The organism is Streptomyces sp. NPDC057950 (genome assembly GCF_042887295.1).
Lineage (GTDB): Bacteria > Actinomycetota > Actinomycetes > Streptomycetales > Streptomycetaceae > Streptomyces > Streptomyces kaempferi.
On the sequence record NZ_JBHVPP010000027.1, the window covers coordinates 51098 to 106045 of the forward strand.

38 protein-coding genes and 1 pseudogene are annotated in these 54948 nt (G+C 71.5%); 20 read left to right on the forward strand and 19 right to left on the reverse strand.

What is annotated here, in order from left to right; translation table 11 throughout:
* Positions 1–224: 224 nt before the first annotated feature.
* Entirely contained in the window at positions 225–1514 is a 1290-nt protein-coding gene (locus ACFVTC_RS35815; protein ID WP_390132860.1) for a winged helix DNA-binding domain-containing protein, read from the reverse strand.
* 157 nt (positions 1515–1671) lie between these two features.
* Between ACFVTC_RS35815 and ACFVTC_RS35820 the strand changes: the two genes are divergently transcribed.
* The 9 genes from ACFVTC_RS35820 (at position 1672) to ACFVTC_RS35860 (ending at position 9638) form a co-directional block, all read left to right on the forward strand.
* Positions 1672–2832 carry a magnesium and cobalt transport protein CorA gene (locus ACFVTC_RS35820; protein ID WP_390132862.1) on the forward strand — a complete coding sequence of 387 codons (1161 nt, stop codon included), beginning with the start codon at positions 1672–1674 and terminating at the stop codon, positions 2830–2832.
* A gap of 217 nt (positions 2833–3049) precedes the next feature.
* Positions 3050–3223: a hypothetical protein gene (locus ACFVTC_RS35825; RefSeq protein WP_390132864.1), complete on the forward strand. Its 174-nt coding sequence runs from the start codon at positions 3050–3052 to the stop codon at positions 3221–3223.
* An 85-nt stretch (positions 3224–3308) separates the two neighbouring features.
* The gene (locus ACFVTC_RS35830; RefSeq protein WP_390132985.1) at positions 3309–3446 is read left to right on the forward strand and encodes a nitroreductase/quinone reductase family protein; all 138 of its coding nucleotides are present in this window, start codon (positions 3309–3311) and stop codon (positions 3444–3446) included.
* A gap of 310 nt (positions 3447–3756) precedes the next feature.
* Entirely contained in the window at positions 3757–4365 is a 609-nt protein-coding gene (locus ACFVTC_RS35835) for a flavodoxin family protein (protein WP_390132867.1), read from the forward strand.
* Between the two features lie 80 nt (positions 4366–4445).
* Positions 4446–4892, forward strand: coding sequence for a nitroreductase family deazaflavin-dependent oxidoreductase (locus ACFVTC_RS35840; protein WP_390132869.1), 447 nt, complete (start codon positions 4446–4448; stop codon positions 4890–4892).
* Between the two features lie 133 nt (positions 4893–5025).
* Complete coding sequence (locus tag ACFVTC_RS35845) at positions 5026–7668, forward strand: bifunctional FO biosynthesis protein CofGH (protein WP_390132871.1); 2643 nt, start codon at positions 5026–5028, stop codon at positions 7666–7668.
* A gap of 5 nt (positions 7669–7673) precedes the next feature.
* Entirely contained in the window at positions 7674–8375 is a 702-nt protein-coding gene (gene cofC / locus ACFVTC_RS35850) for a 2-phospho-L-lactate guanylyltransferase (RefSeq protein ID WP_390132873.1), read from the forward strand.
* Positions 8362–9075: an NADPH-dependent F420 reductase gene (gene npdG, locus ACFVTC_RS35855; RefSeq protein ID WP_390132875.1), complete on the forward strand. Its 714-nt coding sequence runs from the start codon at positions 8362–8364 to the stop codon at positions 9073–9075. The genes cofC and npdG overlap by 14 nt, the downstream gene beginning before the upstream one ends.
* A 149-nt stretch (positions 9076–9224) precedes the next feature.
* A complete protein-coding gene (locus ACFVTC_RS35860) occupies positions 9225–9638 on the forward strand; it encodes an SRPBCC family protein (RefSeq protein ID WP_390132877.1) in 414 nt (137 codons plus the stop codon).
* A gap of 45 nt (positions 9639–9683) precedes the next feature.
* Here ACFVTC_RS35860 and ACFVTC_RS35865 read toward each other — a convergent pair whose 3' ends face one another.
* Positions 9684–10115 carry a winged helix-turn-helix transcriptional regulator gene (locus ACFVTC_RS35865; protein ID WP_390132879.1) on the reverse strand — a complete coding sequence of 144 codons (432 nt, stop codon included), beginning with the start codon at positions 10113–10115 and terminating at the stop codon, positions 9684–9686.
* Between the two features lie 390 nt (positions 10116–10505).
* Between ACFVTC_RS35865 and ACFVTC_RS35870 the strand changes: the two genes are divergently transcribed.
* Entirely contained in the window at positions 10506–11804 is a 1299-nt protein-coding gene (locus ACFVTC_RS35870) for a coenzyme F420-0:L-glutamate ligase (RefSeq protein WP_390132987.1), read from the forward strand.
* Positions 11805–11858: 54 nt separating this feature from the next.
* Positions 11859–12764 carry an LLM class F420-dependent oxidoreductase gene (locus tag ACFVTC_RS35875; RefSeq protein WP_390132881.1) on the forward strand — a complete coding sequence of 302 codons (906 nt, stop codon included), beginning with the start codon at positions 11859–11861 and terminating at the stop codon, positions 12762–12764.
* 310 nt (positions 12765–13074) lie between these two features.
* On the opposite strand, the gene ACFVTC_RS35880 is transcribed toward ACFVTC_RS35875, so the two are convergent.
* Entirely contained in the window at positions 13075–13479 is a 405-nt protein-coding gene (locus tag ACFVTC_RS35880; protein WP_390132883.1) for a nuclear transport factor 2 family protein, read from the reverse strand.
* Positions 13480–13722: 243 nt separating this feature from the next.
* Here ACFVTC_RS35880 and ACFVTC_RS35885 point away from each other — a divergent pair, with 243 nt between their 5' ends.
* Entirely contained in the window at positions 13723–14346 is a 624-nt protein-coding gene (locus ACFVTC_RS35885) for a TetR/AcrR family transcriptional regulator (RefSeq protein WP_390132885.1), read from the forward strand.
* 154 nt (positions 14347–14500) lie between these two features.
* Here ACFVTC_RS35885 and ACFVTC_RS35890 read toward each other — a convergent pair whose 3' ends face one another.
* The 6 genes from ACFVTC_RS35890 to ACFVTC_RS35915 all read right to left on the reverse strand — a co-directional run bounded on the left by ACFVTC_RS35890 (position 14501) and on the right by ACFVTC_RS35915 (position 27067).
* Positions 14501–16471, reverse strand: a complete 1971-nt coding sequence (locus ACFVTC_RS35890) for a discoidin domain-containing protein (RefSeq protein WP_390132887.1) — start codon at positions 16469–16471, stop codon at positions 14501–14503.
* A gap of 153 nt (positions 16472–16624) precedes the next feature.
* Positions 16625–20185: a choice-of-anchor D domain-containing protein gene (locus ACFVTC_RS35895; RefSeq protein ID WP_390132889.1), complete on the reverse strand. Its 3561-nt coding sequence runs from the start codon at positions 20183–20185 to the stop codon at positions 16625–16627.
* Positions 20186–20702: 517 nt separating this feature from the next.
* Positions 20703–21134 (reverse strand): discoidin domain-containing protein, encoded by a 432-nt coding sequence (locus ACFVTC_RS35900; RefSeq protein WP_390132891.1) that lies wholly within the window; start codon positions 21132–21134, stop codon positions 20703–20705.
* 142 nt (positions 21135–21276) lie between these two features.
* Positions 21277–23862 (reverse strand): carbohydrate-binding protein, encoded by a 2586-nt coding sequence (locus ACFVTC_RS35905; RefSeq protein WP_390132893.1) that lies wholly within the window; start codon positions 23860–23862, stop codon positions 21277–21279.
* A 351-nt stretch (positions 23863–24213) separates the two neighbouring features.
* On the reverse strand, positions 24214–25725 hold the full coding sequence (locus ACFVTC_RS35910) for a glycoside hydrolase family 71 protein (RefSeq protein ID WP_390132895.1): 1512 nt from the start codon (positions 25723–25725) through the stop codon (positions 24214–24216).
* Positions 25726–25837: 112 nt separating this feature from the next.
* Positions 25838–27067 (reverse strand): LCP family protein, encoded by a 1230-nt coding sequence (locus ACFVTC_RS35915; RefSeq protein WP_390132897.1) that lies wholly within the window; start codon positions 27065–27067, stop codon positions 25838–25840.
* A gap of 294 nt (positions 27068–27361) precedes the next feature.
* Between ACFVTC_RS35915 and ACFVTC_RS35920 the strand changes: the two genes are divergently transcribed.
* Positions 27362–28765: an exopolysaccharide biosynthesis polyprenyl glycosylphosphotransferase gene (locus ACFVTC_RS35920; RefSeq protein ID WP_390132900.1), complete on the forward strand. Its 1404-nt coding sequence runs from the start codon at positions 27362–27364 to the stop codon at positions 28763–28765.
* Between the two features lie 71 nt (positions 28766–28836).
* Here ACFVTC_RS35920 and ACFVTC_RS35925 read toward each other — a convergent pair whose 3' ends face one another.
* Positions 28837–29781, reverse strand: a complete 945-nt coding sequence (locus ACFVTC_RS35925; RefSeq protein WP_390132902.1) for a GDP-L-fucose synthase family protein — start codon at positions 29779–29781, stop codon at positions 28837–28839.
* 152 nt (positions 29782–29933) lie between these two features.
* Here ACFVTC_RS35925 and gmd point away from each other — a divergent pair, with 152 nt between their 5' ends.
* The 3 genes from gmd to ACFVTC_RS35940 all read left to right on the forward strand — a co-directional run bounded on the left by gmd (position 29934) and on the right by ACFVTC_RS35940 (position 34719).
* The gene (gene gmd / locus ACFVTC_RS35930) at positions 29934–30947 is read left to right on the forward strand and encodes a GDP-mannose 4,6-dehydratase (RefSeq protein ID WP_168530781.1); all 1014 of its coding nucleotides are present in this window, start codon (positions 29934–29936) and stop codon (positions 30945–30947) included.
* Positions 30948–31182: 235 nt separating this feature from the next.
* Positions 31183–33906, forward strand: a complete 2724-nt coding sequence (locus ACFVTC_RS35935) for a LamG-like jellyroll fold domain-containing protein (RefSeq protein ID WP_390132905.1) — start codon at positions 31183–31185, stop codon at positions 33904–33906.
* Between the two features lie 123 nt (positions 33907–34029).
* The gene (locus ACFVTC_RS35940) at positions 34030–34719 is read left to right on the forward strand and encodes a hypothetical protein (RefSeq protein ID WP_390132907.1); all 690 of its coding nucleotides are present in this window, start codon (positions 34030–34032) and stop codon (positions 34717–34719) included.
* On the opposite strand, the gene ACFVTC_RS35945 is transcribed toward ACFVTC_RS35940, so the two are convergent.
* Entirely contained in the window at positions 34698–35825 is a 1128-nt protein-coding gene (locus tag ACFVTC_RS35945) for a glycosyltransferase (protein ID WP_390132909.1), read from the reverse strand. The two genes, ACFVTC_RS35940 and ACFVTC_RS35945, sit on opposite strands and share 22 nt — an antisense overlap.
* Complete coding sequence (locus ACFVTC_RS35950) at positions 35822–36361, reverse strand: WcaF family extracellular polysaccharide biosynthesis acetyltransferase (protein ID WP_390132911.1); 540 nt, start codon at positions 36359–36361, stop codon at positions 35822–35824. The genes ACFVTC_RS35945 and ACFVTC_RS35950 overlap by 4 nt, the downstream gene beginning before the upstream one ends.
* A 123-nt stretch (positions 36362–36484) precedes the next feature.
* On the opposite strand from ACFVTC_RS35950, the gene ACFVTC_RS35955 reads away from it, so the two are divergent.
* Entirely contained in the window at positions 36485–37993 is a 1509-nt protein-coding gene (locus tag ACFVTC_RS35955; protein WP_390132913.1) for a hypothetical protein, read from the forward strand.
* Positions 37994–38018: 25 nt separating this feature from the next.
* Here ACFVTC_RS35955 and ACFVTC_RS35960 read toward each other — a convergent pair whose 3' ends face one another.
* From ACFVTC_RS35960 to ACFVTC_RS35970, 3 genes are all read right to left on the reverse strand, one after another.
* Positions 38019–39245, reverse strand: a complete 1227-nt coding sequence (locus tag ACFVTC_RS35960; protein WP_390132915.1) for a hypothetical protein — start codon at positions 39243–39245, stop codon at positions 38019–38021.
* 74 nt (positions 39246–39319) lie between these two features.
* Positions 39320–41014, reverse strand: a complete 1695-nt coding sequence (locus ACFVTC_RS35965) for a lipopolysaccharide biosynthesis protein (protein WP_390132917.1) — start codon at positions 41012–41014, stop codon at positions 39320–39322.
* Complete coding sequence (locus tag ACFVTC_RS35970; RefSeq protein WP_390132989.1) at positions 41011–42216, reverse strand: glycosyltransferase family 4 protein; 1206 nt, start codon at positions 42214–42216, stop codon at positions 41011–41013. The genes ACFVTC_RS35965 and ACFVTC_RS35970 overlap by 4 nt, the downstream gene beginning before the upstream one ends.
* 368 nt (positions 42217–42584) lie before the next feature.
* Here ACFVTC_RS35970 and ACFVTC_RS35975 point away from each other — a divergent pair, with 368 nt between their 5' ends.
* On the forward strand, positions 42585–43064 hold the full coding sequence (locus ACFVTC_RS35975) for an adenylyltransferase/cytidyltransferase family protein (RefSeq protein WP_329291251.1): 480 nt from the start codon (positions 42585–42587) through the stop codon (positions 43062–43064).
* On the opposite strand, the gene ACFVTC_RS35980 is transcribed toward ACFVTC_RS35975, so the two are convergent.
* The 3 genes from ACFVTC_RS35980 to ACFVTC_RS35990 all read right to left on the reverse strand — a co-directional run bounded on the left by ACFVTC_RS35980 (position 43024) and on the right by ACFVTC_RS35990 (position 45187).
* Positions 43024–43743, reverse strand: a complete 720-nt coding sequence (locus tag ACFVTC_RS35980; protein WP_390132919.1) for a CDP-alcohol phosphatidyltransferase family protein — start codon at positions 43741–43743, stop codon at positions 43024–43026. The genes ACFVTC_RS35975 and ACFVTC_RS35980 overlap by 41 nt on opposite strands.
* Before the next feature lie 175 nt (positions 43744–43918).
* A complete protein-coding gene (locus ACFVTC_RS35985; protein WP_390132923.1) occupies positions 43919–44782 on the reverse strand; it encodes an alpha/beta fold hydrolase in 864 nt (287 codons plus the stop codon).
* Positions 44783–44827: 45 nt separating this feature from the next.
* Positions 44828–45187, reverse strand: coding sequence for an ArsR/SmtB family transcription factor (locus ACFVTC_RS35990; RefSeq protein ID WP_390132925.1), 360 nt, complete (start codon positions 45185–45187; stop codon positions 44828–44830).
* A gap of 92 nt (positions 45188–45279) precedes the next feature.
* On the opposite strand from ACFVTC_RS35990, the pseudogene ACFVTC_RS35995 reads away from it, so the two are divergent.
* Positions 45280–46482 (forward strand): annotated as a pseudogene (locus ACFVTC_RS35995) (cation diffusion facilitator family transporter); the annotation flags it as partial.
* A gap of 282 nt (positions 46483–46764) precedes the next feature.
* Here the strand turns inward: ACFVTC_RS35995 and ACFVTC_RS36000 are convergent.
* Positions 46765–47805: a cation diffusion facilitator family transporter gene (locus ACFVTC_RS36000; protein WP_390132926.1), complete on the reverse strand. Its 1041-nt coding sequence runs from the start codon at positions 47803–47805 to the stop codon at positions 46765–46767.
* Between the two features lie 1428 nt (positions 47806–49233).
* On the opposite strand from ACFVTC_RS36000, the gene ACFVTC_RS36005 reads away from it, so the two are divergent.
* Positions 49234–54948: beta-ketoacyl synthase N-terminal-like domain-containing protein (locus ACFVTC_RS36005; RefSeq protein ID WP_390132928.1), on the forward strand; the 5715-nt coding region annotated here is incomplete at its 3' end.

Below are 54948 nucleotides of genomic sequence, written 5' to 3' on the forward strand. Positions count from 1 at the left end.
TTTAAGCCGTGTCTTCCTGCGACCCCCCCCAACCCCCGGCCTCCCCCCCTGCCCCAGGCGCTGGGGGGGTGCGCGCCACCCCCGTCGCCCCCCCCAACGCCCCCTGTTCCAACAACCCCGTCACGACACGCGGGTACGACAGACGAGTACGACAGACGTGTACGACGCGCGCGTCCGGCAGGCGCGTCCGGCAGGCACGTCTGGCAGGCGCGTCCGAGGCGGCCCTACCCGGTGACGGTCCCGAAGCGGATGTCGTACGACCCGTCACCGGACATCACCCGGAGCATCCGCTCCGCCTCCCCCACCACCTCGTCCCGCTGCCCCTTCCTGAGTCTGCCGAAGGGTTCGATGGTGAGGACGGCGCCGTCCTGCCGCCACACCCCCGCCAGGAATCCGTCCACGAGGAGGGTGCGGTGGGCCTGGTTCCCCGCCCAGGTACGCCCCTTGAGGGCGGCGGGCACCACGCGGGACCGGTCGGCGTGCGCGAGGAGCAGGTTGTCGAACTCGGGCAGGAGGCGCGGCGGGGCCGGCGTGTCCGCGTCCGGGCGGGGCGCGTCCGGAAGATCGAAGAGTTCGACCCCCTTCTCGTCGCGGAACGTCACCAGCCGCGGCCGCAGCCGCTCGAACGCCTCCCGGAGCCGGGTCAGCCCGGCCCAGGTCTGCATGTCCTTGACGGAGGCGGGCCCGAAGGCGGCCAGGTAGCGCAGCACGGTCGCGTCGGGAGCGGGCGTGGGCCCGGCCGAGCGGCCGAGCCAGTGCTCGGCCGTGGTCAGCGCGACCTGGCCGCTGCGGCCCCACAGTCCACGCGGGGTGACCTGGACGAGCGGCAGCCCGCAGCGCGCGGCGACCGAGAGCGCGAACGGGTCGGCGTCCGGCCACTCGGCGAGCAGTTCCTCCCGCAGTTGCTTCATGGTGCGCGGTTCGGCCTCCACCAGCTCACGGCTGATCACGGCGAGCCGCTCCAGGTCGACGCCCACGAGCCCCTTGCGGAAGGCGTGGAGTTCCCGGTCCCGGGCGGCCTGCACGAGCGGACGCAGAGCGAGCGCGTCGTCGGCCGTGTGCGTGTGGATCGTGGAGCGCAGGGTGACGATACGGACGACGGCACGGTCCGCCATGGCCGTCGACAGATCCCCGGGACAGAACCCTTCGAGGCGCGCGGCGAGGGCGTAGTACGGCGGCTTCACGTTCTGCGCCTGGAGACCGACGAGGTGCCCGACGGCCTCGGTGGCGGTGAGAGCGGCGGACCTGCGCAACAGGTGCTGGCGCTCCAGGGTCGCGCGGTTGAGGGCACGGGGGCCGAGCACGGGCACGGCGGGGGAAGTCCTGCCCGCGCGCGCCGTCGCCCGAGCCCGGACATGGGGCTGCGCATGTGGCTGCGCACGTGTCTTCGCTCGTGCCTTCGTGGGCGCGCCCGTCTGCGCCATCGCCCGCGCGTCCGTGTGCGTGCTTGCGCCGCACGCCTCGTCGCCGCGCGCCTCCGGGGAGCCCGTGGTCGTGCCGTTCGTCCTCGTCATGTCCCGCACGCTAACGAGGCTTGCGGTCACCTTCTGTCCTCGATTCCCGGCACACCTGGGCCAGGTCGGCACGCCCGCCCCCTACCCGTGACATTTGACCCGTATATCCTGCTCGGTGATCACCCACACGTACGGACCGACATGGGACGGAGCCGCAATGTCCGAGCGACGCCCCCGCCCGGCCGCCGGCAACGGCAAGAAGTCCGTCTGGCGGCGCGCCCTCAACGCGCCGGCCGCACCCCCCGCCACACCCCCGGCGCCCCGCCCCGACCCGCCGGCGACGGAACCCTCCGACACCGGCAGCGTCGTACAGGCGGCCCTGTACCGCGACGGCGTACGCGTCTCGACGCCCGCGTCCCTCGCCGACACCTTCCGTGAACTGCGCGACCAGCCGGACGGCATGGCGTGGATCGGCCTGGCTCGTCCCACGGAGGCCGAACTCCTGTCTTTGGCCGCCGAGTTCGACCTGCATCCGCTCGCCGTCGAGGACGCGATGGAGGCACACCAGCGTCCGAAGCTGGAGCGCTACGGCGAGACCCTCTTCGTCGTACTGCGCGCCGCGCGCTATCTGGACGCGCTGGAGGAGGTCGACTTCGGCGAGCTGCACGTGTTCGTGGGCCCCGACTTCCTGATCACGGTCCGGCACGGCGCGGCGCCGGACCTCTCCGCGGTGCGACGCCGGATGGAGGACACCACCGAGCTGCTGAAGCTCGGCCCGGAGGCCGTCCTCTACGCGATCCTCGACTCCGTCGTCGACGGGTACGTGCCCGTCGTCTCGGGCGTCCAGAACGACATCGACGAGATCGAGACCGAGGTCTTCCGCGGCGACCCCGCGGTCTCCCGCCGCATCTACGAACTCTCCCGCGAGATGGTCGAGTTCCAGCGGGCCACCCGTCCACTGGTCGGCATGCTGCACGCCCTGATGGCCGGCTTCGCGAAGTACGGCACCGACGAGGAGCTGCAGCGCTACCTCCGCGACGTCGCCGACCACGTCACCCACACCAGCGAACGCGTCGACGGCTTCCGCCAGGCCCTGGCCGACATCCTCACCGTCAACGCGACCCTGGTCACCCAGCAGCAGAACGCCGAGATGCGCGCCCTGGCCGAGGCGGGCTTCGAACAGAACGAGGAGATCAAGAAGATCTCTTCGTGGGCGGCGATCCTGTTCGCCCCGACGCTGGTCGGGACGATCTACGGCATGAACTTCCGAGAGATGCCGGAGTTGCACTGGGCGCTCGGATATCCCTTCGCGATCGTCCTGATGGCGATCGTCTGCACCAGTCTGTATGTCATCTTCAAGCGGAAGGACTGGCTCTGAGTGATCACGGTGAGGGCCACCGCCCCCGCGGACACACCGCGCTGAAAGGCCAACCTCCCGCCGCCGGCGTCCCCGACCGGACACGGGACGCGACCCGGGCCGCACGCTACGGGAACTCGTCATCGCGGCACAGGACACCGGGCACCGGGCCGCCGCCGGGACACCCGAGCAGTTCGCCGACGCCATCGCGGAAAGGTTCCGGGCGGGTGTTCTGGACGTGATCTCGCCGAGTGGTCTCGCGGACCCGCGGCAGCACGACTTCGTCGTCAACGGCCTGCTGCACGAGCTGCGCAGACGGAAGACCGTCACTGACGGCTACAACGGCACCACCCTGCGCGAGAGTCCCGGACTCGAGCCGCCCGCCCCTGACGTCGCGCCCGCCCAGGGCTGACCCGAGCCGGCGACGCCGGGCACGGATGTCCAGGGCCGCCCCGTGATCGCTCTGACGACCGTCGGCGCCAGGTAGGTCTGACAACCTGCGCGAGAACCCCCTCATGAGCATCGAGCGCGACGGCGTGTACGCGGTCGCCGCTCCCAACGGCGCCGGTCCCGTGCCCACTTGGTACGGAAGCGTGGTGACCCACCCGCACGTCGAACTGCGGGACGAGGGATGAGGCGGGACGTGATCGCCCGCGAGGTCCCCGGCGACGAGAAGGCCGGCCGTGGGAGCGCGCCGACGCCACCTGCCCCGACTTCGCCGCGTTCCGGGCCGCCGCCGGCCAGGAGATCCCCCTCTTGCCTCTCGGACCCGGGCGGAGCCGACCGACCGGAACGGCGTGCCGGTCCGCGTACCCCGCCGTGCCCGCTCCGGCCCGCCCCACACTCCTTTGACACACCCCAATGAGAACTAGACCTCTTTTTCACGCATGGACACTCAAAAAGATGTGGGCTACTTTAGTAACCACACCTACTAAGGAGTCTTGAATGTCCCAGGCTGCATCCCCGGAAACGCGCGTCGTCGTCGCCTACCACTCCGGTTACGGGCACACCGCCGTTCTCGCCGAAGCGGTGGGCCGCGGAGCCGGGAAGGCCGCCGCACAGGTGGACCTCGTCGCGGTGGACACCATCACCGACGAGCAGTGGAGCCTGCTCGACACCGCGGACGCCGTGATCTTCGGGACCCCCACCTACATGGGCGGCGCGTCCGCGGGCTTCCACGCCTTCGCGGAGGCCAGCAGCGGCCGGTACCTCCGCGGAACATGGGCGGACAAGATCGCGGCCGGTTTCACCAACTCCGCCTCCAAGAGCGGGGACAAGCTCAACACGCTGAACTTCCTCGCCGCGTTCGCCGCGCAGCACCACATGATCTGGGTGGGCCTCGGACTGGCCCCGGGCTGGAACGCCCTCCAGGCCAGTGAGAGCGACCTCAACCGACTCGGATTCTGGGTCGGCGCGGGGGCTCAGACCCCCCAGGACGGCGGCGTGGAGACGGTCCACGAAGCCGACATCGCCACCGCCGAGCACCTCGGATCACGCGTCGCCGCACAGGCCGCGGCGCTCGTGGCGGGCCGCACCGCACTGGCCGCCGCCTGACCCGTACCGGGAATTCCCCCGTCCCCCGGGCCGCGAATCCTCACGGCCCGTGCACTGAAGAACGACTAGGAGCACGATCAATGCCTCTGAACGGTGAGTACGAGCCGAGCGCCACGGAGTGGGTGCGCGAGCAGGTCGCGCAGTACGAAGCGACCGACGGCGTGGAGGGCGGGACCTTCCTGGACCTGCCCGTCATCATCCTGACCACCAAGGGCGTGAAGTCCGGCAAGATCCGCAAGATGCCCCTCATGCGGGTGGAGCACGACGGCTCGTACGCGGTGGCCGCCTCCAACGGAGGCGCCGACACCCATCCGTCCTGGTACCGCAACGTCGTCTCGCACCCTCTCGTGGAGGTGCAGGACCACGCGGTCAAGCGCGACATGATCGCCCGAGAGCTCCAGGGCGAGGAGAAGGCCGCGTGGTGGCAGCGCGCGGACGCCGCCTACCCGCCGTTCGTCGAATACCGGGCCGGGACCGAGCGTGACATCCCGCTCTTCGTCCTGGAGCCCGTCGCGGACGAGGGCTGACCCCGGCTACCGCGAACGGCGACGTCCCCGCGTCCACATGTACCCGACCGGCCCGTTCGGGCCGGCCGTGTGCCCTCCTCCAGCGAGTCCGCTCGCAGGTGACATCTGACCCCACAGGAAGTCCCCGAGTACCATGACCAGTTCCCACGAAACAGCGGCATCCGGCAGGCCGACCGCGAACAGCACGCGACGCGCCCTGAAGCGGGCCGCGAGCGGCGTCTCCCTCGATGTCGGCGAAGCCGCGGTGCTGTTGCAGGCCCGCGGCGACGACCTCGCCGACCTGGTCTCCACCGCGGGTCGCCTCAGGGACGCCGGCCTGGAGGCCGCCGGCCGGCCGGGCGTGATCACGTACTCCCGCAAGGTCTTCATCCCCCTCACCCGTCTGTGCCGGGACAAGTGCCACTACTGCACGTTCGCCACGGTGCCCGGCAAGCTGCGCCGGGCCGGTCACGGGATGTTCCTGTCCCCGGACGAGGTCCTGGAGATCGCCCGGCGTGGTGCCGAACTGGGTTGCAAGGAAGCCCTGTTCACACTCGGCGACCGTCCTGAGGACCGTTGGCCGCAAGCCCGGGAGTGGCTGGACGCGCACGGCTACGACGACACGCTCGCGTACGTGCGGGCCATGTCCGTCCGGGTGCTCGAGGAGACCGGGCTGCTGCCGCACCTCAACCCGGGGGTCATGTCGTGGACCGATCTGCAGCGGCTCAAGCCGGTCGCGCCGTCGATGGGCATGATGCTGGAGACCACGGCGACCCGGCTGTGGAGCGAGCCCGGCGGCCCGCACCACGGCTCTCCCGACAAGGACCCGGCCGTGCGGCTGAGGGTGCTGGAGGACGCAGGCCGGTCCAACGTCCCCTTCACGACCGGGATCCTGATCGGGATCGGCGAGACGTACGAGGAGCGCGCGGAGTCGCTGTTCGCCATCCGGCGGGTCGCCCGGGAGTACCACGGTGTCCAGGAAGTGATCGTGCAGAACTTCCGCGCCAAGCCGGACACCGCGATGCGCGGCATGCCGGACGCGGAACTGGACGAACTCACCGCCGCCATCGCGGTCGCCCGGGTGGTGCTGGGGCCCGCCGCCCGCATCCAGGCTCCGCCGAACCTGGTGGACGCCGAGTACGCGCTGATGCTGGAAGCGGGCATCGACGACTGGGGCGGCGTCTCGCCGCTCACTCCGGACCATGTCAATCCCGAGCGTCCGTGGCCGCAGATCGACGAACTGGCCCGGCGCACCGCCGAGTCGGGATTCTCCTTGCGGGAACGGCTGACCATCCACCCCGAGTACGTCCACCGGGGCGAACCGTGGCTGGACCCGCGGCTGCTGCCGCACGTCACCGCGCTCGCCGATCCCGAGACCGGACTGGCCCGTACGGACGCCGTGGTGGAGGGTCGCCCGTGGCAGGAGCCGGACGACGTGTTCGTCGCCACCGGCCGCACCGACCTGCACCGGACCGTCGACACCAGCGGCCGTACCGGCGACCGCCGCGGCGACTTCGACGACGCCTACGGGGACTGGGACGCGGTCCGCGAGAAGTCCGCCGCGGTCGGTGCCCCCGAACGCCCGGACGGCGACGTGCGCGCCGCTCTGGCGCAGGCTTCCGACGACCCGGCGAGACTCACCGACGACCAGGCACTGGCCCTGTTCCATGCCGACGGGGCGGCGCTGGACGCGCTCACCCGGATCGCCGACGACGTGCGCCGCGACACGGTGGGTGACGACATCACCTACGTCGTCACCCGGAACATCAACTTCACCAACGTCTGCTACACCGGCTGCCGCTTCTGCGCCTTCGCCCAGCGCCGTACGGACGCCGACGCCTACACCCTCTCCCTGGACCAGGTCGCCGACCGCGCCCAGCAGGCATGGGAGGTCGGTGCCACCGAGGTGTGCATGCAGGGCGGCATCCACCCCGACCTGCCGGGAACCGCGTACTTCGACATCGCGCGGGCGGTCAAGGAGCGCGTGCCGGGCATGCACGTGCACGCCTTCTCCCCGATGGAGGTCGTCAACGGTGCCACCCGTACGGGGATGCCGATCCGCGAGTGGCTGACCGCCGCCAAGGAAGCCGGCCTCGACACCATTCCCGGCACCGCCGCGGAGATCCTCGACGACGAGATCCGCTGGATCCTCACCAAGGGCAAACTTCCCGCCGCCACCTGGGTCGAGGTCATCAGGACGGCGCACGAGCTGGGCCTGCGTTCCTCCTCCACCATGATGTACGGCCATGTCGACCGGCCCCACCACTGGCTGGCCCACCTGCGCTTGCTCGCCGGGATACAGCGGGAGACCGGCGGCTTCACCGAGTTCGTCACGCTGCCCTTCATCCACACCAACGCGCCCGTCTATCTGGCGGGGGTGGCCCGGCCGGGCCCGACCATGCGGGACAACCGGGCGGTCACCGCGATGGCGCGGCTGCTGCTGCACGGTCACATCCCCAACATCCAGACCAGTTGGGTCAAGCTCGGGGCCGAGGGCGCCGCGGAGATGCTCCGCTCGGGTGCCAATGACCTCGGCGGCACGCTCATGGAGGAGACCATCTCCCGGATGGCCGGGTCGAGTTACGGCTCCCACCGATCCATCCGTGAACTCGAGGCCGTCGCCGAGGCGGCCGGCCGGCCCGCCCGCCAGCGCACCACCACCTACGGCGAGGTGTCCGGCGAACGCGTCGCCGCCGGGCGTGCGGCGGACGGCCACCTGCCCGACCTGCTCCCCCTGACCGTGACCACCCCGGCCGCCCCGCACGCCCTCCCCACGGGCGCCGCGGCGGCGGAATGAGTGCCATGTCACCGGCCTGGACCGTGGTGCTGCCGGTGAAACCGTTCGCACGGGCCAAGAGCCGGCTGACCGCGGGTCCCGGTGTCTCCCGCGAGGCTCTGGCACACGCCTTCTTCCGGGACACCCTGGAGGCGGTGCTCGGGACCACCGGTGTCGCCCGTGTCCTGGTGGTGACGGACGACGGACGGGCAGCGGCCGAAGCCCGGTCCGCCGGCGCCCTGCCGGTGCCCGATCAGCGGGTGGCGGGACTCAACACGGCCATCCGTACGGCGGTCCGTCACGTGCGGTCGCTCCCCGGTGGTGGCCCGATCGCGGTGCTGACCACCGACTTGCCCGCGTTGCGCTCGGGCGAACTGGCCACGGTGCTGGACTGCGCGGCGGGGCACCGGCGGGCGTTCCTCGCCGATCACACGGGCCGTGGCACCACGTTCCTCGCCGCCGCCCGCCCGCGGTGGCTGGCCCCGGCCTTCGAAGGGGACTCCCGCGACCGCCACCGGCTGGGCGGGGCCCACGAGATCACCGGCCCGAAGGTGCCCGGTGTCCGGCTCGACGTCGACACCGCCGAGGACCTCCGGATCGCCCGGCGACTCGGCGTGGGCCGGCACACCCGCGCCGCCCTGGGCCCGGCACCACCGACGACGCACTCCCCCCACCGGCCACCCCGCATCCTCGATCCCGAAGGAATCACTCCCTATGAGCTCCACTGACATCCCCCCGACGACGGCGCCGTCCGGGCAGCCGCTCCCCGAGACGGCCTCGGACGTGTCCGGGCAGGTGGTCGCCGTCCTGGGCGGCACCGGACCGCAGGGCCGCGGACTCGCCTATCGGCTCGCCCTCGCCGGCCAGCAGGTGATCATCGGCTCGCGCACCGCGGAACGCGCCGAGGCCGCCGCCGCCGAACTCGGCCTGGGAATCGCCGGCTTCGACAACGCCCAGGCGGCTCGGCGCGCCGACATCGCGATCGTCACCGTGCCTTGGGAGGGGCACGCGGCAACCCTGGAAGCACTGCGCGGGGAACTGGCGGGCAAGCTCGTCATCGACTCGGTCAACCCGCTCGGCTTCGACGCCGAAGGCGCGTACGGCATCCGCCCAAAGGAGGGCAGCGCGGCCGAGCAGGCCGCCGCGCTCCTGCCGGACTCGCGGGTGACGGCCGCGTTCCATCACCTGTCGGCGGTGCTGCTCACCGATCCGGCGATCGAGGCGATCGACACCGATGTCCTCGTCCTCGGGAACACCCGTTCCGACACCGACATCGTGCGGGCCCTGACCGCCCGCATCCCCGGGCTGCGCGGCGTGTACGCCGGCCGACTGCGCAACGCCCACCAGGTCGAGGCCCTGGTCGCCAACCTCATCTCGGTGAACCGCCGTTACAAGGCCCACGCGGGCCTGCGCATCACCGACGTGTGACCTGCGCATCACCGACGTGTGAGGGGACGTGCCCGGGGCGGCGGTGAACCATCGTTCCTCCTACGCCGGGCCCCGCACCACTCCGCTCCCCGCCCGGCCCTCGCACCGCCTCGGCCGGCTCACCCGACCATCGATCCGAGAACGAGCTCATGACGACCTTCAGCAAGAAGCAGCAGTACACGGCCTCCGCGTCCACGGTGTGGGGTCTCATCGGGGACTTCTACTCCGTGGAGTCCTGGATGCCCGGCATCGCCGGGACCGTCGCGGACACCGACCACCGCACCCGCACCCTGACCCTGCACGACGGGGGACAGCTCGTCGAGCGACTGCTCGAGGCGGGGAAACGGTTCCACCACTATCGCTTCGACGACCCCGGGCCGCTCCCGGTCCGCGATTTCACCGCCCGGATCACGGTCGTCGAGGAGGGACCGGACCGGTCGGCAATCGAGTGGACGGGATCCTTCGAGCCCGTCCCCGGCGTCCCCGGGGACGAAGCCGCGGCCGGGGTGGGCGCCTTCTACCAGGCGTGCCTGGACCGCGTCACCGGTCTGCTCGGCACCTGACCACACGGCGGAACAGGGCGCCGCAAGCGGTACCGGTCACGGACCTCACGCGTCGGCTTGGACCACCTGGGAGGTGCTGTGGCGCTCGTCGTAGGTGACACGCGCGGCGTGGACCTCGGCCGCCCGCTTCTCGGTCCAGGCGCACAGGGCCTTGGTCTCCTCGGCGATCTCGCTGCCGAGGCCGGTCAGCCCGTACATCACCAGGGGCGGGCTCGCCTGCGGGTCCACGGTGCGCAGCACCAGTCCGTCACGTTCCAGCGTGCGCAGGGTCTGGGACAGCATCTTGCGGCTGATCCCACCGAGGGAGCGCTGCAGCCCTGAGTACCGCTGGGCACCGAGCTCACGCAGGCTCGCCAGCATCAGCAGCGCCCACTTGTCCGCCAGGTTCACGAACACGTCGCGGCTGGGGCACGCCGCGTCGAGGATGTCCATCGGCCGGTTCGGATCGATGGACAGGGGCTGATCCTGTTCCGTCATGACCTCATTCTACACCAGGAAACCAAGGGCTACCTTAAACTCTTTTAGAGTCCATGAATACGTGAGAGACTTCCGCGCCCACACCGGGGCGCTCCCCACTCCGTGCGACCGACCGCCCGAAGGCGAGGGCGGAGGAAGTCGGCCGGCGCCGCGCCACCGGCCCAAGTGTCCCGCCCTCGGACGCACCCCTCATGGGAAGCCGCCGGATCACGGAACCCGAACGGTCACCGGACCACCTGGGCCCGCTCCCGCCGGCCCCGCTCCGGCGACCGGACCGCGCACGCACGACACGTCACCGGACGGGCACCCACAGGACAGGAAGTACAGACGATGACACAGGAAACCGCGCGCCCCGCCGACGCCTCCGGACCCTCCGCGACCTCGCCGAGCATGAACGCCTACCAGGTGTTCGGGGTCGAGGGGCTGCCCGAGGTGACGGCGGGCGACGACCTCGCCGCCCTGCTGCTGGCCACCGGGGTGGACCTCGCCGACGGCGACGTACTGCTGGTGACCTCGAAGGTGATCAGCAAGGCCGAGGGGCGCATGATGCACGCCGCCGACCGGGAAGCGGCCATCGACGCGGAAACGGTCCGGGTCGTGGCCCGCCGGGGCGCGACCCGGATCGTGGAGAACCGGCAGGGCCTCGTCATGGCAGCCGCCGGAGTGGATGCGTCCAACACCCCGCCCGGCACCGTTCTGCTGCTGCCCGAGAACCCCGACGCCTCCGCGCGTGCCCTGCGTGAGCGGCTGCGGCGGGCGACGGGCCTCCGTCTCGCGGTCGTCGTCACCGACACCTTCGGACGGCCCTGGCGCAACGGGCTGACGGACGTCGCCATCGGCGCGGCCGGGCTCCGGGTGCTGGAGGATCACCGGGGCCGCGTGGACGGACACGGCAACACGCTGGAACTGACGGTGACCGCGACGGCCGACGAGCTGGCCGCGGCCGCGGACCTGGCCAAGGGCAAGACCGGTGGCACCCCCGTCGCCGTGATCCGCGGACTGGACCGGCTGGTCACCGACGGCGACGGCGAGGGCGCTCGCCCCCTGGTACGGCCGGCCGCCGAGGACATGTTCCGACTGGGCACCTCCGAGGCGGTCCGTGAGGCGGTGACCCTGCGGCGCACCGTGCGCGAGTTCGGCGAGGAGCCGGTGGACACCGGTGCCGTCCGCAGAGCCGTCGCCGCGGCGGTCACCGCTCCCGCTCCGCACCACACCACGCCCTGGCGGTTCGTCCTGGTGGAGTCGCCACGGACACGGACCCGGCTGCTGGACTCGATGCTCGCCGCCTGGCGGCGCGACCTGGCCGACCTCGACGGCTGGGACGAGACCCGCATCGCCCGGCGCACCCGGCGCGGCGACGTACTGCGGCACGCCCCGTACCTGGTGGTGCCCTGTCTGGTCATGGACGGCTCGCACTCCTACCCCGACGCGCGCCGTACGGCGGCCGAACGGGAGATGTTCGTGGTCGCCATGGGTGCGGCGGTGCAGAACTTCCTCGTCACCCTCGCCGGCGAGGGCCTGGGCTCCGCCTGGGTCTCCTCCACGATGTTCTGCCGCGACACCGTGCGTGAGGTGTTGGATCTGCCCTCCGGATGGGATCCGATGGGAGCCGTGGCGGTCGGCCGTCCCGCCGCGCCCCCGCCGGCCCGCCCATCGCGATCACCGGAGGAATTCATCACCACTCGTTGAGCCTCGTCACCACTCGTCGCCCCCCATCGCCCCTCATCACCAAAGGAGCAGACCATGAACACCCCGCACCACAGCGCACCGCAGCACGCCGCGGGCCCCTACGGCATCTTCAGCCACGAGCTGCGCTCCGAAGGCCCGGCGCAGCACGACGAGTTGCTCGACGCGGCCGCCGAGCTGGAGGAACTCGGCTTCGGCGCGATCTGGCTCGGCGGCAGCAGCAGCGTGCGGCACGCGGCTCTGCTGGCCGGGGCGACCGAGCGGGTCGTGCTGGCCACCGGCATCCTCAACATCTGGTACGAGACCGCCGACACGGTGGCGCGGCAGCGGGCCGAGCTCGAGGGAGCCCACCCCGACCGGTTCCTCCTCGGCCTGGGAGCGAGTCACGCGCAGCTGGCCCAGAACTACCGGCGGCCCTACTCCACGATGGTGGAGTACCTCGACGGCCTCGACGCCGCAGCCACACCCGTTCCCGCGGAGCGCCGGGTCCTGGCCGCGCTCGGACCGAGGATGCTGCGCCTCGCCCGGGACAGGGCCGCGGGTGCCCACCCCTACCTGGTCACCCCTGAGTACATCGAGCGGGCTCGCGGAGTCCTGGGCGAGGGACCGCTGCTGGCTCCCGAGGTCACCGTGGTCCTGGAGAGCGAGCCCGCCAAGGCCCGTGAGGTTGCCCGCGGGTTCATCGAGTACTACCTCCAGCTGCCCAACTACGCCGCCAACCTGGAGCGTCTGGGCTTCTCCGAAGACGACCTCACCGGCGGTGGCACCGACCGTCTGGTCGACGCACTCGTCGTCTGGGGCACCGACGAGGCGATCCGCGCCCGGCTGGCCGAGTTCCACGCCGCGGGCGCCGACCACCTGGCCCTGCAGATCATCACCGGAGACGGCGGGGATACCCCGCCACGCGCCCAGTGGCGCCACCTCGCCGACATCGTCGGTCTCGGTCCGAAGAGCGGCGCGTAGCCGCACACCCGGCCCCGCCCGTGGACAGGAGGCGGTCTCGCGCGGGGAAGTCCGCCGGCGGTGGCCTCGGCTGGGTGCCGGTGCCGACGCCACGGCGGGCGAGCGCCGACGCGGGCCCACTCACACCCGCTTCCGCGTACCCGTTTCCGCGGGCCCTCCCCCGGTCCCGGTCCGGCGGGCCGGCACCGGAACGAGGGCTCCGAGCCCCTCGGCGAGTTCGACGAGCGGACGGACGGAGGCGTTCATCGACGGCTACCGCAAGGCGGCCGGCCCGGACGAGGTGGGCCCGGTCGGAACCCACCTGCCCCGCTCATCGGCCGGGAGGGAACTCGTCACCGAACATGGGCGCGTCGCCGGCGGATTCGGCGCGGGTGGCTTCGTCCTGCCAGACGTCCCAGTGCTCGGCGAGCTTTCCCTTCTCGATGCGGACCACGTCGGCCACCACCGAGGCGGCGGGAGCTCCGCTTCCGGAGTAGCGGCCGTAGAGCATGACGTAGTCACCTTCCGCGATGACGTACTGGTTCTCGTAACGGAGCGTTTCGGGGAGGGACCGGACGAGACCGAACAGCCCTTCACGGCCGGGCGGGATGTGCCTGCTGTGCTGAACGTAGTCGTCCGACCAGAACTCCTCGGCTGCCGCATAGTCACGTTTGCCGAAAAGCGTGTCGAACGCGTTCAGTACCAGTTCTTTGTTCTTCTGTTCGGGCGTTTTCATGTGCACCTCCAGAGGTGGGACGACGACGATCACAAGGTTTGTTGACCAAGTGGACCACTATAAACACGAAGTGGTCCACTTGGTCAACAAACCGTACGGAGGAGGCCGACGCCGAGAGCGCCGCGGTCGAGCGCGAGTGAAATCACCGCCCTCGTCCGCGAGGTCGCCGACGCCCGTACGGCGGCTCCCGCGCACCCCCGACCGTTGTGGACCGAACGGACCACAACGGCGTACCGTAGGCGCATGGGACGAAAGCGAGGCTTCGACGAGGCCGCTGTGCTCGATGTCGTACGCGACCGGTTCTGGGTGACCGGGTTCGCCGGCACCTCCACCTATGACCTCATGGACGCGACCGGCCTCGGCAAGGGCAGCATCTACAAGGCGTTCGGCAACAAGCACGACCTGTACGTACGTGTCTTCTCGGACTACTGCCAGGACCTCGTCGCCCAGGCCCGCGAGCAACTGCGGGGCGGCCCGCAAGCGGTGCTCCCGTCGCCGATGGCACGACTCGAGCGTTACCTCGTCACCCTCGCCGACACCTTCGCCGGTGAGTCGCCCCACCGCGGGTGCTTCCTCACCAAGGTCACCGCGGACCGCGCGGGCGAGGACGAGAAGGTGGCGCAGACGGCCCGCCGCGCGTTCGACGATCTCGCCGGCACCTTCGCGGCCACGATCCGCGACGCCCAGGACGCGGGCGAAGTGGCCGAGCACGTCGACTCCTCAGCTCTCGGTTATCTGCTGCTCAGCGTCATCAGGGGCATCGACTCCATCGCCAAGGCCGATGTCGACGGGGCGATGCTGGAGCGGACGGCGCGATCCGCCGTGGCCCTGATCCCCAGGACGGACCCACCTCGCACGGAGGGCTGAGGCCCCGGCGGGTCAAGGGAAGGGCCGAGCGGACCGGTGCCGCCGTACGGGCGGGCGCCGGGCGAGGTGGTGGTGCGGTCCGGGCACGCCTGCCCGGTGGAGTCGCCCGCAGCGCGACGAGGGCCGCGACCGCGAGGTCGGGGCCCTCCGCTCATCAGACGCCGAAGACCTGGAACTCCGAGACCTGCCCGGCCGGCCAGCCGCTGTTGGCGGTGAAGGTGAGCCGCACGTAGCGGGTGGTGACGGTGGAAGGCAGCGTGAGGGTCGCGGTGTTCCCGGTCGCCGGGTCGAAGGTGTGACCCGCCGATGCGAGAAGCGTGGCGAAGCTGCCGTCGGTGCTGCCCTGGACGGAGATGGTCTGGGTGCGGGTGCCCCAGGCGGCCGCCGGGGGAAGCCGCAGGACGATCCGCCTGACGCCGGTGGAGGTGCCCAGATCGACCTGGAGCCACTGCGGGAAAGCGTTGTTGGTGGACTCCCAGTAGGTGTTGGCGTCGCCGTCGGTCGCGTTGTCGGAGGCGTACGTCTGGGTGTGACCGCTCTCCGTGGTGGGGCGGTGGAGAGCGAGGTCGACATTGCCGGACGGGGCGTCGGTGGTGACGGTGACCTGGTTGGAGGGCCCCGACACGTTCCCCGCCGCGTCGAGGGCGACGACGTCGAAGGTGTACACGGTGGCCGCGCCGAGTCCGGTCACCGTGAACGCGGTGGCGCCGGTGGTGCCCACCTGGGTGCTGGTCGAACCGGACACCTGAAGGACCCGGTAGCCGGTGACACCGACGTTGTCGGCCGAGGCGTTCCAGGCCAGCGAGACGGAGTCGCTCGTGTGTCCGCTGACGGTCAGCGCACCCGGCGCGGCGGGCGGTGCGGTGTCGCCGCCGGTGGGGACGATCGGCCGGGTGGGTCGGGTGGCGGTCAGCGCCAGCAGGCCCTTGAGCATGCGGCCGCCGTCGCCGGTCAGGCGCAGGTAGTAGTCGGCGGAGCAGGCGGTGCCGTCCTCGTCGAGGGCGAGGAACCCGGAGTTGGTGGGCACCCATGCCTGGGTCTCGGCGGTCTTGGCGATCTGGTTGCCCTCGTTGTACTCGTCGAACATCGAGATGTAGATGCCCTGTGCCCCGGCCCGGACCACGTTGTAGAACTGCCGCCACATGAAGTCGCCGTGCGCGCGCTGGCGTCCGGACAGATCGCCGGGCAGCACACAGGGCTGGTAGTCGATGCCGTTGGCGTTGCAGTCCGCTTGGTCGCCGACGGTGTAGGTGGTGTAGGCGTTGTCGGCCTCGGCGACGTTGCCGATGGCGCCGACCATCCACGGCGAGATCATGTGGAAGGCGTGGTAGACGCCGAGATAGCCGGCCCGTGAGCCCCCGGTGCCCGTCCGCCATTCGCGCGGGACACCGCCGATGACGTAACAGCCCTGGCCTTTGAACCAGTTGATGACGTCGAGGCAGGCGTCGGCCGTGAAGGGATGGTTGTCGTCGTCGAAGCCGAAGCCCCAGATGCAGACGACCGGCCTGCCGTTCTGCCTCGCGTACGCCGGGGACGCGCTGTGCGCGGACATCTTGTCCGTCCAGTCCGTCTTGATCTCGGACTGCATGTTCGTCCAGTTGGTGACGTCGTACATGACGTAGAACTTGCGGCCGTACGACTCGGCGGCGCTGCGCACCTTGGTGGCCATGGCGTCGCGGGTGGGGCCCTCGCCGCCGGTGGGGTTGAAGCGCTGCAGTGCCGCGGTGTCGATGCCGTTCTGCTGCATCCACAGGAAGTGCGTGTTCACCGTCTGCTGGTCGTACGAGGAGAACAGCGTGGCGGGCCGGCCGTTGCCGAGGGCGGCGTACGACGTCTGATAGGTCCTCGTGTAGTCGCGCGGGTCGGGCCAGCACTTGATACCGGTGTTGGACGGCGACGGCGGCTGCCCCCAGTTCCGGGTCCAGTGCCACCAGCCGTTGATGGGGGCGCCGTCGCCGACGCACGCGAACCAGCCCTGGTAGCCGACGCTGACCTTGCCGACCACATCGCCCGGCGAGCCCGCCGCCGACGCGGGCGCGGCGAGCACGGTCCCGGCGACTCCCGTCGTTCCCACCGCGGTGGCCGCGATCGCGGCCTGCAGGAAGACCCTGCGTGTGACACCCATCTGGACTCCTCCGGTCGGCTGTCGACGTCCGTCGACCACGGGCGTGCGGACTTGGGTGACCGGCGCCGACCGTGCCCCTGTGGGGGGCCGGGCCCGTCGGATCGGGTGGGTGCCGCCGGGCACGAGCGCGCCCGGCGGCACCCACGGGTCGGATCAGGTGTTCCAGACCTGGAACTCGGAGATCTGGCCGGCCGGCCAGCCGGTGTTCGCGGTGAGGTTCACCCGGAAGTAGCGCTGGGTGGCCGCCGCGAACGTGAGGGTGACCGTGTTGTTGGTGGCGGGGTCGAAGGTGTAGGTGGCCGACGACTTGACGGTGGTGAAGGCGGAGCCGTCGGTGCTGCCCGACAGGGACAACGTCTGGTTACGGGCGCCCCAGCCGGCCGGGAGCTGGAGGACGACTCGGCTCGCGCTCCGCGCGGAACCGAGGTCCACCTGCACCCACTGCGGGAAGGCGTTGTTGGCGCTCTCCCAGTAGCTGCCCTGGTTGCCGTCCGTCACGTTGGACGACGCGTACACGTCGGCGTGGCCGGACTCGGTGGTGGGCTTCCCGGCCGCCAGGTTCTGGTTCGCCGCGCCGGCCCCGACGCCGGTCAGCGCGACCGTGGTCGTGCCGTTCGACGCGTTGCCGGCGATGCTGAGGTCGCCGGTGCGGGTGCCGGACGCGGTGGGCCTGAACGTGACGTCCACCGTGCAGGAGGCGCCCGCCGCGATCGACGTCCCGCAGGTGTTCGTCTGCGAGAAGTCGCCCGTGACGGTGACGCCGGAGAGGGACGCGGCCGCGGTACCGGTGTTGGTCACCGTGACGGTCCGCGCGCCGCTGGCGGTGTTGAGCGCCTGACTGGGGAACGACAGCGACGCCGGGTCGGCCGACAGGGTCGCCGGCGAGGAGCCGCCGCCGCTCGGGAACACCTGGAAGGCCGACAACTGGGCGGCGTTCCAGCCCGAGTTGGCGCTGATGTTCACCCGCACGTATCTCGCGGTGGCGGCGTTGAACGTGATCGTGGCCGTGTTGTCGTTGGCGTTCGGGTCGAAGGTGTACCCGGCCGACGCCTTGATCGTCGAGAAGCTGGACCCGTCCGTGGACCCCTGCACCGACAGGGTCTGTGTGCGGGCCGACCACGCCGTCGCCGGCGGCAGCTTGAGCACGACCTTGCCGACGCTGAAGTTCCGGCCGAGGTCGACCTGGGCCCATTGCGGGAACGAGCCGTTCGCGCTCTCCCAGTACGTCGACGCGTCCGGGTCGGTGAGGTTCGAGGGAACGTACGGGCTGCTGCTCGAACTGGCCGTCGCGGGCCGTCCGGCGGCGATGTCGGTGCCGCTGTCGATACCGCTGCCGGACAGGGACACGGTGGTCGGGCTGTTGTTGGCGTTGCTGGTGACGGTCAGGTTGCCGGCGCGCGATCCGCCCGCGGTGGGCTTGAACCCGACGCTCACCGTGCAGGACGCGCCGACCGCGAGGGTCGAGCAGTTGTTGGTCTGGCTGAAGTCACCGGTCGCCGCGACACCGGAGACGTTCGCCGACGCGGTGCCCGAGTTGGTCACCGTCACCGTCTGCGCGGCTGCCGACGAGCCGACCACCGTACCGTCGAAGGACAGGCTCGCCGGGTCGGTGCTCAGCACCGGGCCCGGCGCGGTGCCCGTACCGGAGAGGCTGACCGTGTTGGTGGTCCCGCCCGCGTTGACGGTCAGAGAGCCGCTACGGCTGCCGGTCGCCGTCGGCGCGAACCTCACACTGACGGTGCACGAGCCGTTCGCCGCGATCGACGAGCCGCACGTGTTGGTCTGGGAGTAGTCGCCGCCGGCCGAGATCGACGAGACCGACGCGGCTGTGCCGGTCGGGTTGGAGACCGTCACGGTCTGCGCGGCGCTTGTCGAACCGGTCGCGACCGAACCGAAGTTCAGCGCGCCGGGGGTGGCCGTCACGCCTTCGGCCGGGTACGGCGGGTAGACCGGAGCCGGCCAGCCACCGCAGTACGGCGTGCCGCTGATGCCGGAGTTGCCGCCACCGTCGGTGATGACGAAGTTGCCGCCCGAGCAGTTGTACACCGGGGAGGAGTTGCCGACACCGGTGGCCGTGACGTTGGTGAACTTCGCCGCGCCGCCGGTCTGCTCCTGCAGGGCGAAGGTTCCGGTCCCGGCGATGGTCACGTTGTTGAGGTTGACCCCGCTGATGGTGCCCTCGACCCATTGGACGGCTTCGTAAGGGCTCTGCTGGATCAGCGCGTTGGTCACGTTGATCGGGCCGGTGATCGCGCCCTGGCTGCCGTCGAACCACAGTGCGCCCACGCCGAACTGCCAGTTCGGGTCGAGGCTGCCGGCCCGGATCATGGTGTTCCCGGAGATCGTGGTGGTGCCGACCGGCGTCGAGGTGAAGCGCTGCCCCACGTGGATGCCGCCGCCCTGGGCGAGGCCGGTGTCCACCACCCGGTTGCCGCTGACGGTGTTGTCGTGGCCACCGTAGATCGCGATGGCGTTGGCGAGGATCTGCAGGGACACGGTGTTGTCGGAGATCGTGTCGTTGGCGTCGGCTCCGATACCCGAGTCGGCCCAGGTGGCGATGCCGTCGTCACCCGTATTGCGGATGTCGCTGTTGGTCACCTTGGAGTTGGTGACGGCGCCGTGGAAGTTGATGCCGTCGGCGGTGGTGTCACGGATGCGCATGCCGCTGAACGTCAGCCCGTCCATCGGCCCGTCCATCCAGGCGCCGACCTTCATGTGGTCGATCCACACGCTGGAGACGGTCGAGTCGCTCATCGCGCCGCCGATGCCGTTGACCTGGGCGCTGTCGTCGCGTTCCTGCACATTGCCGAAGATCGCGAAGTTCTGCAGACGCACGCCGGTGCTCGCCGAGGGCGCGGATCTGCCGTAGAAGCCGGGTGCCGTGCCGGTGACGGTCGAGTACCACATGCCGGCGCCGGCGATCGTGACGTTGTTGACGCTGATGTGGCCGGGGATGTTGTAGGTGCCCGGCGGGATCCACACCGTGCCGCCGGGTCCGGCGGCGCTGATCGCGGCGTTGAACGCGCTGGTCGCGTCGTTCACACCGGTCGCGTCGGCGCCCTTGGCGGTCACCGACACCGACCCAGACGGTGCGGCCGACGCGGCGCCGACCTGCTCGAAGTCGGCGAAGTCGATCGTGTACGAGGAGGCCGTGTCCCCCGAATCGACCTGCAGCTTGAAGGTCGTTCCCGCCGGATAGGTGGTGGAGAACAGGCGGTGGGCCTCGTCGTAGAAGTGGTGGGGGTTGCTGCCGGGCGAGTTGGTGAAGGGGTAGCTGCCGTAGTACCAGCTGTAGGCGTTGGTCAGGGTGAAGTCGGGCTGCTTGACGCCGTTGACGTACAGCGACAGCGAGGCGGTGTAGACCGAGCCGTTCGAGGTGTCGGGGATGCTGTAGCGGAAGTTGATCGAGTTGGTCGCCACCGGCGTGGTGAACGTGACGTACTTGCCGGTTCCCTGCAGCGTCGTCGCCTTGCGGTACGACGCCTCGTCGGCCAGCTGCCCCTGGGTGTAACTCGGGCCGATGGACGTGCCGTTGGTGGCGGAGTTCTCCGCCTGCACCTCGACGTACGGCAGGCTCGCGCCGCTGCCGCCAGTGGCGGCGGTCGCCGCCAGAGCGGGTTGGACGGCCAGAGCCAGGACGCCGATGGCGGCCACCATCGCGGTGGTGACCGCCCAGACGAGGGCTCGTCTCAGATCTCGGATGGAATGGAACATTGGACCACTCCTTTCATCACGAAATGCCGGAACTGTTCCACTGGCGCCGCCGGACAGGGAGGGACGGGAAACAAGTCGGAACGCAAACAATCGGCGCATACCGGCACGGAGCCGGACACCTCACCGGACCCATGGGCCGCGATCGGCGAAGCGACTCGAGGGAAGGACGGGGGCGGGGAGATGAGGGGGGACGGTGACGACGCAAGGGGGACCGTAATATCCATGACATGAACGCGCAATAACTGAACAGGACTTTGCAATATGAAAAATGTAGCCCGCAAGATCTAATGCGACCTCGGGCCGCGGTCGGCAGCCGGCCGTCCCGGGGACCGCGGCGACGGAACGGTCGCGCTCCACGGGCCGGTGCGCGGCGTCTCGCGCGCGGACGCCATCGGTGCCCTCCCCCGGCCGGCGATCACCGGCATGACGGGCGGTCGCAGCGCTCCGCCCTCGGGTGACCCGGGCACGTCGACGGTGCCGCCGGACGGAGTGTCCGGCGGCACCGTCGGAGAGGGGGTCAGGAGTTCCAGATCTGGAACTCGGACACCTGGCCCGCGGGCCAGCCGCTGTTGGCGGTGACGGTGCCGCGGAAGTAGCGCTGGGTGGCGGCGGGGAAGGTGAGCGTGACGGTGTCGCCGGTGCTCGGGTCGAAGGTGTACGCGGCCGATGGCTTCAGGGTGGTGCCGTCGGTGCTGCCGCCGAGGCTCATGACCTGGGTACGGGCGCCCCAGGTGGCGGGCAGCCGCAAGACCACGCGGGAGGCGCTCCGGGCCGAGCCCAGGTCGACCTGGACCCACTGCGGAAACGCGTTGTTGGCGCTCTCCCAGTAGGTGGACCGGCTGGCGTCGGTGATGTTGGCGGAGGCGTAGACGTCCGTGTGGCTCGACTCGCCGGTCGGCTTCCCCGCGGCGAGATCGGTCTGGGCGGTGCCGGTGCCCGACAGGGCCACCGTGGTCGGGCTGTCGGACTGGCCGCCGGTCAGGGTGAGGGTCCCGGTGCGCGTGCCGGAGGCGGTGGGTCCGAAGGTGACGGAGACCGTGCAGTGCGCTCCGGCGGCCAGGGAGGTGCCGCAGGTGTTGGTCTGCGCGAAGTCATCGCCGGCGGTGACCCCGGCGATCGATCGTGGCCGTGGCGGTGCCGGAGTTGGTGACCGTGACGGTCTGCGCGGCGCTGGTCGTGTCCAGCGCCTGGCCGGCGAAGGTCAGTGATCCGGGGGACGCGGTCAGGGTGCCCGACGGCGAGCCGCTCCCCGCGGTGAAGCCGAGGTGGTTGATGTTCCAGCCGCCGGTGTCCTGATGGAGGGTCAGGATCTGTCGGCCCGCCGGCAGGACCACCTGCGTGGCCACGGTGGCCCAGGTCTGCCAGTCGCCGGTGGCGGGCAGGTCGACGGCTCCGGTGAGGTCGGTCCCGGCGGCGTCCGACAGGTGCAGCGCGCCGGCCACCGCGGACGGGGCCGCTACCCGGAGGCCGAGGGTGTAGCTGCCGGCCGTGGCGACGTCCACGGTGTAGCGGAACCACTGTCCGCCGCTGGTCCAGCCCAGGTTGTAACCGCCCCCGGTGTCCGAGGTGTTGTCCAGGTCCACGCCGTCGGCGCGGTAGGCGTTGGCGTTGCCGTTGACGGAGGTGACGTCGTAGGCCACCCCCTGGCCGCCGGTGTCGTAGTTCTCCGCCTGCACCGTGCCGGGCACGGCGGCCGGGGTGCCGCCGTAGGGGCCCTCGGGAGCGGCCGGTGGCCAGTGGTTGTCGCTCAGCGTCGCGACGAAGCCGCTGGAGTTGTTGACGAAGGCCGACGTGCCGGAGCGGAGCCCGGTGACCGTGTTGCCGGTCATGGTCGCGGAACCGGTGGGCGCGGGGTAGAACGGCGGGGAGATCGCGATGCCGTTGCGGCCGGGACCGCTGACCGTGTTGTCCTGCAGCAGGGTGTGGGTCGAGGTGGAGAAGCCGATCCCGTCGTAGAGGGAGTCGGTGACGGTGTTACCGGTCACCGTGACCTTGTCGACGATCCCGGCGTTCTGTCCGTCGCCGCCGTTGCCGATGTGCAGGGCGGGCTGGCCCTGGCTGTAGGCGTTGCCGCCGGAGCGGACCACGGTGTTGCCCGTCACGGTCGCGGACAGCAGGTCACTGCCGTTGACACCGAAGCGCCCGGCTCCCAGGCCGATGTAACGGGCCGTGTCGCTGATGTAGTTGTCCTTGATCCGGTGGCCGCTGCCCCCGTAGATCCCGACGCCCTTGCCGCCCCACGGTGCGATCGAGGTGTTGTCGCTGACCGTGACATTGCTCATCGGCTGGTAGAAGGTCTTGGAACCGTCGCTGTCGGTGTTGTAGTCGACCGAGTTGATGGCGATCGCGTCGTCCCCGGTGCCGCGGACGAAGTTGCCGGTGACCGTCAGGTCGTTCCCCGTGTCCGCGCCCAGCGACACGTTGTTGACGTTGATCCCGTCCGCCCAGATCGATGTCAGCCGGCTGTTCTGCACCCTCCCGCCGGTGCCGGAGGCCCAGAAGCCCGACATGGTGTGCTGGGTCCAGATGCCGTCGGCCAGCCAGTCGGTGCCGGTGGTGTCCATCGCGCCGCCGTCCCCGCCGATGGTGCTCCGGCTGACGGCGTTGGCGTCGATGTGGAAGTTCCGCACGGTGCAGGAGGTCAGGTTGAACAGTGCCGGGAGCGGTGTGCTGTTGGGGATCGGGACGTCACGGTAGATCGTGCTGTACCACATGCCCGCACCCGCGATGGTGATCCCTTGGGCGTTCAGTCCCCCCGTGCCCTTCACGTAGAAGGTGCCCTGCGGGATCCACAGGGTCCTGCCCTGCGAGCGGGCCTGGTCGACGCAGTTCTGGATGGCGGACCGGCTGTCCACCGACCGGGCGTCGGCCGCGCCGTTGGTCGGGCTGTCGTCCGCCACCGCACCGCAGCTCGTGATCGAGACCGAGTTCGCCGGCTGCGTCAGCGGCGCCGGCGGGTTCTCCACGTCGAGGGAATCCACGTCGTAGAAGGACGCGCTGTTGTCGGAGTCCTTGCGCAGCGAGAACGTGGCGCCCGCCGGGATCGGGGACCCGGCGACGAAGGCGTGCGACTCGTCCCAGGAGACCCTCGGATCGCCGTCCGCCGGGTTCTGGTCGTCGCTCGTGTTGTAGTTGCCGTTCCCCTCGTACACCCAGCTCTGCCGCGAGTTGAGGTTCAGCTCCTGCCGGAACACGCCGTCGACGTACAGGGCGAGTGTCCCGGTGACTCCTCCGCCGGATGCCGAATCCGGGATGCCGGCACGGACGTTGACGAAGGAGATCGGCCGCCCGGTGGTGTTCGTCCACTGCACCGACTGGCCCGTGCCGCCCAGGTGGACGTAGGAATGGCCCGAAGCCTCCAAGGCGGCGCTCGAGTACTGCGTCGTCGGCGACGAGGTGAGCGACCGGACGGCCGCGCCCCCGCCCGGCGTTCCCTCCTCGGCCTCGTAGACCGAGAACGGTGTCGTCGCACCGACCGCCGCGCTCGTCCGTGCCTGCGCCTGTCGGGGGGCTTCGGCGGCCGGGCCGGCCGGGAGCGCCTTGGACGGCGGCGCCTCCTGTGCGGCGGTGGCCGGTAAGACGGACACGCACATCGCGCCGACCGCGGCGACGGCGGCCACCGCCAGTCGCCGCCCGGTGCGGCGGATGCCGCGCCCGGGTCCGGGGATCGTCAGCATGTGATGCTCCTTCACGGAGTCGGGAAACCGGCGCCCCGACCGTACAGAGCCCTCATTCAGCCCGCTAGTTTCCGACGAGACAAAGAATTAATCACGCAAATAATTGCAAGTTTCTTGCTCAGCTCCGCAAAAAGTGGGTCACGCGGTGGCCGGATCTCGGGGTCCTCCGACTGCAGCGCCTTGCCGACCCGGCTGGATCGGCAGTGCCCGGATGCGGGGCTGGTGGGGACTGTCGCGCCCGGTCACGCCCAGGCGAGACCACGATCTACGGCTGGAGTACCGCGAGCGGCCGACCGATGCGGCACCGGTGACGGCTGGGACAGCCGCACATCCGCGCCTTCGTCCGCCGATTCACCGTCCGCTGGAGACCGCGTAGTACTGAAGGTCCTGCACCGTGGCCGTGCGCCGCGCCGGATAGCGGGTCGTGACGGCCGCGGCGGTGTCCCCCGCGCGGCGGATCACGACCTCGGTCCTGCCCGGACTCAGCGGCATGTCCTGGGCGTACACGCCGACGGGAGCGCGGTAGGCGTGGGGCACCGTGCCCACGCGCGCGGACACCGCGGCGGGCGCCGTCAGGTAGGTGAGCAGTTCCACCTGGTCACGCGGCTGCGCGGTGCCCGGACGCGGGCGCATCAGGCGGGGCTGAAGCGAGGCACCGCCGCCATCGGTGAACTGGACACGGGAGGTGACGTACACGGTGTCGCGGACGATCCGCGGCCAGGCCCCCGTCTTGAAACGGGTGAGGTAGTACGAGCTGATGTCCAGATACGTGCGGCCGTTGTGCAGCGAGGGGGCGAACTGGCTGCCCTCCGAGTAGTCGTTCCAGGTGGTGAGCTGCACCCAGTCCGCACCGTCGGAGATCGCGTGGTTCCAGGTCGACCGCAGGGTGGCGGTGTTGCCGGCCTCGTCGTAGATGCCCTGATTGGGCCGGGCGTCCTGCACGGACACGGCCTGCATCCACTTCTTCCCCAGCGCGTGCGCGAGCTGGATGTCGCCGGGAACGTTGTCCTGACGGGTGTAGCTGCGATTGCCCCAGGACGAGAAGGCGTAGCTGAGCGGAGCGAACCTCTCCGCGTTGGCGCGGAAATCCAGGAAAACCGGGACCAGCGCGGTGCCGATGCCGTGGTCGAGCAGTCGCGCGGTGAACCGGCCCCACCAGGCGGGGTCCTGGGCCTCGGCCTTGAACGGGGAGACCACGAGGCGGCCGTCGGCCAGCCGGTATGCGGACGGGGACGCGGCGAGCAGGGCCAACTGGTCCGCGAGAGTGCGCGGGTCGGTGTGCAGGGAGGTCATGTCCGGCATCAGCACGATGCGGAAGCCTGGATCGACGCGCAGCGCCGCGCGCAGCAGCATGTCGACGCGCTGACGATTGGCGCCGGTCAGGGAGAGGATGTCGACGGTGAATCCGTCGATCCCGGAGTCACGGGCGGTCCTCACCTCGGTTTCCAGATTGGCGAGCTGCCAGTCGCCGTCGGACGGTGACACGGGCAGGGGCCGGTCGCGCAGCAGTCCGCCGTAGGCCGCGTGCTTGCCCTGTTCGCCCTGTGGCGTGAGGTAGTTGCGGGCGTAGTAGTCGTGCGCGGCGGGCTGGTTGTCGAGGGAGAGCGGGTACGGCGGGAAGTAGTGCGCGAAGACCTTGTGCGGGCCGTCGCGCAGCACACCGGCGGCCGGCAGGTCGAAGGGGAGCGCCGCGGTGTTCGTCCGCTCGGCGCGGGGCGCGGCGTCCTCCCGGTCGAGGGCCAGTCCGGTGCCGGCGATCAGCCCGATCAGGAGCAGGCCGAAAACGGCACCGAGTGCGCTGCGCCGCCGTCGGCCTGACGGCCTGCCGTGCCGGCGCGCTGGACGAGCGGGCTGTTCCGTCATGGGTGTCCTCCGCGGACGCCGATGGGCCACCGGGGCGAACTGTACGGTATGGGCTCCCCGTTGAGTGGCGAGACGTCATCGGAGGGGCGCCGGGGTGGCCATCGCCGTCCCGTCAGGATGTCGTAGCACCGAGCCGGTCGACGTCGTGCGACCGCAGGTAGGCGTCGATGGTGTCCTTGCGCATGGACCGCCACAGGTCGGCTCCGGCACCGGCGTCCAGGAGGACCACGGACTGGCCGGAGATCATGTCGGTCCCCTTGGCGGGTGCGTTCATGAACACCATGTTCCCGGGGCGCACGTTCCTGTTGTCCCACAGCAGGTCGCGCAGGTCGCCGTCGCCGAGCCGGTCGTCGACGCTCACGGCGGCGGTGAGGTCGTCCAGCACCTTGCCGGCCTTGACGGGGTTGGTGAAGGTCGAAGGGCGCATGACCTTCGCCAGCACCGTGCGCAGGAAGTACTGCTGACGGTGCGTCCGGTCGAAGTCGCCGCGGGCCAGGTGGTGGCGCTCACGTACGTAGGTCAGGGCCTGGGTGCCGTTCATGTGGCGGCTGGCGCCGTCGACGACGAGGTCCACTCCGCCCAGCGAGTCGGTGAGGTTCTTGAAGCCGTCCCAGTCGATGACGGCGAGATGGTCGACGCGCACCTTGGTCAGCCGCTGCACGGTGTCGATGAGGAGGGGAGGTCCGCCCCAGGAGAAGGCCGCGTTGAGCTTGGCCTTTCCGTGTCCGGGGATGTCCACCCACGCGTCGCGGGGCAGCGAGACGACGTACGCGCCGGAATGGTCGGCCGGGAGGTGGACGAGCATCATCGTGTCACTGCGCTGGGCCCCGTACTTCCACTCGGGGGCCTTGGCGTCGCGACCCGTGGTGGGCAGCTCGGAGCGGCTGTCGACGCCGACGAGCAGGAAGGTCTGACCGCCCTCGGAGGGTGCCGGCTGCGCCGCGGCGGGGACCTGGGTCGGGAAGACTCCGGAGATGCGGTCGACGTTCCCGGTGTAGTGCTCGACGGCCCACCAGACGACTCCGCCCACCATGAGCAGCCCCACGGCGAACAGTACGAGCGCCCCGAGGAGCACTCGACGCGCACGGCTTCTGCGCCGCCGGGGCCGCGCACTCGGCTGTCCGGAGGCGTCGACCGCCTCGTCCGACGGGTCTCCTGCCGGCTCCTGGACGTCCCCGGGTTCGGCCCCCGCCGAGCCGGCTCCGCCCGCCTTCTCCTCGCGGTCCGCGAGTTCGTCCCGGCCCGTCACCTCGGCCTCAGTCGTGCTCTTGTCCCCCACCACGCACCCCCACATCAGCGCGGTACGGCCCCTTCCGTACCGGGCGCACACTGTAGCCAGCACGTTCGACGTTCGTACACCTTCCCGTCAGTCCGGCATCCGCGAGATCAACCAGCCGGGCCGGCCCGGGATTTCATACGGCTCGGCACTTCTCCATGACGTTCAGGTAAACGCTCACATGCGTACACAAGTTTGCCGTACTGTTCACCATCGTGCCGCATGTTCGACGAATAGGTGTTCGCGACGTTCGGTAATTCGTGCTGCTGAATGTGCCTGGGGGGGTACATGTGGGATGTTCAGGCCACTGAGTCCGACAGATCACGCAGGGCGCGCTCGCGGGCGCGCTCCTCGCTTTGGATGGGACGCAAGTCCCGCTGGTATCTACCCGCATCGCTGATCACCGACCTTGTCGGCGCCGGCGTTCCGGTCGCGTTGACGTTCCTCGCCGCACACCAGCGGCGGGCGGTGCCGACCGGCATCGTCGCCGGACTCGCCTGGGCGGGCGTCCAGTTGTTCCGCTCGCGCTACGCGGCGCGGTCCATCGGTGAGAGCAGGGGCACGCTTCCGGTGCTCCACGACTGGTTCATCCTGCTGGGTGTGCTCGCGGTGGGGCACGCGGCGGCCGGTGCGCGGCTGCGCGCGCCGCTGTGTCTGGCGGCGCTGCTGCCCGCCCTGGTGCTGACACTGCTCTGCCACAAGGCGGTGCACCGTCATCTCGCGTCGGTGCGCCGCAGGGCGCAAGCGGTGATCAAGGTCCTGGTGGTGGGCGAGGCCGCCGCCGCGGACGGGGTCACCGCGCATCTCGCCGCGCGCACCGACCATCCGTACGTGGCGGTGGGCGCCGTCCCGGTGGGACCGGGCCCGTTCGCCTCAGGGATCCGGACCGGGGAGCGGCTCGCCGCCGCGCAGCCGGAGGCACCCGGGGAGGACGCCAACCTGGTCATCAGCGCGGTGCACCGTCTCGGCGCCGATCTGGTGCTGGTCGTCCCGGGCGCCGCGACCTCCGGGGAGCGGCTGCGCCGTCTCTCCTGGGGCCTGCACGACGCCGGCATCGAACTCTTCGTGGCGCCCGGTCTGGTGGAGGTGTCCGTCAAGCGTCTGGAGACCGGATCCGCGGGCGGGATGTCACTGCTGCGGGTGGCCCCTCCCGTACGGGAGGGCATGCAGCCACTGCTCAAGGGGATCCTCGACCGCAGCATCGCCCTGCTGGGCCTGCTCGCGCTGGCGCCGGTGCTGCTGGTGGTCGCGACCGCGGTGAAGCTGTCCTCGCAGGGGCCGGTGCTCTACCTCCACGAACGCGTCGGCCGGGCCGGGCACCCCTTCGTGATGTGGAAGTTCCGCACCATGCGGGTCGGCGCCGACCGCCAGAAGGCGGAACTGGCCGCGGACAACGAGAACGACGGACTGATGTTCAAGATGCGTCGTGACCCCCGGGTCACCCGGGTCGGGCACTTGCTGCGCCGCACCTCGCTGGACGAACTGCCCCAGCTGGTCAACGTCCTCAAGGGTGACATGTCCCTGGTAGGTCCACGTCCGCCGCTCGCCGACGAGGTGGCGCACTACACGCCCGTCGAATGGCGCCGGCTGTCCGTACGGCCGGGCATGACCGGTCTGTGGCAGATCAGCGGTCGCTCGGACCTCTCCTGGGACGAAACGATTCAGCTGGATCTCAGCTACGTCGACAACTGGTCGTTCACCAGTGACGTGGATGTCATGGCCCGCACGTTCCGCGCCGTCGTCGACGGCCGCGGGGCCTACTGAGAGCGCCGCCCGTGACCGCACAGTGCCCCGGCGCGCGCCGCGCGCCGGGGCCCGTGAACCAGCCGGGTCCGTCAGCCGTCGGCGCCGTCGCGCCAGTGGGCGTAGGTGGCGGCGATGCCGTCGCGCAACGGGATCGCCGGCTTCCAGCCGAGTGCCGCGATCCGCGAGATGTCGAGCAGCTTGCGCGGGGTGCCGTCGGGCCGGTTCGTGTCCCAGGCGATACGGCCGGTGAAGCCGGTGACCTCGGCGACCGTCGCGGCCAGTTCGCTGATGGTGAGGTCGTCGCCGCAACCGACGTTGACCGGCTCGTCACCGTCGTAGGAGCGCAGCAGTACGGCGCACGCCGCGGCGAGGTCGTCCACGTGCAGGAATTCCCGGCGCGGGGTGCCACTGCCCCACAGGACGATCTCCTCGCGCCCCTCGGCCGCGGCCTCGTGGAAGCGGCGGACGAGCGCGGGCAGGACGTGCGACGTCTCCAGGTCGAAGTTGTCACCGGGCCCGTAGAGATTGGTCGGCATGGCGCTGATGTACGACGCGCCGTACTGCCGCCGGTAGGACTGCACCTGGACGATGCCCGCGATCTTGGCGAGTGCGTACGCCTCGTTCGTGGGCTCCAGCGGACCGGTCAGCAGCGCGTCCTCGCTGATCGGCTGGGGGGCGTACTTGGGATAGATGCAGGACGACCCGAGGAAGAGCAGGCGTCCCACGCCGGCGGCGTGGGACCCGGCTATCACGCTGAGCTGGATCCGGAGGTTCTCCTCCAGGAACTGCACCGGCTGGGTGCTGTTGGCCATGATGCCGCCGACCTTCGCGGCGGCGAGCACCACCGCGTCGGGGCGCAGGGCGGCCAGTTCGGCGGCGGTGCGCGTGGCGTCGCGCAGGTCCAGTTCGGCGCGGGTACGGGTGAGCACCTCGTGTCCTTCGGCGGCGAGCCGGCGGGCCACGGCGGAGCCCACCAGGCCACGGTGGCCGGCGACGTAGACACGGGCGCGTTCGGGCAGGAGCGATGCGGTCATGAGCCGGATCATGCCAGGGACCGCGCGATCAGTATGCCCGTATCACCAACTCAGGTGACATTTCCAATAGTTCACGACATACGACCCGTGCTTCGCGGGCGTACGGACCGGATCCGCCCCCGCGGCGGGTCCGGCAGGGAGGGGAACCCCGCATGACCAAGACCGCGCTGATCACCGGCGTGACCGGGCAGGACGGCTCGTACCTGGCGGAGCTTCTGCTGTCGAAGGGATACCGGGTGCACGGACTGGTGCGGCGGTCGTCCAGCTTCAACACCGAGCGGATCGACCACATCTACCAGGGCCCCCAGGAGGCCGAGCGCCGCTTCGTGCTGCACCACGCCGACCTCGCGGACGGGGTGGCGCTGGTGAACCTGCTGCGCGAGATACAGCCGGACGAGGTGTACAACCTGGGTGCCCAGTCCCATGTGCGGGTCTCCTTCGACGCGCCGCTCTACACCGGTGACGTGACCGGACTCAGTACGCTGCGGCTGCTGGAGGCCATCCGGGCGAGCGGGGTCGAGACCCGTATCTACCAGGCCTCGTCCTCGGAGATGTTCGGATCCACACCGCCCCCGCAGACCGAGGACACCCCCTTCCACCCGCGCAGCCCGTACGGCGCCGCGAAGGTCTTCGCGTACTGGACGACGGTCAACTACCGCGAGGCGTATGGCATGTTCGCGGTCAACGGCATCCTGTTCAACCACGAGTCGCCGCGCAGGGGCGAGACCTTCGTGACCCGTAAGATCACCCGCGCCGTCGCCCGGATCAAGGCCGGCCTTCAGGACCGTCTCTACCTGGGCAATCTCGACGCGGTCCGCGACTGGGGGTACGCACCCGAGTACGTCGAGGCCATGTGGCGGATGCTCCAGCACGACGAGCCGACGGACTACGTGGTCGCCACCGGAGTCCCGGCCACCGTGCGGCAGTTCCTGGAGACCGCGTTCGCCCACGCCGACCTCGACTGGAACGAGCACGTGCGCTACGACCCCAAGTACGAGCGCCCCAGCGAGGTCGACGCGCTGATCGGTGACGCGTCCAAGGCGCGCGAGACGCTGGGCTGGCGTCCCACCGTCCTGGTCGAGGAGCTGGCGCGGATCATGGTCGACGCCGATGTGCGGCAGGTGGAGAAGGAACTCGCGGGTGCCGTCGTGCGTATCGACCGCTGACGACGGCCGACCGCGGAAGGGCGGACGCGCAGACGGATGCGACCGCCGTGCGTCACGGGATGACCGTGAACACATCGAAATTTCCCACTAGATGAGTCAAGTGCGTTCCATGGCGTGTCATGTACTCGTATGGTTCGCGAGCAAACAGTTCACGCGGCCCGTGCGGATCAGGGGAAACACGGACGGGCACGCCGAGGCAATGGGTCCGCAACCGGGCCCGGAAGCCGGGGGGTTCATGCACAGATCCAGAGGGCTCAGCGCCGCCCTTGTCCTTTCCACCGCGGCAGGCCTGGGCCTGGTGGCCCTGCCGCAACCGGCGTCGGCGCTGACGGCGCCCGTCGCCTTCACCGCCGACGACCTGCCGACCTGGCAGACCAACGGCATCGTGTGGGCGCTCGCGGAAGCGGGCGGCACGGTCTTCGCGGGCGGCACCTTCTCCCAGGTGCGCCCGCCCGAGGGGGGAAGCGGCACCGCGCAGAACGCGGTGAACTTCGTCGCGTTGAACGCGGCGACCGGCAATCCCACGTCCTGCAACCTGTCCTTCACCATCGGAAGCGGCACCGCGACCGTGCGGGCGCTCGCCGTCTCACCGGACAAGAAGACGCTCTACGCGGGCGGTTACTTCGGCGCGGTCAACGGCACGCAGGTCAGCAGCCTCGCCGCCATCGACATCGCCACCTGCACGCCCAAGGCGAACTTCCACCCCAGCGTCTCCGCCACGGTGCGGGCGCTCGCCGTCACGAACGACACCGTGTACCTGGGCGGGGACTTCACCTCCGTCGGGGGCAGCGCGCACGCGCGGTACGCGGCGGTCGACGCCACCAGCGGCGCGGTCAAGCCGTTCCAGGCCGACGTCGACGAGCCCGGCCGGGCCGTCGCGGTCACCCCCGACGGCAGCAACGTGATCCTCGGCGGCGACTTCTTCACCGTCAACGGCGCGAACTCGCACGCCCTGGCCGTCGTCGACGCCGGTACGGGCGCCAACGTCCGCACCTACCCGGGGTTCATCGAGAACAACTCGGTGGTCAAGGCGCTCGACACCGACGCCACCGGCTTCTACACAGGCAACGAGGGCACCGGCGGCGGCGTCTTCGACGGCCGCATCGCACTCGACCTGTCCACGCTGGACCAGCGGTGGCGCGACACCTGCCTGGGCGCCACCCAGGCCGTCAAGTCGTACCAGAACGTGGTGTACAGCGCCTCACACGCGCACGACTGCTCCAGCGTCGGGGAGTACCCCGACGGGCGCCGTCACCACCTGCTCGCGGAACCGACCAGCGGCACCAACAAGCTGGGCTGGTTCCCGGACACCAACGACGGTCTGGGCGAAGGCATCGGCCCGCGCGCCATGGCGATATCCGAGGCCCCCGACAACAAGTACATGTGGGTCGGCGGCGAGTTCACCACCGTCAACGGATCGGCGGCCCAGGGCCTGACGCACTTCGCGTCGTCCCCGGACGTCGGCGCGCCGACCGTGCCCTCGGTCGGCGCCGAGTCCGTCAAACCGACCGAGGCCCGGGTCCGCTGGCGCGCCAGCCTCGACACGGACGACACCAGGCTGACGTACAAGGTCTACCGCAACGGCGGTTCGACGCCCGTCTACACGGTCGACGGCGACTCCGTGGAGTGGTCGCGTCCGCAGCTGTCGTTCACCGACACCAACGTCACGGCCGGTTCCACGTACAGCTACCGGGTGACCGCGACCGACGGTGCCGGCAACGCCTCCGCGCTGTCCTCCACCGTCACGGTGACGGTTCCCGCGTCCGCCCAGAAGTACCCGGCGAAGGTGCTCGACGACGGCGCCGGTCTCTACTGGCGCTATGACGAGTCCGCCACCCCGTTCGTCGGCGACAGCTCGCCGGGCGACCAGAGCGGCATCCACCTCAACGGGCCCTCGCTGCGCCAGACTCCGGCCGCCGTGACCGGTCCGTCGACCGCCATCGGCTTCAACGGCAGCAACCAGATCGTCTACAGCGACAAGCGCACCACGGTGCCGAGTCAGTACTCGATCGAGACCTGGTTCAAGACGACCACCACCAGTGGCGGAAAGCTCGTCGGGTTCGGCAACAACACCACCCAGGCCAGCGGTAATTACGACAAGCACGTCTACATGCGCAACGACGGCCGTCTGGTCTTCGGCGTGTGGACGGGCACCGCCCGCACCATCACCTCGTCCGCCGGCTACAACGACGGCACCTGGCACCACGTCGTCGCCACCCAGGGCTCCTCGGGGATGGCGCTGTACGTGGACGGCACCCGGATCGGCACGCTCGCCGAGCCGAACAGCCAGAGCTACAGCGGCTACTGGCACGTCGGTGGCGACAACCTCAACGGCTGGCCGAACCAGCCTTCCAGCAACTACTTCGCCGGGCAGATCGACGAGACCGCGATCTACCCGTCGGTGCTGAGCGCGGCCCAGGTGCAGAGCCACTACACCCTGGCCTCGGCTCCGGCCGACAGCGTGCAGACCGTCCGCGCGTCGGAAGACACGTACGTCAACGCCGGTGCCGCCAGCACCAACTACGGCACCTCCACCTCGCTGGCGGTGCGGGGCAGCGCGGCGTACGAGACGTACCTGCGCTTCGACCTGCCGGCGGCGCCGGCCGGGACCGTGCTCAAGAGCGCGCGGCTCGCGGTGAAGACGACCACGCTGAACAGCGCGGGCAGCACGGACGACTTCGCCGTACGGCCGGTCACCGGAAGCTGGACGGGGGCGGGGACCACCTACGCCTCCAAGCCCGCGCTGTCATCGACCGTGGTCGGCACCCTCAGCGGTGCCACCGACCTGTCGACGCTCTACTCGGCGGCACTCGACACCGGGGCACTCTCCCCGGCCCTCGGGGGCAGCTACGGCCTGGCGCTCACCAGCACCGGGGCGGACGCGCTGTGGCTCTGGTCGAGTGAGGCGCCCGCTGCGGAGAACACCCCGCAGCTGGTGCTGACCTTCGGGGCGCCGTAACCCTCACCGCGCCCCGTGTCCGGGGTGCCGGGCCACAGCCCGGCACCCCGGACATCCCGCTCGGGCCCGCACCCTGTGCGGGCCCGCATCCATACCCAGGCCCGCTGGGCCGCAGGAGCCACCATGCACACTCGTACCCTCCGCTCTCTTCGGCGAGGTGCCGCGGCCGGCGCCCTCACCGCGCTCCTCGCGCTCTCCGGCTGCAGCTCGGACGGCGGCTCGGAGGCGAAGCAGAAGTCCCCGCAGCACGTCTCGGACGACCAGGCCGCCGCCGTACCCGACGACCAGGCGAGCCCCGCCGCCGAGGGCTCTGCGACCCCGTCCAAGGGCCCGGTCCTGCCCGACGCGAAGCTCACCCCGGCGACCGGTTCCTTCACCGCCGAACAGAAGCAGTACCTGCACGGGCGCGTGCCGAAGAACATGGACCCGGCCGCCGTGCTCCAGGTCGGCCAGGAGACCTGCCAGCGCGTCGAACGCACCGCCGCCCACGACAAGGACGCCGCGATCGGCGCGCTCATCGCCGGGGACCTCCCGTCCGCCGACGACGCGATCGCCCAGCTCTGCCCGAAGCAGAAGCCCCTGCTGGACACCGCCGCGACCGGTTTCCCCGACGGCACCCGCAAGAAGCCGGAGCCGGGCACGTACCGGTCGCTGACCACCGCCAAGGGCTGCACCTGGCGGGCGCTGGGCGCGGACGACAAGGTGGTGGCGTCGGGCCCCGGCCCGGGCGATCACAAGGACGTGACCGCGAAGATCCCGGCCGGAACCCGTACGTTCGTCTCGTCCGGCTGCTACGCCTGGCTCCCGGTGTAGGCCCGCTCGTACACCTCGAGCAGCGTGCCCAGGACCGCGTCCATCGCGAACGTCTCGGCGGTGAGCTTGCGGGCCGCCGCCGACGCGGACCCGCGTACGGACGGCTCCAGCAGGTCGAGCACCGCCGGGGCGATCCCGTCCCGGCCGGTCACCACGCGCCCGGCCGCGGCCCGGTCCACGTCGCGGGCCAGGCCGTTGGAGTCGGTCACCACGACCGGGGTGCCCACGGCCATCGCCTCCAGGACCGACATCGGGAACGGCTCGTCCACCGACGGCAGGACGTAGACGGACGCCCTGCGCAGTTCCTCGGTCATGCGCGGCCCGTCGAGCGGGCCCGGACAGCTCACCTTCGCCGCGAGCCCCAGTTCACCGATCCGGCGCCGCACGGCGGCGAGTTCGCCCTCGTCCGGACCGGCCACGACGAAGGTCGCCTCCGGGTGCCGGGCCAGGATCGCGGGAGCCGCGTCCACCAGGTCCACGGGGCGCTTGCGGGCCTGAAGCCGGGCCGCGTACAGGATGCGCGGCGGGCCCTCGGGGGCAGGACCCTCGGGCTGCGCGGGTACGCCGTTGACCAGGCGGACGGCACGGTCGAGGCCCGCTCCGCCCACCACGGCTTCCAGGTCGCGGAGTTCGCGCGGGGTGAGGTGCAGTACGGCGGCTGCGCCGCGCAGCACCCGGCGTACCGCGACCGCGTCGAGGAGCCGGGCCGACAGCCGCTCGCTCGGGTCGACCATGCCGTGCGTCTGCAGGACCAGGGGCCGCCCGGCGCGCAGCGCGGCGAGCGCCACCGGCAGCGTCACCAGGTCGCGGGCGAGGTGCACATGCACGACGTCGGCCTGCCGTACGAGGCGGTGGGCGCCGGCGAGGAGGGACGGCGAGGTCAGACCGCTGAAGCCCAACGGCAGCACCCTGCGCGCCTGATGAAGGCGGGCGGGCACGCCCTCGACCTCCTCGGGCAGCGGGCGCCGGAAGCCGTCGGCGAGAGCGGTGAGGCGGACGTCGTGTCCCCGTTCCCGCAGACCCCGGCAGAGGTTGAGGGCGACCCGGACGGGACCGCCGAAGGCGTGGGTGGTGCTGTGCAGGGTGACCGCGTGCAGCACTCTCACGCCGGCTCCTCGACGGGTCGGCGCCGGTTGTCCGCGGTGTGCAGCGTCAGTTCGGGCAGGTCCTTGTGGAGGACCGCGCCAGCGCCGACGACGGCGCAGCGGCCGACCTTCACTCCGGGCAGCACGGTGGCGCGGGCGGCGATCCACGCGCCGTCGTCGACGGTGATCGGCGCGTTGCGGTAACGGAAGTCGGCGGCGCGGTGGTCGTGGCTTCCCGTGCACAGCAGGGCGTCCTGCGACACGCACACATGTGCGCCGAGGGTGACCGGTTCCAGGTTGAGGATCCAGGCCCCCTCGCCGATCCAGGTGTGGTCTCCGACCGTCAGCTTCCACGGCCACAGCACCCGCACCCGGTGACGGACGAGCACCCCCCTACCGATCTCGGCGCCGAAGGCGCGCAACAGGGCGGTCCTGACGCGGGCCGGCGTGAACCACGCCATGAAGACCGTGTTCATCACCGCGAACCAGAGCGCCTGGACGACCACCCCGCGCCCTTTGTCGTATCCGGCCAGTGTGAAGGCCGGGAGATCACGCATCGATCCATCCCCCTGACAGCGTCTCCCCAGACGCTAGTTCGCCACACTCTAGTAGCTGGGCGTTCACCGCAGGCCAAGCCTCAGTAGACTGCGGCGGGGATCTCTTTCGGGGGCGGGGGCGCCATGACGCAGCAGACGGACCGGAGCGCGGCGGCGGAACCCGCGGCGCCGCCGCCGAGTTGGCAGGGGCGCGCCGCGCTGCCCGCCTTCTCGCCGCGCACACTGCTCTCGCGCGCCCTGTCGGTCCCGCTCGTGCTGGGATTCTCGGTCTTCCTGCCCCTCCTGGTCCTGGTCCAGCCGGGCACCGGTCTGCACGACTCCGCGCTGTGGCTGCAGTTGGCCCTGGCGATGTACTCGGGCATCCGGCTGTCCGCGATGATCCTCACCAGCCGCCGCAAGCTGCTCGCCGGTTCCTTCTGGCTGTTCGTCTACATGGCGATGGGGGTCGCGCCGCTCGCCCAGGCCGTGCTCGGGCGCACTCCGACGCCGGTGGTGGGCGCGCGCACCGACCTGACCGAAGCCGTCGCGCTCGTCCTGATCGGCTGTGTCGCCTTCGACATCGGATCGCTGCTCGCACGTCAGCGGCCCGAACGGAAGCGGGACGAGGGGCTGCGCCCGGCGCTGGTGCACCGACGCCGCCTGTACCTGCTGACCGTTGTCGCCTTCGTCGGCTCCGCGCTCCTTGTCGTCAAGCTGGGTGGCCCGGCGGTGTTCTTCACCAGCCGCCAGGAGATCATCAGCAGCGTTCAGGAGGCGGGCCTCTCCCAGGCCGACTCGCAGGCGGGCCAGGCCATCGTGCGCGGCTTCGGCACCGTGCCGGCCCTCATCGCGTGGCTGGTGTACACGCGGTGGCTGGTGACCTCGCGGCGGGCCCGCCGCTCCGCGGTGATCATCACGGTGTGGCTGGCGCTGGCCGCGCTGAACGCGGTGGTCAACAACCCGATCTCCAATCCGCGTTTCTGGTTCCTCACCGTCCTCTTCTCGCTGCTGTTCACCGTCTTCCCGGTGAGTGCCGCGCTGTACAGGATCGCGCTGAGCCTGGGTGTGGTGGTGGCCCTGATCGTCTTCCCGTTCGCGGACCGGTTCCGCTACGACGACGCCAACTACCGTCCGGTGCAGACGACTTCGCCGCTGGAGCCGTTGGCCCTCAAGGACTACGACCAGGTCGGCATGTTCGCCAACACCATCACCTATGTGCGGTCGGGGCGCGGTCACACCTACGGCCGGCAGCTGGCGGGCTCGGTGCTGTTCGCGGTGCCCCGGTCGGTGTGGCCGGGCAAGCCGATGGACACGGGCGTGGTCGTCGGCCAGTGGATGGGAGCGACCAACACCAATCTCTCGTCCCCGGTGTGGGCCGAGCTGTGGATCGACTTCGGCCCGATCGGCATGACGGCCGGGTTCGCGGCCCTGGGGTACGCGGCGGCGCGGGTGGACCGCCGCTATGCGCGCCGTGCGGTGCGCCGGGCCCCACCGGGCAGCCTCATCGCACTGGCCGTGCCCCTGGTCTCCGGGTACTCCTTCATCCTGCTGCGGGGGCCGTTGCTGCAGGCGTCGGGGCGCGTGGCGATCGCGGCGTGCTGCATCGCGCTGATCACCACGTTCCGGCAGGACCGGGCGACCGGACTGCGCTGAACCGGGCTGCTTCGCCTGCCGGCACTCAGCCGGCGGGGACCGCCGGGACGCGCGCGGCGGTGGACCGCTCCTCCACCCGCAGGCGCGCGACACGTGTCCAGGCCGCCACCGCTTTCAGCGCGGAACCCGCGGCCAGCCCCCAGGCGGCGCCCAGCGCCGATCCGGTCAGCAGGTATCCGGCGAGCATGAGGGCGACGGAGACCAGCGAGAACACCACCTGCACCGACAGGGTGGCGCGAGGGCTGAGCACCCGCAGGGTCACCAGCGCACAGGTGCCCAGGCCCATCACCGCGTACTGGGCACCCGAGGCGGGCAGCAGCGCGGCCGCCGACTGCCAGGTGGCTCCGAGGAGTTGGCGCCCCACGTGGTCGGGCAGCGCGTACAGCACCAGCCCCCAGGCGAGGCCGACGACACTGAGGACCAGGCCGAGCGCAGCGGCGGCACGGGTAGTTGCCCGGCGTCCTCCGAGGCGCCCCAGCAGCGGCGGACCGAACGCGTTGACCGAGTTGAACAGGACGTTGAGCGGGCCGAAGAGCGTGGTGGCCCCGCGCAGCGCTCCGACCGCCAGCGGGGCGGCGAACAGTCCGAGGCCCAGCACGGCGAGCTGGCTGGAGGCGTTGCCCACGGCGAACTCCACGACGAAACGCTGTCCGAGGTGGCCCCGGCGCACATAGGGCAGCAGATCGGCTCGCGCGCCGCGCACATGGGGCCACAGCAGGCGCAGGCCCAGCAGCAGCGCCGGCACGGCCGACAGTCCCCAGACGGCCACGAGCATCCCCGGCGCCGCGTGCCGGGGCTGGAACAGCAGCGCGGGCACCACGCACAGGAGGCGCAGGCTGTCGGCTGCCAGCGCCAGGCCCGGACGCCGCAGCGTGGAGAACGCGTACCGCAGCTCGTCCTGCACCAGCACCAGCGGCAGGACGAGCCCCAGGGCGAGAAAGGCTCCGCCCGGACCGGCCCAGCCGCCGGTGACGGCGGCGGCGATCGCGCCGGCGACGGCCAGCAGTACGCCGCCGACCGTGGCGGCCAGCGCGGTGAAGGCCGTCGCGGACCGGCAGGCGGCCCCGACGGCGGCGGTGTCGCCCCGGGTGAGGACGACCGCCTGGCCCACGTACGCCATGTTGAGACCGAGCAGCACCGTGAAGGTCAGGTAGACCATCGAGAAGGTGGCGAACCCGTGCGCGGTGGAGACGCGGGCCGCGATGACCAGTACGGCGATGTTGGTGAGGCTGGACGCCGCCTGGTCGAGCACGGAGGCGAGTGCGGCTGTCGAACGCCGCGGTGTGCGGGGCGGGTCGGACGTCGGCGGCGGTTGCCCCGGCGTGGTCACCGGTCCCCCGAGCGGAGGGTGCGCAGCGCGACCGTGTCGCTGCCGTCTCCGTCGAGGTGCCGAGCCGGCTCGGGCCGGGGGCTGGGCGGAGCCGTCCTGGCCGCCGGGCTCTGCTCGGCGCGGCGGCCGTTGGCGCGGCGGGCGGGGGCCCCCGCTTCGCTCCGCTTCGACTCGGTGTGGGTCACCGCGCCCAGCACGGTGCCGCCCGCACCGACGATCAGTTCGCGGATGCGGACGAGGTCGGCGCGGTGCACGGTGCGCGGGTCACAGACGATGAGCACCCCGTCGACCCGGTCGACGAGCGCGAGGGCGTCGGCGTAGGCGAGGACGGGCGGGGCGACGACCACGACCGTGGCATCGGGATCGTCCGCCTCGGCGATCAACCGGGTGGTCCGCGCGGAGGTCAGTGCGCGCGGGACGTTGCGGACCCGTTCGCCGGCGACGAGGCCGAAGGCCCCCGACTCCCCGGCGTCGACGACGAGTTGGCCACGGGCGGGCCACTCTCCCTCGGCGTGCTCACTGGTGCGGCTCCATTGGGGCCGGAAGGCGGCCGACACGTCGAGCCGTTCCGAGAGGGACGGGGTGCGCAGATCGGCCTCCACCAGCAGCACGTTCTTGCCGGTCTCCGCGAATGAGGCGGCGAGGTTGACCGCGACGGCGACACTCGACTCCATGGAGCCGCGCGGGGCGACGACGAGCAGGCGGCGCCGGTCGGCGAACCTCTCGTCGTAGGCCAGCCGGAAGGCGATAGAGCGGTACTCCTCGGCCGCCCGGGAGTCGGTGTGACCGACCACCAGGGTCCCCGCCGAGCCGCGCGGCAGCGCGCCGAGGACGGGACCGCGCACCGCACGGGCCACGTCGCCCGCCGAGCGCGGCGCGGGGTCGAAGACCAGCCGCACCCAGGCGCCGAGCAGGCCCAGGCCGACGCCGACGAGGCCGCCCAGCCCGAGGGAGAGCGGCAGGCCGGGCCCGTCGGACGAGGGGGGGACGGTGGCGTTGCGGATCACGTTGCCGGGCGTCATGTCGAGCGCCTTCAGACTGGTGATCTTGCCGCGCAGGTCGGTGATGCGGTTGAGCAGGTTGGCCTGCACCGCGTAGGCGGAGTCCGCGGCGGAGCCGTTGGGCAGGGCCTTGATCTGCCTGGCGAGTTCGTCGTTCTGCTTGGCGACGGGGTTGAGCTGGTCCTGCAGGCTCTTGAGCATCGACCCCCGGACGGCCTCCCACTGCTCCTTGCGCAGGTCGATGTAGGACTGCGTGAGGGCGTTGGCCCGGCGGGCCGCCTGCTTCGGGTCGGAGGCGGTGTAGGTGAAGTGCAGCACGAGGGTCTGCGGCGGGTTGGTGACCTGGAGTCCGTGCTGGAGCCGGTCGACCTCGTCGGCGCCGATCCCGAGTCGCTTCGCGGCGCCTTCGGCGACCTTACGGCTGAGCGCCGTCTGCCGCTCGGATCCCATGTTGATCGCCTTGTCGCTGGACAGGGTCGGTGCGAAGGGATCGCTGGTGGGGGCGCGCAGCACGATGTCGGTGGTGGCGGCGTAGCTGTCGGCGCCGGTGATGCCGAGCCAGGCGCCGGCCAGCAGTCCGACACCGATGCCGCCGCTGATCAGCCAGCGATAGCGCAGGAGTTGACGGAACTGCTCGCGCAGCTGTTCCGGCTCGTCCTCCCCCCGTACGGGAACGTGTGTGTCGCTCACCTTCCAGGTCCCCCCAAAACTTCGTCGATCAGCGCGTCGATCCGCGCGAGACCCGCCGCCCGGGACAGATGAGCAGCCACATGGCGCGGTCCCGCCGCACCCAACTCGTCCGCCGTCACCGGATCTTCGGCGAGTGTACGCACTGCCGACAGAAACTGATCGGGATTCTCCGGTTCCACGAGCATTCCGGCACCCGAGCGCAGTACTTCGCGGGCCGTGCCGCCTTCGGCCGCGACGGAGGCGATCACCGGGCGGCCGGCCGCGAAGTACGAGGTGAGTTTGGAGGGGACGCTCATGTCGAGGACGGAGGCACGCTGGGTGACGGCGAGCACGTCGGCGGCCGCCAGCACGTCGGGGAAGTCGGCGTCGGCCACCGAAGGCAGGAACTCCAGATTGGGCAGCCCTCCGGCACGGCGAGCGAGGTGCTCGCGCTGGTTGCCGTCGCCCATCAGCACGATCCGGGTGGCCGGATCGCGGCGGGCCGCCTCCACCAGCACGTCCAGTCCCTGCTTGAGGCCCATGTTGCCGGAGTGCAGCACCACGGTCTGCTCCGGTCGCCAGCCGAGGCGCTCACGGGTGCGGGCACGGGGGGCCGAAGGTGCCTGTATGTGCGACCAGTTCGGAACCAGGCGGATGCGTCCGGGATCCACTCCCATGGCACGCACCCGCTCGACGAACGTCTCGTGGATGACACCGACGAGGGTGGCACGCCGCAGCACCCATGACTCCGCGCGCTCGGCGAGCTCGGCGGCGCGGCCGCCGCCCTGGATGCCGGACTGTGCGGCGGCGGCGCCCATCAGGTCCTGCACGACCGGCACGTAGGGGACGCGGTACCGGGCGGCGATCCGCGCGCCGAGCACTCCCCCGGCAAGGCTGGGCAGTTGGGCGAGCACGGCGTCGACGCGGCCGGTGCGGGGCGGTGCGACCAGGCCGTGCGCGAGTATCGAGCTCTCGAACAGGGCTCTGCGCAGGGCGCTTTGCCTCGGAGGGACGCTGTGCCGACGACGGTGGACGGTGACTCCGGCACGCTGTTCGGTGGCCCGCCACACCCCGCGGTAGGCGGGGTCGAGGCGCCAGGACGGGTAGTGCGGGAGCCCCGCGAGAACGTGGGTGTCGTGCCCGCGGCTCGCCCAGTGCTCGGCGATGCCCGTCGCGTACGGTCCGATACCGGTGTGCTCGGGGGCGTAGTTGGTGGACACCAGGAGCAGCCGGCGCCCGGATGCGGCGAGTTCGCTCTCCTCGCCGGTCAGTGCGCGGTCGTCCGGCCCGGTGGTGCGCCGCTCCGGTACGGACGACGCCGCCGCACGAGCGGCCTCGCGCCCGTCCCGACGGCTGCGCTCGTCGTGGGTTTTTGTCACGCGACGAAACCTTCCCCCCGGCCACCTGCGCGGCCTCCCCTGTGTGTCCGCGCCCTTCAGGCCCCGGGACCCACACACTCATCAGAAGTGAACCAGGACGCACCCTAATTGTTCACCGTTCCTGCACCTAGCATGAACGCTATCGTCAAAGTCCGTGCATCCCGCGCAAAGGGGTGCGCATTGGGGGACAGCATCGATCGAGGGGGGCATCTGTGCCATCAGGCAAGCCGTATCGCGTGGGCTACGCGCCGGGCGCCTACGATCTTTTCCACATCGGGCACTTGAACATCCTGCGGCACGCGCGTGCCCAGTGCGACTACTTGGTGGCGGGCGTGGTCTCGGACGAGATGGCCGAGAACGCCAAGGGGAGGCTGCCGATGATCCCGCTGGTGGAGCGGCTGGAGATCGTCCGGAGCATCAAGTACGTGGACGCCGCGTTCGTGGAGACCGTGCCGGACAAGCTGGAGACGTGGAAGCAGGTCCGCTTCGACGTCCTGTTCAAGGGCGACGACTGGAGGGACACGCCGAAGGGGGAGCGGCTGGAGCGGGACTTCGCCACCGTGGGCGTGGACGTCGTCTACTTCCCGTACACCGTGCACACGTCGAGCACCCAACTGCGGCGCGCCATCGACGCCCTGGACGGGACGCGGTTCAACGACGAACTGCGGACAGCTCCCGGAACCACTTGGTGAGGAAGGCGACGAGGAAGAGCGCGGCGGCGGCGGCGAGGACGGTGTAGGCCCACCGGAAGGCGCCGCCGCCGCCGAGCAGCAGGAAGACCAGGCAGAACACCCCGTGGTCGACCGGGAGCAGAGCCACCGCGCGGGCCGCGGAGGGCGGGCCCCCGTCGCCCGGCGCCGCCTTGGGCTTGAGCTGCTCGGTCAGCAGTCCGCCGAAGAACGTCACGACGGCGACGAGTTGGAATCCGAGCGGCACCAGCAGCCAGCCGTCGGCCGCGGTCCCGAAGTGACCGGGGTGCCGGTAGAAGGTGAGCAGCACGGCGGTGTGCAGGGCGGTGATCTTGGCGCAGTCGACCACATGGTCGAGCCATTCACCCGCCGCGCTGCCGCCGCCGCGCAGCCGGGCGAGCTGCCCGTCCGCGGAGTCGAAGGCGAAACCCACGGCGAGCCCGAGCCACACCGCGAGGCCGGCGGTCACGGTGGGCACGGCGAGCGCCGCCACCGCGACCGCCGCGAAGCTGAACGCCGCACTGATCATGGTGACGTGGTTGGGTGTCAACCCCAGCCGGTACGCCCCGGCGGCGAGATACCGGCCCGCGGGCCGGTTCACGAACCGCGAATACAGCGATACGCCCTTCGCACTCTTCTGCGCGGACTTCAGCCGTATCAGCGCCGACGCCGTACTGCTCATCGATCCCCCCGGACCTCATGACCCCACCGGTCGTTCCCCTGATCCACATCATCACAGGTGAAGGCGCGCGATGGCGAACGATCGGAGAACTCACCACGAGCTGGGGATGTCGCCGGGAGGGCGCGGGCATGGTCCGGCGGCCGCGCCCGCTGGTTCCCGGGGCGGCGAACCCGGTTCAGCGACCAAGACGTGCGAGCCATTCCAGCGCGGCGACGGCATGACGCAGGACGGAGATGTGGCCGTCGGCCGGGTGGAGGCGGAGTTCCGAGCGGGGGCACCGGCTCGCGAGCCACTCGCCGTGGGAGGAGGGGACGACCCTGTCCTCGCCGCCGTGCAGCAGGAGCACCGGGCCCGTGATCGACCGTGGATCGCAGCCCCAGGCACCGACGTAGGCCAGGTCGTCGTCGATCAGGCCGCCCGGACCCGCTTCGACGGCGGGGCCGACGACATCGTGGAACCAGGACCACTCACCCGCGAGGGCCGCGTGGTCGGCCGCTGTGAACATGCCCGGGTCGTAGGTCGCTTCCGCCTCGTGGCGCGCCTTCTCCTCACGGCCCGCGACGGCCGCGGTCAGCGACGCCCGACCGGCGTCGTTCATGCCCGCGAACCAGTCGAGTCCCTCGGCGCCGAAGGGGGCCGGCCCCGCCACGCTCACCGTGCCGAGCACCCGTTCCGGCAGCAGCGCCGCACACGCCAGCGCGTGCGTTCCGCCGCCCGAGTGCCCCATGAGCGCGAAACGGCCGATGCCCAGCGCGTCCGCTACGCGGGTGACGTCGGCGGCGGCCGATGCCACGTTCCGGCCCGGCAGCGGCGTCGATCCGCCGTAGCCGGGGCGGTCGTAGGACACCCAGCGGATGCCCAGTCGCCCGGAGGCGGCGAAGAGGGGCTCGGGCGGCGCTCCGATGTTGGGCGTGCCGTGGTGCCAGAGGACGGTGAGGCGATCGGTCCCGTCCGCGCCGGTGTCGTAGACGTGCAGTCCGCGTCCGTCGGCAAGCTCCAGCTCGTTCTCCGTCATCCCGGTACCCATGGCTTCGGACATCTCCCTTTCTCCCATGGCTCGGACGGGTCGGTCGTGCCAGGTGCGTCAGTCGTGCGCGGGCCGGTCGCTGATCCTGTGGTCGGCCAGGTTGAGGGCCTCGTCCACCACCCGGCGCAGCTGGCCGTCGCGCAGGGCGTAGACGACCCGGCGCCCCTCCTTGCGGGTGGTCACGAGTCCCGCGAGACGGAGCCGGGCCAGGTGCTGACTGACGGCCGGGCGGGCGGCCCCGCAGGTCTCGGTGAGGGTGGTGACGTCGGCCTCTCCTTCGGCCAGGGCGTGCAGCAGCACCAGCCGGGTGCGGTCACCGAGCAGGGCGAGCAGTTCGGCGGCGAGGGCGAACTGTTCCTCGCCGGGTGTGCGCGGGTGCGCATCGGTGGCAGGTGACAGATGCATGCGTGCGCTCATATGCACATAATGGAGCGGTGGGCACCGTCGTGTCCACCGCTGCCGCGCCGCCTTCCCGCCCACGTACCGGGCGGCCCGAAAAGGGGACCCACGTGAGCCACCACCACGCACACGGTCAAGGTCACGCACACCCGCACGGCCAGCAGGACGGACACGCGCACGAGCGCACCCCCGCGCACGACCACGCGCACGGCACCGGGCAAGGGCAAGAACTCGGCCATGGACAAGACCACGGGCGCGGACACGGACACGGTCACGGCCATGGGCACCCGCACGCTCCTGGCGCCCCACGGCCGCAGGCCCGCCGGACGCGGCGGTCCGGGCACCGGCTGCGGCATCTGCTGACGCCGCACTCGCACGAGGCCGCCGACAAGGTGGATCCGGCGCTGGAGTCCTCCGCCCGGGGCATGCGGGCCCTGTGGGTCTCGCTGGCCGCGCTCGGCGCGACGGCGCTCGTCCAGGCGGTGATCGTGGTGTTCTCCGGGTCGGTCGCGCTGCTGGGCGACACCGTGCACAACGCCGCGGACGCGCTCACCGCCCTACCCCTCGGCATCGCCTTCGTCCTGGGCCGCCGCGCCGCCGACCGCCGCTTCACCTACGGCTACGGACGCGCCGAGGACCTGGCCGGCATCGCCGTCCTGCTGACGATCACCGCGTCCGCGGCCTTCGCCGCCTGGGCGGCCGTGGACCGGCTGCTCGACCCGCGGGACATCCGGCACGTCCCGATGGTGGCCGCCGCGGCCGTCGCCGGGTTCGTCGGCAACGAGTGGGTGGCCCGCTACCGCATTCGCGTCGGCCGGGAGATCGGCTCGGCCGCCCTGGTCGCCGACGGCCTCCACGCCCGTACGGACGGGTTCGCCTCGCTCGCCGTCCTGCTCGGGGCCGGTGGCGCGGCGCTCGGCTGGCGGTCGGCGGACCCGATCATCGGACTTCTGATCACGGCGGCCATCCTGCTCGTGCTGCGGGACGCCGCCCGCGAGGTCTTCCGGCGCGTCATGGACGCCGTCGACCCGGCCCTCGTCGACTCCGCGGAGACGGCGCTCCTGACGGTCGACGGTGTGCAGGAGGTGAGCGAACTGCGGTTGCGCTGGATCGGCCACCGGCTGCGCGCCGAGATCGCTGTCGTCGTCGACGGGGAACTGTCCGTACGCGCGGCGCACGCGGTCGCGGTCGCGTGCGAGCACGCGCTGCTGCACACGGTGCCGAAGCTCGACGCCGCACTGGTGCACGCCGATCCGGCAACCGCGCCAGGAGAGGCAGACCCGCACTTGGCACTGGCGCACCACACGTCGGCGCACCACGCGTCGGCGCAGGACACGTCCCTGCAGGACACGTCGGATGGTCATACGTGGGCTCACCACGCATCGCACGGACACGCTTCCGCGCACCACACCTCGCACGGTCACACATCGGATCGTCCCGCGCCCGCCCACCACGCACCGTCCCAGCCCACGCATGACCAGCACACACAGGCCGACCGCACACGGGCCCAACACACACAGGCCGACCACGCGCGGACCGGTCGAGCCCGGACCGATCACACCCCGGCCTGATCCGGCCGGGGTGTTCCCGTCGGCTCAGTGTTCGTGCGGCTCGTCGCGGTGGACCGGCCCGTGGGCGTCCTCGCAGTGCCCAGGGTCGTCGAGGAGCTTGCGGTCCCCGGGCAGCGCCACCTGAAGCACCTGCTCCGAGGCGTGGTCGACCTGGAGCGTGGTGTGCGTGATGCGGTAGTCGTCGCGCAGCAGCTCCTCCAGGTCCCGCCGGACGGCGTGGCAGTCGCCAGCGGACTCGACCAGGACGTGTGCGGACAGGGCGGCCTGACCGGAGGTGATCTGCCAGACGTGCAGGTCGTGCACCTCGACGACGGCCGGCAGGGCGACGAGCCGGTCTCCGAGCGCGTCGGGGTCGATGTCCGCGGGCGCGGCCTCCAGGAAGATGCGGCCGGACTCGCGCAGGAGCCCGTACCCGGCCTTCGCCATCAGGGCCACCACCATCAGCGTGGCGATCGGGTCGGCGCGGCTGAAGCCGGTCAGGACGATCACCAGCGCGGCGACCGCGGTGCCGACGAAGGCGAACAGGTCGTTGAGGATGTGCTGGTAGGCGCCCTCGACGTTGAGCGAGGAGCGGTTGGCCTGGGAGATGCACCAGGTGGCGGCCACGTTCACGGCGATTCCGACGAGGGCCGTGACGAGCATCAGCCCGCCCTCGACCGCGGGCGGGTCGATGAGCCGGCGCACGGACTCGTACGCCAGCCAGGCCCCGAGCAGCAGCAGGGTCAGGCCGTTCGCCTGGGCCGAGAGGATCTCCGCGCGCTTGAGGCCGTACGTGAAACCGCCGCGGGCCGGACGCGCGGCGAGCCGCATGGCGATCAGGGAGAGCACGATGGACGCGGCGTCGGTGAGCATGTGCGCGGCGTCCGAGATGAGGGCCAGCGAACCGGCGAGGACACCGACGACGACCTCGACCGCCATGAACGCCGTGATGAGGGTGAGCGCGATCGCCAGCCAGCGGCGGTCGGTGCCCGCCGACACCCCGTGCGAGTGGGCGCCATGACTCCCCGAGCCGTGCTCGTGCGGCCGCGCGTGCCCGGATCCGTGGTCATGACCGTGATCGCTCATGCTGTCCGTGTTCCCCCTGTGCGTATGGTGCCTCGATCGAAGTGAAACGCACGGCCGGGCATTCGGCAAAGGCTGCACCGGTCACCGTTGTCATCTTCGACAGGACTCCTTTGACCTGCGGCAACGCATCCGCCGACCGAGACCCGTCGCCGACCGCGCCCGCCCTGGCCCGCGACACCGGGGGGCGGCCGCCCACCCGCGCGCGGCCGGCGGGTCGCGACGCGATCGCCGCCGTGGGTACCGAGCCCGCCGGGTGTGGTCTGCGATCGCCGCCGACCGCCCACGGACGACGCGCCCGTCGACGGGCCGGCCCGCGCGCGAGGACGGCCGCCCGCCCGCGCTTCCCGCTCCCGGCCGTCGCCGCCGAACCGCGCGAGGCCGCCGGCGGCCTCGGCGCCTTCGTCCGCTCCGCGACCACCGTGGACATCGCGCCGTGTTCTCCCGGCCGCCCGGCGCCGTCCCGCCCGGGACCGCGCGACTCCTCCAGCTCCGTACCGGACTCGGGAGCACCCTCCGATGACCGGAAACCCCATCCCCCGCCCGCTCGACGGCAGCGAGTTCGCGCCGTTCTTCGCGGGGGCCGAGGACCCCGCGCGGGCTCGTCTCCCGGCGCACCGGACCAGAAGTCGCCCCGGACATCGGCGCTGCGGGCGCCTCCGGTCCGGTCCGGACGGCCGGCAGCCCCGAACGCGGCGGCATCCGGGCCCCGGCGCCCTTCGCCGGCGAGGGTGCGCTGGTCCCACGGGTGCGGAGCACGGTGGACGCGTGCGGGTCCGCCGGGCCGGACGGGCGGGCGCCGGTGGTGCACCCGCCGACGAACGCCCCACGCGTCCCCCTGCCCACCCCTGACCACCGCTGCCCCGGCGGCCGTCGGATCCGGCCGGGGACACGACACGCGCGCGACCCGGCCGGGCTGCCGAAAGAACATGATCCGAACAGCCGTGGACCGTGCCGAACGAGCCAACCTACTGGCGAGTACGAATCGCGGCTATTCACACCCAAGTGATGAATCCCACCCTTTTGCCCGGCGCGAATTTTGATTAGGCGAGGCAGAACCGTTGAAGGATTCAATTTACATCGAGGGAAACAATACGTTTCCGTGCGCGCCCTCGTACGCCCTGCTTTGACTTTTCGTCAGGAGCCATTTCCGCAGGCCGACCCAGTGGGCGACCAGCACCCGAACAGTGGTCGACCAGCCGCTCAACTACCGAGGAACAAAGCACCCGTTGGCCGTCCACGCCGGAATCCGAAGCCGCCATGTCAGCAGTGTTACGTCGGGTAAGTCCTGCCTCCTTGAGAGTTTGACTTTCACCTGGATGCGCAATAAGCATGAGCGTGCTTCACATCGGCCACGGCTTGTTGTGAAGCGCAAGCGCTCTCCGCTCTCCCCCACCATTCCTCACTCCCGTGTGATATTGGAGCGTTCGCGTGCCTGTGCCGAATATCGATACCTCCGGCCTGCTTGCTGTCGACGACATCGTCATCGCCGTGAACCCGTTCGCCGTCCCGTCCGCACGCGTCACCGCCGCCGCCGTACGGGCCGGTGGTCTGGGCGTACTGGACCTCACCTCGGGTGGGCGCCGGGCAGCCGGGGAACTCGCGCTCGCCGGGGAATGGTCGCCCGCCGGTTTCGGCGTACGGCTCCGCGACAACGCTGCCTTTCCCGCGCGGGGACTCCCCGCCGGCGTGCACACCGTCCTGCTGACCGACGACGCCTGCTGCACCCCCGCGGACTTCCCGGGCCGTCGCGTGCTCGTCGAGGTGACCTGCCGGGAGCAGGCGTTACGGGCCGCCGCGGCCGGCGCCCACGGGCTGATCGCCCGGGGCCACGAGGCAGGCGGCCCGGTGGGCGAGCTGAGCACCTTCGTCCTGCTGCAACAGCTGCTCGGCGACGAGACGTTCGATCTGCCGGTCTGGGCTTGCGGCGGCGCCGGACCGTACACCGCGGCGGCCGTCGTGGCGGGCGGCGGCGCCGGGGTCGTCCTGGACACCCAGCTCGCCCTGCTCGACGAGGCCGAGGCAGGGCTGCCCGCCGGGACCGGGGCCCTGCTGGCCGGGCTCGACGGCTCCGAGACCACCCTGGAGGCGGGCCGCCGCGTCGTACGACGCCGGGGAGCCCCGGAGGGCGCCCCGGCCCCCGAGATCGGTCAGGACGGGTTCCTCGCGGCCCGCTTCCAGGAACGCTGGGGCACCGTCCGCGCGGCCGTGCGAGGCGTACGGGACGCCGTCCTCGACGCTCTCGAGGCCGCCGGTCCCACGCTCGGCGCCGACAACGCGGGCAGCCGTGCGCTCGGGACCGAACTGCCGGTGGTCCAGGGACCGATGACCCGGGTCAGCGACCAGGCCGCGTTCGCCGCCGAGGTGAGCGGACACGGCGCGCTCCCCTTCGTCGCGCTCGCGCTCTCCGGCGCCGAGCAGACCCGCGCCGTCCTGGAACGGACCAGGGACGCGCTCGGGGACGCGCCCTGGGGCGTCGGCGTGCTGGGCTTCGCGGACGAGGACATCAAGTCCGCACAGCTCGCCGTCGTACGAGAGATCCGCCCCTCCCACGCGATCATCGCGGGCGGCCGTCCCGCACAGGCCGCCGCGCTGGAGGAGGCGGGCATCTCCACCTTCCTGCACGTGCCGTCCCCGGGCCTGCTGAAGCAGTTCCTGGCGGCGGGCGCACGCAAGTTCGTCTTCGAGGGCGCCGAGTGCGGCGGACATGTCGGACCGCGCAACAGCTTCCCGCTGTGGGAGGCACAACTAGGCGTGCTGGACGACTTCCTGGCGGGCGCGAAGAACGGCACGGCCGCCGAACTGCACCTGCTCTTCGCGGGCGGGATCCACGACGAGCGGTCCAGCGCGATGGTCAGCGCCCTCGCCGCGCCACTGAGCGCCCGGGGTGCCGCCGTCGGCGTGCTGATGGGCACGGCGTACCTGTTCACCGAGGAGGCGGTCCGCGCGGGCGCCGTGCTGCCGCTGTTCCAGCGTCAGGTGATCGACGCCGAACGCACGGACCTGCTGGAGACCGCCCCGGGGCACGCCACCCGCTGTGTCCGCAGCCCGTTCACCGACGAGTTCGCCGCCGTCAAGGAGGACCTGGCCGCCCGTGAGGTGCCCGGCCGCGAGGTCTGGGAGCAGTTGGAACGGCTCAACGTGGGCCGGCTGCGACTGGCCAGCAAGGGGATCGAGCGGGCCGGGGGCGAGCTGCGCGAGGTCGGTGAGGAGAGACAGCTCGCCGAGGGCATGTTCATGGCCGGTGAGGTGGCCGTGCTGCGCTCGGCCGTCACCACCGTCGCCGCCCTCCACACCTCGGTCACGACCGGGGCGGCCACCTTCCTCGCCGACCGGCTGGCCGCCCTCGGTCTCGGTGCGCCGGCCGCCGTCCCCTCCCCCGAGCCGCTGGACATCGCCGTCGTCGGCATGGCGTGCATGTTCCCCGGCGCCCCCGACCTCGCCACCTTCTGGGCCAACGTGCTGGCGGGCGAGGACTCCGTCACCGAGGTGCCCGCGACCCGTTGGGACGCCGGCCTCTACCACTCCCCCGACGGCTCCGGAACCGGCGAGACGACCCCGTCCAGATGGGGCGGGTTCCTCCCCGAAATACCCTTCGAGCCGCTGCGGTACGGGATTCCGCCGGCCTCGCTGCCCGCCATCGAGCCCGTGCAGCTGCTGGCTCTCGAGGCCGCGCGCCGGGCCCTGGAGGACGCCGGGTACGGGAACCGGCCCTTCGACCGGGCCCGCGCCTCGGTGGTGTTCGGCGCGGAGGCGGGCAGCGACCTGTCCAACGCCATGACCCTGCGGTCCGTGCTGCCCTCCTATCTCGGTGCCGTGCCGCCCGCGCTGGACGCGCAGTTGCCGCGCCTGACCGAGGACTCCTTCCCCGGCATCCTCGCCAACGTCATCGCGGGCCGGATCGCCAACCGCCTCGACCTCGGTGGTGCCAACTACACCGTGGACGCCGCCTGCGCCTCCTCGCTCACCGCGGTCGACGTGGCGTGCAAGGAACTGACCGGCGGTACGAGCGACCTGGTGCTGTGCGGGGGCGCGGATCTGCACAACGGCATCAACGACTACCTGCTCTTCGCGTCCGCCCACGCCCTGTCGCCCTCCGGCCGTTCCGCGCCCTTCGACAGCGCCGCCGACGGCATCGCGCTCGGCGAGGGCGTCGGCTGCGTCGTCCTCAAGCGGCTCGCCGACGCCGAGCGCGACGGGGACCGGGTGTACGCGGTCGTCAAGGGCGTCGGCAGCGCGAGTGACGGCCGGGCACTGGGGCTGACAGCTCCCCGGCCCGAGGGCCAGTACAACGCGCTGACCCGGGCGTACCGCAACGCGGGCGTCTCCCCGGCCGAGGTCGGGCTCGTCGAGGCGCACGGCACCGGGACCGTCGTCGGTGACCGCACCGAACTCGGCGCCCTCACCCGCGTGTTCGAGGAAGCCGGAGCCGAGCCGGGGAGCTGTGCGCTGGGGTCGGTGAAGTCGCAGATCGGTCACACCAAGTGCGCCGCCGGGCTGGCCGGGCTCATCAAGACCTCGCTGGCCCTGCACACCGGCGTACGGCCGCCGACCCTGCACCTCACCGAGCCGAACCCGGCCTGGGACGCGGGCACCAGCCCGTTCGCCTTCCACACCGAGGCCCGGCCCTGGGCCGCCGCCCCGGCACGACGCGTCGCCGGGGTCAGCGCCTTCGGCTTCGGCGGCACCAACTTCCACGTCGTGCTGCGGGCCCACGAGGACGGGCCGCCGCCGGTCACCGCCGCCCAGCGGTGGCCCGCCGAGCTGTTCACCTTCCGTGGCGCGGACCGGGCGGCCGCCGAGCGTGCGGCGGCCGGGCTGCTCGCCCTGGTCGAAGCGGATCCCGGCCCCTACGAGCCGTGGCGGCTGCGGGACTTCGCCCTCGCCGCGTCCCGGCGCGCCGAGGCCGCCGCGCCCCGCGGCCTCCCCGTGCGCATCGCGCTGGTCGCCGCCTCCACCGACGAGCTGAGAGACCTGCTCGGGCGGGCGGTGGCGGGCGAACACAGCCCGGAGGACGGCCTGTTCACCGCCGCCGCGGAATACGGCTTGTTCACCGCCGCCGCGGGAGGCGGCCTGCTCACCTCCACCGCGGAAGGCGGCCTGCTCACCTCCGTACCGAAGGGCAGCCTGCTCGCGTCCGTCCCGGACGGCGGCCTGTCCACCGTCACCCCGGACGCCGCCGACTCCCCGCGGGCCACCGCGGACCGGGCCGGGCCGGCCGGCGACGCGACCGGCCCCGTACCGGTCGACGCGGGCGTCGCGGTGCTCTTCCCCGGGCAGGGCAGCCAGCGGCCCGGGATGTTCGCGGAGCTGTTCGTGGCCTTTCCCGAACTGCAGCGTCATCTGCGGCTCGACGAGGAGACGGCCCGGGTGCTCTTCCCACCCGCCCCCTTCGACGAGGCGAGCCGCAAGGAGCAGCGGGAGCGGATCACCGACACCGCACTCGCGCAGCCCGCGCTCGGACTGACCTCACTCGCCGCCTTCCAGCTCCTTAGCAGGGCCGGGGTACGCCCGGCGATGGCGGCGGGGCACAGTTACGGCGAGCTGGCGGCGCTCGCCGCGGCCGGTGTCCTTGCGCCCGGGTCCCTGTTGCGGGCCAGTCACGAGCGGGCAGCCGCCATCCTGGGCGCCACCGGCGGCGGCGACCCCGGCACCATGGCCGCCGTCACCGCGCCCGAACCGGAGGTCGCGGCGGCCCTGGCGGCGGCCGGCCTCGACGCGACGGTGGTGACGGCGAACCGCAACTCGCCCCGCCAGACGGTGATTTCGGGCCCCACCGAGGACGTGCTCAGCGCCGTGGAGCGGCTGCGTGCCCGTGGACTGAGCGCCCAGCGCATCCCGGTGGCCTGCGCGTTCCACAGCCCGCTGGTCGCCTCCGCCGGCGAGCGGTTCGCCGAGGCGCTCGCCGAAGTCCCCTTGAGCGCACCAGACTTCCCGGTGTGGTCGAACCGTACGGCCGGCCCCTACCCGCGGACACCCGGGGCGATCCGGGCCGAACTGGCCGCCCAGATCGGCGCACCGGTCCGGTTCGCCGACCAGATCGAGGCGATGTACGAGGCCGGGGCCCGGGTCTTCGTAGAGGCCGGCCCCGGGTCGGTGCTGACCCGGCTGGTGGGCGCGGTGCTCGGCGACCGGCCGCACCGCACGGTCGCCCTGGAGGACGGCCGCCGCACCGGGCTCACCGGGTTCCTCGGCGCGCTCGCCCGGCTGGCCGTCGCCGGGGTGGACGTCAGGACCGGGTGGCTCTTCCAGGACCGGGACGCGCTCGACGCCGCCCGCGCCACGCGTCGCAGGCGCCCGGCCTGGACCGTGGACGGGCATCTGCTCCGTACCGCGGACGGTGTGGTCCCCGCCGCCGCGCTCCACCCCGCCGAGCGCGTCCCGGAGGCACTCATGACCAGCGGCGGTACCCCGCACGGACCGGCGTCCGCGACCGGCTCCGAGGCCCTGATCAGCGAGTTCCTGCGAACCAGCCGGGAGATGATCGCGGCGCAACGGGACGTGATGCTCGGGTACCTGGGCGCCGACCCGGAGGTGAGACCCGCCGGCCCCGTGCCGGTCGCGTACGCCCCCGTCCCCACCCCGGTCACGTACGCCGAAGCTCCCGTCACGGTGACGGTGCCGCCCGTCGCCGTCCCCGCGCCGGCCGAGGCGGCGGGCGGCTCGGTGCTGTCCGTCGTGCTGGAGGTCATCGGCGAGCGCACCGGCTACCCCGTCGACATGATCGAAACCGAACTCGACCTCGAGGCCGACCTCAGCGTCGACTCCATCAAGAGAGCCGAGATAGCCGGAGAACTCGCCACCCGCCTCGGACTCACCACCACCGGCGACACCGACACCGACATCGAAGAACTGGCCAAGGCCCGCACGGCCGCGAGCATCGCCGCACTGGTGGAACGGGTGACCGGGGCCCGAACCGCTCGAACGGCCCGGCCGGCCCAGGCCTCCGCCTCCGCCGTGGCGGACACGGCACCGACCGCCGAGACCGTCCTCGCCCTCGTGCTGGAGGTCATCGGCGAGCGCACCGGCTACCCCGTCGACATGATCGAACCCGAACTCGACCTCGAGGCCGACCTCAGCGTCGACTCCATCAAGAGAGCCGAGATAGCCGGAGAACTCGCCACCCGCCTCGGACTCACCACCACC

What these genes read in the sequence shown, in the direction of transcription:
- ACFVTC_RS35815 (WP_390132860.1), bottom strand. Translation starts at nt 1,514, where the DNA reads ATGACGAGGACGAACGGCACGACCACGGGCTCCCCGGAGGCGCGCGGC.
- ACFVTC_RS35820 (WP_390132862.1), top strand. Translation starts at nt 1,672, where the DNA reads ATGTCCGAGCGACGCCCCCGCCCGGCCGCCGGCAACGGCAAGAAGTCC.
- ACFVTC_RS35835 (WP_390132867.1), top strand. Translation starts at nt 3,757, where the DNA reads ATGTCCCAGGCTGCATCCCCGGAAACGCGCGTCGTCGTCGCCTACCAC.
- ACFVTC_RS35840 (WP_390132869.1), top strand. Translation starts at nt 4,446, where the DNA reads ATGCCTCTGAACGGTGAGTACGAGCCGAGCGCCACGGAGTGGGTGCGC.
- ACFVTC_RS35845 (WP_390132871.1), top strand. Translation starts at nt 5,026, where the DNA reads ATGACCAGTTCCCACGAAACAGCGGCATCCGGCAGGCCGACCGCGAAC.
- cofC (WP_390132873.1), top strand. Translation starts at nt 7,674, where the DNA reads ATGTCACCGGCCTGGACCGTGGTGCTGCCGGTGAAACCGTTCGCACGG.
- npdG (WP_390132875.1), top strand. Translation starts at nt 8,362, where the DNA reads ATGAGCTCCACTGACATCCCCCCGACGACGGCGCCGTCCGGGCAGCCG.
- ACFVTC_RS35860 (WP_390132877.1), top strand. Translation starts at nt 9,225, where the DNA reads ATGACGACCTTCAGCAAGAAGCAGCAGTACACGGCCTCCGCGTCCACG.
- ACFVTC_RS35865 (WP_390132879.1), bottom strand. Translation starts at nt 10,115, where the DNA reads ATGACGGAACAGGATCAGCCCCTGTCCATCGATCCGAACCGGCCGATG.
- ACFVTC_RS35870 (WP_390132987.1), top strand. Translation starts at nt 10,506, where the DNA reads ATGAACGCCTACCAGGTGTTCGGGGTCGAGGGGCTGCCCGAGGTGACG.
- ACFVTC_RS35875 (WP_390132881.1), top strand. Translation starts at nt 11,859, where the DNA reads ATGAACACCCCGCACCACAGCGCACCGCAGCACGCCGCGGGCCCCTAC.
- ACFVTC_RS35880 (WP_390132883.1), bottom strand. Translation starts at nt 13,479, where the DNA reads ATGAAAACGCCCGAACAGAAGAACAAAGAACTGGTACTGAACGCGTTC.
- ACFVTC_RS35885 (WP_390132885.1), top strand. Translation starts at nt 13,723, where the DNA reads ATGGGACGAAAGCGAGGCTTCGACGAGGCCGCTGTGCTCGATGTCGTA.
- ACFVTC_RS35890 (WP_390132887.1), bottom strand. Translation starts at nt 16,471, where the DNA reads ATGGGTGTCACACGCAGGGTCTTCCTGCAGGCCGCGATCGCGGCCACC.
- ACFVTC_RS35895 (WP_390132889.1), bottom strand. Translation starts at nt 20,185, where the DNA reads ATGTTCCATTCCATCCGAGATCTGAGACGAGCCCTCGTCTGGGCGGTC.
- ACFVTC_RS35905 (WP_390132893.1), bottom strand. Translation starts at nt 23,862, where the DNA reads ATGCTGACGATCCCCGGACCCGGGCGCGGCATCCGCCGCACCGGGCGG.
- ACFVTC_RS35910 (WP_390132895.1), bottom strand. Translation starts at nt 25,725, where the DNA reads ATGACGGAACAGCCCGCTCGTCCAGCGCGCCGGCACGGCAGGCCGTCA.
- ACFVTC_RS35920 (WP_390132900.1), top strand. Translation starts at nt 27,362, where the DNA reads ATGGGACGCAAGTCCCGCTGGTATCTACCCGCATCGCTGATCACCGAC.
- ACFVTC_RS35925 (WP_390132902.1), bottom strand. Translation starts at nt 29,781, where the DNA reads ATGACCGCATCGCTCCTGCCCGAACGCGCCCGTGTCTACGTCGCCGGC.
- gmd (WP_168530781.1), top strand. Translation starts at nt 29,934, where the DNA reads ATGACCAAGACCGCGCTGATCACCGGCGTGACCGGGCAGGACGGCTCG.
- ACFVTC_RS35935 (WP_390132905.1), top strand. Translation starts at nt 31,183, where the DNA reads ATGCACAGATCCAGAGGGCTCAGCGCCGCCCTTGTCCTTTCCACCGCG.
- ACFVTC_RS35940 (WP_390132907.1), top strand. Translation starts at nt 34,030, where the DNA reads ATGCACACTCGTACCCTCCGCTCTCTTCGGCGAGGTGCCGCGGCCGGC.
- ACFVTC_RS35950 (WP_390132911.1), bottom strand. Translation starts at nt 36,361, where the DNA reads ATGCGTGATCTCCCGGCCTTCACACTGGCCGGATACGACAAAGGGCGC.
- ACFVTC_RS35955 (WP_390132913.1), top strand. Translation starts at nt 36,485, where the DNA reads ATGACGCAGCAGACGGACCGGAGCGCGGCGGCGGAACCCGCGGCGCCG.
- ACFVTC_RS35980 (WP_390132919.1), bottom strand. Translation starts at nt 43,743, where the DNA reads ATGAGCAGTACGGCGTCGGCGCTGATACGGCTGAAGTCCGCGCAGAAG.
- ACFVTC_RS35985 (WP_390132923.1), bottom strand. Translation starts at nt 44,782, where the DNA reads ATGTCCGAAGCCATGGGTACCGGGATGACGGAGAACGAGCTGGAGCTT.
- ACFVTC_RS35990 (WP_390132925.1), bottom strand. Translation starts at nt 45,187, where the DNA reads ATGAGCGCACGCATGCATCTGTCACCTGCCACCGATGCGCACCCGCGC.
- ACFVTC_RS36000 (WP_390132926.1), bottom strand. Translation starts at nt 47,805, where the DNA reads ATGAGCGATCACGGTCATGACCACGGATCCGGGCACGCGCGGCCGCAC.